The following is a 55,862-nucleotide window of genomic DNA, read 5'->3' on the forward strand; positions in this document are numbered from 1 at the left end:
GAAATAATTCGATTCTCTTATTGGAATAAAACAACAAACAAGCACTTTGGCCTGCATAGCGGGTCAAGGTGTTTTTTCATTTCACAGGTGGGGACATACTACATGGGCAGCCACTCATCGAGTAAGGGAGGGAACCACATGTCCAAGCACAACAATAAAGACAAACGCCCAACAGAAGCATCCGCCGGCTCACGCAGCACTCCTCCGAAAACGGGAGAGAACACCGGGCATAATTTGCGGAAAGAAGATCGATCGTAGCATACGGCTAAATTGAAAGCAGGAAAGAGTCCTCCCATGACGGGGAGGGCTTTTTTGCTTGTTATATACATGTTTTTTCGATTTTTGCACATGGTAAGGAGGAAAAGTTTTCAAGTCGGTGATGCGATCCAAAAAGGAGATGAGTGACACTGGATAAGAAACACTACTACGTGACCTTGCAAGCGGGAACGACCGTGGCAGAAATCCGCGATGAAAAAGGCTCCGCCACGTACGATTTTGAGATCGAAGCGACCGATGTTCAAGTAGGCATGATGCGCGATTTGTTCAATAACTGCGTCCATGGCGATTTCATGATGTGGATGCATGGGCATACGCTATGGTCTGACATGCCGGATCGGGACAACGACGAATACGATGACAACCTGAGGGCCATCTACCAACTCATTTATCAGTATGGCACCGAAAAAACAAAAAGTGATCTCGAGCAAATGGGCCTTGTAAAACTATTGGGGCTGGATAGAGAAGAGTTGCGCCCTTTTTAACGGATCAATCATAGACGTTTTCTAACAGAAGGAGTGAACAGCATGAAGATGTGGAAGCAAGGAATGATGACAACAGCGCTGGTAATGGGTCTCGCCGTGCCAGGTGTTGCGCTGGCCCAAGATGTATCTGCAACAGTTACCCAGGTGATCAAGCCGACTCACAGCCATGATGAGCATGGGGAGAAGTACATGAAGGTGCGACACAGCTCAAACAGAGGCTTTCATCAAAAAATGTACATGCTCTTGCTAGCGGAAAAATATGCACCAGATAGCGTGGTGAAATGGCAGGCAGCGTTTAAAGAACGCGATCGGTTAATGAGCGAGTTCGAGGCGCTGAGTGACGACCCGAAGTGGCAAGCGAAGCGTGAAGAACGAAAGCAACTGATCAACAAGCTGAATGAACAAGTGAAAAAGGGTGAAATCACCAACGAACAGATGGAAAAGCAGTTCAAGGAATGGAAAGATAAAAACATGGGGCCAAAAGAAGAGCGTGACGCCCGAAAAGTTCGGATCGAGCAAATGAAAAAAACACACGAAGCTTTTGACTCGGCGATTGAATCTGGCGATACAGCCAAGATTAAAGAGTCACTCCAGCAAATGCTGGAACAAATGCAAGCAAACAATTCTCGCATGGCGGAAAAGCTGGCCATGAAGAAAAAATAACGTTTCGGACAAAAAAAGGACGTGACCGACTTACTGGTACGCGTCCTTTTCCATATCTGTTACAAGCATAGCAGGGGTCCATTCATTCAGGAAGACCCTCTGTTCGGTTTGGCAGGAGGGACACCAGCCTGTATGGATGCATTGGTGGCGCGTACGATCTATGTAACCGTTGTCCATCTTGGCATCGTCTATCTCCCGGTACGGGCTGTAGCTCCCATAAAAGTCATACAGACGGCCTGCATCTTGCAGAGCTTGACCGCACGTTGAACACGCTTGTTGGAGCGGCGTGAAGCCATTGCAAACTGGGCACAGATGATTCAAAGCGTAATCGCCTCCTCGTTGCTTCTACTGTGCACGCCAACAAAAGCGGTTATGCAATGGAATTAAAAATCCCTGTCGCAGCCATCGGAGGCAACAACAGGGACCAAACATTTTTACGATTTGAAGTTGTCCATGCTTGAAGAATGACCAGGCTGCAATTTGGCATCCGGATTAAAGTAGGAAACCGCGTTGTTTACAGCAGTAGGTGCTTCACCAAATCCGACAGCGATCAGCTTGACCTTACCAGGGTAGGTTGCGATATCGCCTGCTGCGAAAATGCCTGGAATGTTTGATTCCATGCGGGTATCGACCACGATAGAGCCTTTTTCGAGTTCCAGCCCCCAGTTCTTGATCGGACCGAGAGAGGAGATGAAGCCGAAGTTGACAATGACTGCATCAACTTCCAGATCGATTTCTTCTTTTGTCGTGCAATGGGCCAGCGTGAGTTTTTCGATGCGCTCCTCGCCGTGCAAAGCTGCAATTTCGTATGGTGTCGTGACGTTTACTTTGGAGGACATGAGCATTTCTACGCTGTGTTCATGTGCGCGGAACTTGTCTCTGCGATGGATGAGGTATACTTCTTTTGCGATAGGTTCTAGCATGAGGGACCAGTCCAGAGCGGAATCACCGCCGCCAATAACAGCTACACGCTGTCCCTTGAAGGAGTTCAGATCGGTAACAAAATAGTGCAGATTGGATTTTTCATATTTGACGGCATCTGGGTGTTCCAGCCTGCGAGGTTCGAACGCTCCTACCCCGGCAGTGATGATTACGGATTTGGAGTAGTGAGTGCCTTTGTCCGTTGTGATTTCAAACACATCGTCTACTTTTTTTACGACATTTTCCACTTTTTCTTCCAGACAAACGGTTTGCTGAAATTGGGAAATCTGATCTTTCAGATTATTGATCAAATCTTGTGCTAAAACCTTTGGAAATCCGGCTACATCATATATGTACTTCTCCGGATAAAGAGCGGATAACTGCCCACCTAACTGGGGCATGCTCTCAATGATTTTTACACTGGCCTGCCTCATCCCGCCGTAAAAAGCGGTAAATAACCCGGCAGGGCCGCCACCAATGATCGTAATGTCGTAGATTTGCTCGTCCTTTTGCAGAAAGTTCAATCCAAAGCACCTCCGAATTAATCGTAAGCGAACTCCTCAACCATTATAACCCATACAAGTAGAAAAACAGGAGAGAAAATTCGAAAGATGATAGGCAGAAAAACCTTGCAAATCCAATCGGTTGCCGATAAGATGAGGATGACTGTAAAGAAATTGTCACATTTTTCTATGTCTGACTTTGTGCATTTTTTCACAGAGTGGTTCGGATGACATCACAGGGCAATAATTCCGATACTACACGGATCATGAAATGGGGCATCTTAATCTGTATCAGACCACGTGAAAAATAGCACAATCTTCCTAAAGTTACCATGAACAATGACATCATACATGATTGGAAGGGATACTGATGGGTACACCCAAAATCCTGATTCTTGGCGCTGGATACGGTGGTTTGCTCACAACGTTGCAGCTACAGAAAAAGCTCAACTACAATGAGGCAGAAATCACCTTGGTCAACAAGCACAACTATCACTACATTACGACTTGGCTGCATGAGCCGGCTGCAGGTACGGCACCTGCGGATCATGCACGCGTCAGTCTGGATGGCATTTTAAACAAGGATAAAGTCAACTTTGTCAAAGGAACGGTGCAAGCCATTCAGTCAGAGGAGCAGACCGTCACGCTCGAAAATGGCGAGGTGCTTTCGTATGACTATCTCGTCATCGGATTGGGCAGCGAGCCAGAAACGTTCGGAATTGAGGGACTCAAGGAGCATGCGTTTAGTATTCGCAGCATCAATGCAGTCCGCAATATTCGCGAGCACATTGAATACATGTTCTCCAAATTTAAAAATGAGCCGGATCGTACTGACTACCTCACGTTTGTTGTGGGTGGAGCTGGCTTTACAGGCATTGAGTTTTGCGGAGAGCTCGGCGATCGTCTGCCAGAGCTGTGCCGAGAATTTGATGTCGACCCAGAACTGGTGAAAGTCTACTGCATTGAGGCAGCACCAACTGCATTACCTGGCTTTGATCCAGAGCTGATCCAATACGCAATGGATGTATTGGAGAGAAAAGGCATCGAGTTTAAAATTGGAACACCGATCAAGCAGTGCACCCCGGATGGCGTACTGTTGGCTACCGGTGAAGAAATCAAATCAAAGACAGTTATCTGGGCAGCAGGTGTCCGCGGCAACAGTATCGTGGAAAAAGCAGGCTTCGAAGTCATGCGCGGTCGCGTCAAGGTAGACGAATACTTGCGTGCGCCTGGACATGAGAATGTTTTTGTCGTAGGGGATTGTGCATTGATCTTTAACGAAGAAGGACGTCCTTACCCGCCAACTGCGCAAATCGCGGTACAGGAAGGCGAGACGCTGGGTGAGAATCTCGCTGCATTGGTTCGTGGCGATCTGCCTCAAAAATTCACCCCGCATTTGCAAGGGACACTGGCCTCTCTTGGAAAAGGTGAGGGCATCGGGCAAGTTGGTTCGAAAAAGCTGTTCGGCAGCACAGCAGCCATGATGAAAAAAGCGAGCGACCTCCGCTACTTGTACAAAATTGGCGGCGTCGGTCTCGCACTAAAGAAAGTAAAGCTGTAACACGATGCGTCACGCGAGCATTCAAGTCCGGGGGCTCATGGTCCGCGAAGAGATGGATCGGTACAACGCTATGATGGAAGTGGGCCTTTATCTGGAGGAACAGGGGCGACACGATTTGGCATGGCATGTACAGCGTGAAGTAGATATTCTCATCCTGCCTGCCATCGAACGGCTCAAGGAAAAGGGCCGCGAGAGGGATCGGGAAAATCTGCGATACATGATCGATAATGGGCTCCTAGATGACGAGGATGATTGATAGGTACCCCCGGCGAAGAAGAGCCGGGGGTTTCGTTTAGCTAGGACATGGGAGGAGCGAGCTGGATGCGCGAAGGGAAGGTTTGGCTAGGTGCCTGCGGGATCGTCATTCGCGGGCAAGAAGCATTGGTTGTCAAAAAAACGTATAGCGGACTAAAAGGACAATGGTCATTTCCTGCGGGATTCGTGCAGGAGGGTGAGACTGTAGATGAAGCAGCAGTGCGTGAGGTACTGGAAGAAACGGGTGTCGAGGCGGTCGTGCGACAAGTAGCGGGAATCCGTTCAGGCGTCATCCGGGAGTCCATTAGCGACAATATGGTCGTTTTTTGGATGGATTACATAGGTGGGGAACCGCGCCCGCAGGAAGGTGAGATCGCGGAGGCGAGATTTATGCAGATACAGGAGCTGCTTCATGACCCGTTGTCTTCGACTTATTTGAAAATCATATTGCCGGACTATATCAAACGGGAGCAGGGAATGACAGGTCAATCGTTTGATATCGATCCCATTTTTCAATACACGTCCTATAAAATCTTTAAGTAATCCTGCGAAAAAGCTAGATAAACTGCAATGTTTCCGCTTACATTGCGGTTTTTTTATGGTTTTTTCGCGATGAACTGCATTGTGAACCAAGGGGATATTCTGATATAGTTAGATACATCAAAATAATCTGAAAATACATGCAATTAATTCTCACGCATGTATGCCGAAAGGGGAGCTCAACATGAGACAAAAACAAGAACAATGCCCGTACTGCCATGGCCAAGGGTATTTCCAACTGCTCCTGGGGGGCTCGGAGAATTGTCCTAACTGTGACGGAGCTGGTACACAGGAAGCTCAGAAGGAAGCTGTTTCATCTCATCAATAATGATTAAGGAACCTCGCATAGAAAACCGTCGAAGCGAATGCATCGGCGGTTTTTTCTGTCAGGCATGCAACACATACGATAGGCTTCTCTTATTGACCGATCCCTCGACTTTTTGCTACACTTAATACCGAAAATAGCCCGTCTTTCCTATATTTGCCGAAGAAGTGGCAAAAGGTGGAGAAGGTGGCAGGAGGTCTTTTTCGTCGATGAACTTGATGCAATTTATGGTATCCATTGTTCTGTTCTCCGTGCTAGGGTTTGGCATTGGGTTTATTTTAAACATGATTTTGAAAACAACATGGTTTCCTGTTGTGATCGGCGTTGGTGTAGTGGTAGGTGCACTTGTCTATCAACAAATCGTTCCGGGAATTTGGGATTCGCTTATTCTGGGCTGCGGCATGGCAGGAACAGTGGCGAGTGGCTGGACCATTCAAACGCTTCGCAAAAAAGGATATCGGATGTTTTAAAACAAGTACAAGCAGGCCTTAATTTCGGGCCTGTTTTTCTTTTGGCATTTTATTGGGAAAATGTGCAACTGACTGAATATTTCTGTAATCAACCAAAATTTGTGTATACTTTCCTCCTCGTCGGGACATGACTAGAAACGAGAGGAGGTTTTCCAAGAAATGAATGGAAAGCAGTTCGTAAGTATCGTCGCGCTGTTCATCCTGGTCTTGACGGCCTTCGCAAGCGATGGATACAGCTATAATGTTGTGGGAGACCACGGTGTCTCAGCCACTTTTGGAATCAAGGAAACGAAAGAGGGGCAACGTGTCGTCAAAAAACGGACGGTATCTGCCAGTTCTCTTACTCAAGTGATTGATAAAGCGGAAGTATTTCACGATCAATATCCAAAAGTACGTGTAGTAGCGACTGGCTACTATGCTGGATACGAATCGACCGGCAAAAATCCATCTCACCCGTCCTATGGCATTACATATTCAGGTGTAAAAGTACGTAGAGACGACTATTCCACGATTGCAGCTGATTTACGCGTTTTCCCGCTGGGGACCATTTTGTACATTCCCGGTTATGGATATGGCGTTGTAGCTGACAAGGGTGGAGCGATTCGCGGCCATAAGATTGACCTGTATTTCGAGACCAAGCAGGACGTATTCTCGCAATGGGGGAAAAAATCGGTGGACGTGTACATCGTAAAAAAAGGCGAAGGCAAGGTAACGGAAGCTTTTCTGAATGGCTTGAATGAAAAAGGAATAGCAGCCATGGCGGAACCCGTCAGCGGCAAACAACAAACTGAATAGCAACTAATAAAAACGAATGAATGCCGCATCGGTGGCATGAAAGAAAAAAGAAAAAAACGTTCAAGGCAGAAGCTTTGAACGTTTTTTGTGTCATTTTGTATGGATCAAATTAACCAGCTTCTCCAGTCCTTCCAAAATGCGAGGAGAAGGGCGGCAATATAGGCCTTCTTCCAACAAATGGACCTGATTGTTTCGAATAGCGGTCATGTTCATCCACTCTGGGCGGTTTGTGATCATGTCAGGCTTGATTCGCTTCAGTTCAATTCCGCACCAGACGACACAAATATGATCGGGATTGCGTTCCATGACCATTTCCCGCGTAGCCTTGACGTTCGCGACAGGATAATCTGCAAAAATATTGGTGGCACCCGCAATCTCACTTACATCGGTCAACCAGTTTTCCTGACCAGGTGTGTAGATGGGATTCGGCCACCATTCCCAGTACAGCTTCGGTCGTTGAGCGTACTTTGCAGCCTTTTGTCGGATGCTTTCAATGGTTTCGTCAAATTGAACCGCAAGCTGCTCGGCTTGCCTCTGTGTTCCTATCGCCTCACCGACGAGTCGGATATCATGAGCGATTTCTGCGATCCGGGAAGGGTTCAGCACGATATGAGGAATTTCTCTATCGCGCAGAGCCTCTATATTTTTCTCCATACCAGGAACAGAGAGCGATGCCACGACCAGATCCGGTTGGAGGGCAGCGACCAGATCCATATCGATTGTCAAATCGGGTCCAACCCGGGGGAGATGCTGCCACTCCTGCGGCCAGTCAGAGTGATCATCCAAACCGACGACATGCTTATGCAGGCCTAAATAATACAGGATTTCGGTATTGCTGGGACAGATGGAAACAATGCGCATGGGAGCCCTCCTTTAAAAAAACGGATGGAGCAATAACGCAATCATGACGCCTAACCAACCGCCGATCAATACCTCGATCGGTTGATGACCGAGCAGTTCTTTCAGTTTTTTCGCTTTTTCCTGGTTGGGGCGTACTTTTAACGATTTCATTCCTTCTAACAGGTGGTTGAATTCATCGACCAGCTTATTTAAGACAACGGCTTGCATACCGGCATGGCGGCGGACACCTGCGGCATCAAACATCACGATCACACCGAGAATGGCAGAAATAGCGAACATGTTGCTGCCAAAACCCTCACGTAGTCCCACGGCTGTGGATAGTGCTGTCACGGCAGAAGAGTGGGAGCTGGGCATACCGCCTGTACTCAAGAGCAGTGACCATTGCCACGTTTTCGTTGCAAAAAAATGGAGGGGAATTTTGATAAATTGGGCGATCCCTATGGCTAGCAGTGCTGCCCATAAGGGGAAGTTTTCAAAAAAATCCGCCACGGAAAATCCATTCCTTTCTACTGTGCGCTTATCTCTAGGATTATTGTAACAGAAGGGCGTTGTCTTAATCCGTGAAGTTTTTGTTTGGATGTAAAGTCATTGCCAATCTGTGTTACCATGAAGACGGAAGGTTCGAAACGGAGGCATGCATCCATGGGGTATCCCGAGCAGTATTTACAGTTCATTGAAAAATTCAATGATGGCGAATACTACGAATGCCACGATCTGTTGGAAGACATCTGGATGGAAGATAAGTCAGACAAGTTTTTGCAAGGATTGCTGCAATTGTCAGTCGGACTGTATCACCAAGAATACGGCAATATAAAAGGTGCTCGCTGGATGTTAGGCAATGCACGAAAGTATTTGACTCGTTACCAGCCAGTTCATTGGGGACTGGACGTAACAAGAGTTCTTCGTTACATAGATGAATGCGAGAAATTGTTGCCGGAAAAGGATGTCATTTCTTATACAGAGGCAAAAGCCATGACGTTTCCACCCTTGCGCTTATATGTCGACACATCGTTCTAAACAAATGTGCCCATATTGTATCCTACCACAGAGAAAGAGGGAAGAGTATATGAAAGTAGCAGTAGAAAAACGCATACAGCTTGTGAATATCGCGTGTGATGAACTGATTGTTCCGCTATGGAAGGGTGAGGAGATTTCGCAAGTATACCCGGAATTGGACGAAGCTTTTAGCGGCAGTCTGAGTGGCTTGCAGCAGGACAAGGAAATTACGGGTGAGGCAAAGGAAATTACGGTTGTCCACGGAATGAACAACGTAGCTGCAAAAAAACTGTTGATCGTCGGGATGGGTGAACCAGGCAAATTTGATTTCGTCGCAGCCCGGAATGCATGGGGACGTGCAGCTAAAACGGTTGTAGGTAAAGGTAACGGCAAAACAGTGGTGATTGATTTGCCAACAACAGAGCATCTGAGTGCTGACCGTCTGTCGCAGGCAGTGACGGAAGCCTTTGGACTTGCCGAATACAATTACGAGGGCTACCGTCAAAAGGCAAAGCGTGAGTCAGACCCAATTGCGACGGTGCAAATTTTGTCAGCAGATGCCGATGCTTCATTGGTACAGGCAGGTGTTGCACGTGGTTCGGCGCTCGTATCCGGGACGAATCTGGCACGCACGCTCGTCAATGAACCAGCTAACTACTTGACTCCACGCGCATTGAAGAATGCGATGGTCGAGGTAGCAGAGCGCTATGGCATGACTGTGGAAGTAATGGAAAAAGCGAAGCTGGAAGAGCTGGGAATGGGCGGAGTGCTCTCTGTAGCGAAAGGCAGCGAGCTTGAGCCTTATGTCGTCGTAGTCAAATATCAAGGAAGAGACAAGTGGGACGATGTCATTGGCTTGATCGGTAAAGGCGTGACATTTGATACAGGTGGGATCTCCATCAAGCCAGTAGCAGGCATGGAAGACATGAAGTCGGACATGGGTGGAGCGGCTTCGATGATCGGCGCATTGGAGGCACTGGGACAGATTAAACCAAAAGTAAACGTACTGGCTGTCGTCGGTACCGTGGAAAACATGCCATCCGGAACGGCATTCCGTCCAGGGGATGTTATCACGACCATGAGCGGCAAAACGGTAGAGATCATCACGACAGACGCAGAAGGTCGCCTCGTACTGGCTGATTGCATCACTTATGCCAAAGAGCAAGGTGTGTCTTGCTTGGTGGATGCTGCTACCTTGACAGGTGGTATCGTGGTCGCGCTCGGTCATTTCTGCTCTGGCGCCATGACCAACGACAATGCACTGTTGGATGAACTGATGAAAGCAGCAGACGTGGCGGGTGAGCGCTTGTGGCAGCTCCCTACCTTCGATGAGTACCGCAGCCTGAACAAGAGTCGTTTTGCCGATTTGAAAAACTCGGGTGGACGTTATGGCCACGGCATCATCGGCGGTGTTTTCCTGCAAGAATTCGTTGGCGACACACCGTGGGTACATCTGGACATCGCGGGTACGGCGTACACAGCAAGTGCTGGCGACATGCAACCAGCTGGCGGTACCGGAGCGATGACGCGGACCATCGTTGAATTCGTTTCCAGTCGTAGTGAATAAGAGGTAGTTCAATATCCCATTTCCATATAAAAAAGGAGTGTTTTCACATGGCACAAAATCCAAGCAACGAAGCACGTCGTCAACTGCTGGAGGATGCAAAAACGATCGCAGTAGTGGGTCTGTCTAACAAGCCGGACCGCACCAGCTATATGGTATCGCAAGCCATGCAGAACGCCGGCTACACGATCATCCCGGTCAATCCTGTCATCGCGGGTGAAACGGTTTTGGGTGAAAAAGTGCTTGCCAGCCTGTCTGAGATCGATCAGCCAGTCGACATCGTCAATGTGTTCCGCCGCAGCGAAGACATGATGCCTGTTGCAGAGGAAGCATTGAAAATGCAGAACAAGCCAAAAGTGTTCTGGATGCAGCAAGGCATTGCCAACGAAGAAGCGGCTCAATTGATTGCAGATCAAGGCATCGAGGTTGTGCAGGACATGTGCATCAAGGTAGATCACGCCCTTTTGCGGGTTGGAAAATAAGAGACTGACAATCGAGGGAGTGGAAACAACATGTTTATCAACCCAGCGGCAGATACCAAGCGCGATCGCATTCCACCCAATCAAAAACAGACGACAGGCTTTCCAGTCCTGCACTATGGAGAGGTTCCCGAATATACAGATCTGTCTACGGAGTGGAGCTTTCGCCTTTTCGGTCTCGTCGAAGAAGAAGTGACGCTGACCTACGAACAAATGATGGCTATGCCAAAAGGCGGCACGACTAACGATATTCACTGCGTTACAGGCTGGAGCAAGCTGGACAATGAATGGGAAGGCATTCCGGTGGAGGAAGTTCTGAAGCTGGTAAAGGTGAAGCCGGAAGCGAAGTACGTCATGCTGCACGCTGAGCACGGATGGACTGTGAACATTCCGCTTGTCGACTTCATGAAAAACGGCAACCTGTTCGCTACGAAGCATAACGGCGAGGATTTGACCCCTGAGCACGGCTGGCCGCTGCGCTTTGTCATTCCACATCTCTATTTCTGGAAAAGCGCCAAGTGGGTGCGTGGGATTGAGTTTATGGAGAAAGACAAGCAAGGGTTTTGGGAGAAGAACGGGTACAATATGTATGGCGATCCTTGGAAAGAGCAGAGGTTTGCTTGGGATTGATTGGAAGAAAAGAGGTGGTGATTATCCGCCTCTTTTTTTATTTTAAAGGATTTAATTTCACAAGCTACTCGTTGAGGAGCTAGCTGAAAGTAAACCATCTGAAAGTTGAATAGGAGATGGGAGCACAACTCTTCAACGGAATCTGGGAAGGGTTTTTTGTCTTTTAACTGCAAAAAAAAACGAAATTCATTGTCACGAAATCCCTCCAGCTGGATCAAATAAGTGATCTAAAAATAGAAGGGAAGTCAACGAAATGAAAAAACAAACGTTTTTAGCCGTTAGTATGATGACATTGCTGTTGTCAGCAGCAGTTCCATTTGCGAGCATGCCAGAACCAGCTTATGCAGACACTCAGGCGCAATCGGCCCCGGAACCAATGAAGAAACTCGCACAATTGGACAAAAATGTCGTAGAGGCTGCCAAACAAGCCATGCAGAAGGAGGCGGGCAGTCTGCTGATCGAGTTGGATGAGATTACAGGGATGAACGCCGATTGCTGGATGATCTCAGCCAAAGACAACAGAGGCGAGGTTCTGGTTACCAAAAAAGAGGGAACCGTCGTATCTGTACGTGTTAACTTCAAGTTCAGCGAAGTGGCTACAGATTTGCAAAATACTATCATGAGCACGTTGAAAAGCATGGATGGCACACAGGCTTTTACATTTGATAAGGTAGATCGAATCAGCTCGGATATGGAAAACAGTTGGGTGTTTTGGGGGAAGAATGTAACGGCATCCATCGACGCGACAACAGGGAAGCTTAGCGTTGTTTCGATAAAATATACAAGCCAACAAATTAACCCCAAGGTGGTCGATACAGCGCAACAGGCAATGAAGGCACTATCAAACGGAAAAGCATCAGCATTGCTCCCTGAGGTCTCGCTCCTGAAGAATTCGGACTATCGCCTGGATCAGGTGTGGAGCTTCATGGATCGTGACCGTACACATAGTGTCTTCATCGGGGCGAAAACAGGGAAAGTTGTTTCAGCCATCATGTACAATGAATTCAGAGATAGCAACTATGTTTCGGACGAAGATATTCCAAAAGTGTTTGCCAAACCGTTCTATACGAAAGAAAAAGCGATTGCTGCCGCAAATCCAATGGTGAAGAAAATCTTTAATATGGATTTGACAGGATACAATGTTTCAACGAAATACAACGAGTATACCTTTACGAAAAAGGGAAAACCGACCGTTACGGCATCGATCAATAAAAAAGGGGTTTTTTATGATTTTACCGTCACTCCGGAAAACGGCATGATCAACTAGACCGTTGATCCCAACAGGATGTGGAGGTTCGGTCGATGCTTGTCTACACAAGGGCAGTCGGCTTTTTTCTACGGTTTAGGGAAACCAGAAACAAGAGTGAAACAGTTCTTGAAGCGGCACGGGAAGAATCAGCAGTGGCTATGTGCTGCTGCACCAATCAATAAAGATACAGGAACTAAACTTTGTAGAGATGAGGACTATTATCCCCCTCCCTCGGTCGGAAGGAAGGTATTGAGGGCCTTCGGCTGCTTGATCCGAATGTAAAAGAGCATGACTTCTGGACAATGTAAAAAGCTTCGTTTAACGGAGCTGTGCCTGTCGAAAAATTGCTGCAGGTAGAGCGGGTGTAGCGACAATGATTCAACCTGACCAATGGCGAGAGATACTACACGAAACGATCTTGTATGGCATGCTTTTTAAGGCAATCGCCCTTGATGCAGAAAGCCTTACTATACAACGCTAAGCAACGAGCGAACGGGCGTGCATAGTATGTTTCTGAGGGATACAGCAGTAATCAACCCGCCTGGCGCAATGTCTAGGCGGGTTGTTGTTGCTACACTGACCGTTGCAGATAGCCAGTGGATTAACATGGATAGCATCACGAATGTAAAAGCGTAACAAGGAAGATTATGGCATAGGCAATTAATAATCAATAATAAAAGAGACCGTCAGCTCAGAAAACAGAGATAGGCTAATGGTCTCTTTAATACTAAATTAATTTTCCGGTCTCGCTGAAACTCTTAATGCGAGCGCCGATTTCATCACGAACTCGTTGAAACTCAGGCCATTCTTTTCCCGCAGGATCGTCAAATCCCCAATGGACACGTTTTACATGAGAAGGAGTGGTTGGACAAACGGAATCTGCATGGCTGCATAATGTCACGACGAGATCCGCATTGTTTAATATATCAGGGTCAATGACATCAGAGCTTTGACTGGAAATGTCTATGCCAACTTCTTTCATCGCTTGAATGGCATTTGGATTGACACCATGGGCTTCAATACCAGCTGAAAAGACGTTCCACTTGTTGCTCAAGTATTTCTTTCCCCATGCTTCGGCCATTTGGCTTCGGCAAGAATTTCCTGTACATAAAAAGTAGATTGTTTTTTTGTTTTCCATGATGTACACACCTTTTCAGCTTCAATTAGGAAATGCTGGAAAAATACTTGCGCTTGAACCATAAAGCTACATGAACCAATGCAATCATTACAGGTACTTCAACAAGAGGACCGATGACGGCTGCAAAGGCGGCACCTGAATGAATCCCAAACACTCCAACTGCCACAGCGATAGCTAATTCAAAATTATTACTGCCTGCTGTGAAAGCAAGCGTCGTAGTAACGGGATAATTTGCGCCAATCTTTTTCCCCATATAGAAAGAGATAAAGAACATGAGGATGAAATAGATGAGAAGTGGAATGGCGATGCGAACAACATCAAGAGGAACGCTTACGATGTTTTCTCCTTGTGTTGAGAACATGACAATGATGGTAAAGAGTAAGGCAATCAGAGTCATGGGGCTAATTTTTGGGATGAACACTTTCTCATACCAATGTCTGCCTTTCACTTTTACAAAAGTAAAGCGTGTCAGCATCCCCGCAAGAAAAGGAATACCCAGGTAAATAAACACCGATTTTGCCACTTCCGCCATCGTAATGCTAATGACTGCACCCTGAATCCCAAGCCATTCCGGAATTACGGTGACAAAGACATAGGCATATACTGAAAAGAAAAGCATCTGAAACACAGAATTGAAAGCCACAAGCCCCGCAGCATATTCTGTATCTCCTTTTGCGAGGTCATTCCACACAATCACCATAGCGATACATCGTGCCAGTCCAATCATTATCAGCCCAACCATATATTCTGGTTTATCTGGCAAGAAAATGATGGCTAGTAAAAACATCAAAACCGGGCCTATAACCCAGTTTTGAATAAGGGATAGTACAAGAACCTTAAGGTCTTTAAATACATGTCCCATTTCTTCATATCGAACTTTTGCTAAAGGGGGGTACATCATCAAGATTAAACCTATGGCAAGAGGTATGGATGTTGTACCAATTTGTAAGCTATTTAATCCATTTGTGAAAGCAGGAAAGAAGGTTCCGATAATAATCCCTACTGCCATAGCAAGGAAGATCCAAAGGGTCAAGAAGCGATCTAAAAATGATAATTGTTTCATTGGGCCTCCCACTTTGTCTTAGCAGCAAGAATTGGTTGCTTCTGTTTTAGAATCTACGCAACAGGATGTGGATTCGATTTTATGAACGTCAATGTCAGACTTTGTGTAGAAAAATTCCCATTCATTACCGTCTGGATCAGTAACCCAAAATTTATCCTGCACAGCATAGCAACATGTCGTATCCATCTCGTCACGAGCGAAAAAGCCTTCTTTTTCTAGTCTTTCCTTATGAGTTAGGATTTCATTTGCAGTTTCAACCTGGAATCCGAAGTGGTTAACTTGATTTCCACTTGCAGTGTCCCGAACATTCAATGTGAAGTTTAGTCCTGGGGTTTCAAGCAAGAACTTAGCATAATCAGGTTTTACCTTTACAGGGTTGATCCCAAAAACATTCTGATAGAACTCAATAGATTTCTCCAGATTGGTAACGTTAACGCCAACATGTACATACTTCATTTCATAATCCTCCTTTAATTAAGTACTATTAATCAAAAAAAATTGATGTATGGTCTAAAAAAATTTAGCAGCAGCTGCCTTTGCCTTTTTTCCTAAAGATACAACAAAGCTCTTCCGATAAGAGGTGATTCACTTCTTCATCATTCAAATCGTAGTAACTCCAGGTACCTTTTGTCTCTTTGATAATTAGGTTGGCATCCAGTAATATCTTGAGATGATACGATAATTTAGATTGAGGCATGTCAAAAACCTCGGTAAGGTCACATACGCATGTTTTACCTCTCTGGCAAAGCTCATACATAATTTCTAAACGTTTCTGATCGGCTAGAGCTTTGAATTTTTTCTCATATAGCTCCAACTTTTGCTTGATGTCATTCATAATAACGACCTCATTCATCAAATTTTCTTGATGCATTTATTATACGCACGATTACCAAGAAGATGCAATAATTAAATCAATTTTTTTTGATGTAAGTTAGTTTTCGTTAGATGACAGGAACAGTAGTTATCCTGGAAAAGCAGCCATGGCCGCAGCCGATTTTATTGAAGAGATAGTGAACCTGTCCCTGTTTTGAGGAGACGGGTTTTCTTGTTGAATAACTGAATAATGGTTACATAAGTGATCCCTGGAAAGAGCTAATAGTTCGTTGGAATTAATGATTTCTCATTTCTGTATGAAAAAGATACTCTCGTTCCCTCTGCACCACAACAACTATACTATTCGGAATATTGGTTTCGCCCGAGTATACTCGTAGTCCCTTACCCATATGTAAGACACGTTTATTAGGAATTGGAGATTTTGATAAACTGAAGGATTATAGGAACACCTTGGAACGGGACATCACTCAGCATCAATGCGCCGGGCTGGACCACATACGTATTTGAAGGCTGAAGAATTCCGTTGATAAAAAGATTGATAATCGATACGGTACTGGGGTCGAGAATTCCGGAAGTACTAAACTGTAGTGAGGCGTCGGCATTCGTATATACATTTTTTTGTCCATCCGAAAATGTCGTGTATTGAGAAATCACTGTCGTCAGCAGTCCAGGCGTACAGGGGCACGGCCGGCAGGGTGGACAGGTCGGGCAAGGTTGCCCGGGAAAGATATTGGGGCACCCGAGTGGCGGCATTACTGGGTAACAGGTGCTCAGATTATTGGATCGAGTCACTACTATTCTTTTACTGGTTTTTTGCTTCATGGTCTCCAGCCCTTTCTCAAAGTAATGAAGAAGTGCAAGAATCTGATGGCTACAACCCGTTCTTGACATGTTACTCTTTTGATGGAATATTCCCCAGGCGTGTATCCTCTCCTGGGGAATTTCTTATTCACTTTCTAGTTGTCAGTTGATGACGAATTCTACGATCAATGGTGTTCCGGCGTTTTCGACATCACCGTCGGGAATTGTAATCGCAGTTGTTGTGACTGTGGAAGTACTCCCTGACTGAAGTACTCCATTAATGTAGAGATTGTAAAAAGCAAACGAACCAGGAAATGCTGTGGCAGCTGCGCCCGCGTCATTCACAAATGCTGTTGCCGCAATGGCAAATGTTGCTCCAGTCCCTGTTCCAGCCCCCATTGTCGAAGTGAACCTGAGCGACGTCATAAATGGTTTGGTAATCGGCATTCAACCAACTCCTAACTGTAGTAATGTAAGGAAAATCCTTACACCGTTTATTGAATGCGCAGTGTTTCCTTCTCGAAACGTACAAACGCCACTCAGAGAAATAATTTCCACGAAAATAACTTGTCCTCGTTTTGTTGAGACGGGTTTTATTATTTATTAGTCGAATAATGGTTACACAAGAGTATGTACGGTGATCCTTGGAAAAAGCAAAGGTTTGCTTGGGATTGATTGAAAAAGTGGAGAGGCACCTTCCTTATTTTTAGGGAGGTGCCTCATCGTGTTATTTGGTATATTCCATGACTTCAAAGGATTGAAGTTTGCTGAAAGCTACATAATCTTTTCGAGCGGTGAATGGTTACCGTCAGCACGATTGTTGTACGAGTTGATAAAGTCTTCAATCTCAGCAGCAGTTAGCTCAAACTCTTTTTCAAGACCACTGATCATTTTAATAACAAGCAATGCGTCATTACCGGTTGGAGTTGGCTCTGGTTCAGGTTCGGGGTCTGGAACTGGACTAAGAGTGGCATGCTGCGTCCACCCGTTGTTGAAGAATTCATCTTATCAGCGTAAGTATAAGATTTCATGGATAGAGTAAATTATTATACTGCGTCCCCACTTCACCCCTTCTTTACGGAAGGGGGTATTATTTTTTACAGACAATCGTGTGGAAGGAACATTTCAACGTTGGAAGTGGGGGAGTAAAATTTGTATAAATTTTATGCGTATGGACATTATACAAGTAGTAAAAACGCTTGAAATAAGGGGGTATTAAATTGAAAAAGTTCAATGCAATTATTTTGGCTCTAGTGTTAACGGTAACAATGGGCTTAACCGTATATGCTGAAGCTGGTGGTACAGTAGGTGCCGGGAACACAGGAGGAACAAACACCCCAGGTAATACGACAGGAAACACAGGTGTAGGCGTTACAGGAAATGGGGCACCGGCTAACACAGGTATCAATAACAACACGTACAGAACGACAGCAGTGGACACTGATTCAGACTGGGAATGGATAGGTTTGCTTGGATTAGCTGGTCTTTTTGGTTTGAGGGGAAGAAATAGGGAACGAAATCCACAGAAGTAACCAAAATCAACAACCCGTCCCTGTTTGAGGAGTCGGGTTTTCTAGTTGAATAACTGAATAATGGTTACATAAGAGTATGTACGGTGATCCTTGGAAAGAGCAAGGGTTGCTTGGGATTGATTGAAAAAAAAAGGAGAGGCACCTTCCTTATTTTTAGGGAGGTGCCTCATCGTATTATTTGTTATATTCCATAACTTCAAAGGATTGAATTTTACTAAATGCTACATAATCTTTTCGAGCAATCTCAGCAGCAGTTAGCTCAAACTCTTTTTCAAGACCACTGATCATTTTAATAACAAGCAATGCGGTGATCCCTGGAAAGAGCAAAGGTTTGCTGGGATTGATCGTACAAGAAGAGGGGCGGGAAAGCACCTCTTCATTTGTTTTAGTGGATTCACGTTCATGCCTAAACAGCCATATCATGATCAAAGGCATTTGCATAGTATGCACCACGTGCAATTATTAGCCTTTATTGGTGTTTGGAGTAAAGCATTTCGATTAGGGAATGGCTGCCTGTATTTCTGTAAGAAAGGGTGAATCCAATTTGGCCTGCCCATTTTTTCAGCCCTCAGTCGAATATAATACGGGAGGAACATCTCCTTCCAGCATTACATCTGCTGACTTTAATGGAGACGGTTTAATAGACCTGGCTGTAGTGGATATTGGGTCCAATGATGTTTCTATTCTTGTCAACAATGGGTCCGGCGTGTTTTCCGTATCGCAAACGATACCCTTCAATACTTTGTTCCCTGGGTCTTTATTAGGGCAAATTGCAGCAGCAGATTTTAATGGAGATGGCTTCATTGATTTGGCTGTAACGGATCAATCTCCCAATGACCGAGTTTTTATCCTTTTGAATAACGGGGATGGCACCTTTGCTGCACCTGTAGCTTATAGTACAGGTGTGTTTCCTGCTGTTTCGCAATCTTTTGCTATTGCTACAGGTGACTTTGATGGTGTAAACGGTGTGGACTTAGCTATAGCAAATGTAGGCCAAATTACAGGAACTAGTTTCATTACTGTCTTGTTGAATAATGGATCAGGTGTATTTACCATGGCGCCAGGGAGTCCATTTGACACTACCCCTGGTTTGGCCCCTTTTGATATTGTAGCGGCTGACTTTAATGGAGATGGGAGACTTGATCTGGCCACTGCCAATCGAGACACGAATGATGTAACTATATTTAGAGGGAATGGGAACGGTACGTTCCAAACTCCTGGAGTGAGTTTCTCTGTACTTCCAGGGGGATCATCCCCCATTAGCCTTGTAGCTGCTGATTTAAATGGTGATGGGGCTATTGATATTGCTGTCGGAAATATTACTACGAGTACTGTAACCGTCTTTCTAAACGATGGATTCGGTTCTTTTACAGAAGCAGCAGGAAGTCCCTTTACCTTGGGCACTGATGCATTTCCTTTTGATATAACAGCGGCTGACTTTAATTGTGATGGATTCATTGATTTAGCTACCCCGAATGAAGGCTCTGATAATGTTTCTTTACTTATCAGTGACGGGACGGGAGGGTTCTCGACACCCTTTCAGTTCGCTACAGGTGCAGGTCCGCTCAGTATAACAGTAGCTGATTTTAACGGAGACGGAAGAGTTGACATTGCTACTGCAAACGAGGATTCGAGCAATGTTTCTGTTTTGCTCAATGGATGCGTGCAGCCACCAACCTGCCCACCTGACATGGTAGTACCTTGCCCTATTGTAAACTATTCAACACCTGTATCTCTTTGCCCTGGAGTTACCGTTACCTGTTTTCCGCCTTCAGGCTCCCTTTTTCCAGTGGGAGATACGGTTGTCACCTGTACGGCACAAGATATATTTGGGAATACGGAAGTATGTTCATTTACCATCACGGTTATTGACGAGCCTCCAACCATTACTTGTCCTGAGGACATCACAGTCCTTGTTTTACCCGGGCAAACTTCCGCTACTGTTACCTATGAAGTCACTGCCACTGATACTTGTGGTGTAACCTCTATTACCTGTCATGGGATCACACGGTCCTTTACCCCTCCTGCACCAATTGCAGTTGCAACTTTTACCATGGACTTTCCTGTAGGAATAACGATGCTCACCTGTACAGCCAGGGATCAGTCAGGAAATATGGCCTCCTGCAGCTTTGTGGTTACCGTTACTTCTGGAGTCTCCAACAGTATTCAGCCAGAAATCATTCGTGTAAAAAAAGTGTATGATTTGGTAGTCTTTCAATCTAATTTTAGGCTCATACTGGATTTAAATAACAGTCAAGATGATCAAGGTAAACAAAAATGATGGAACTATATAGGGAAATATTTACTGCTTCATTTCTTTAATCGGTATGGAACCGTAGCAATTTTTACATCTTGGCGGGCGAATAAATACGCGCGGATTAATAAACTCGTTTGGTTGTGAAGTAAGTTATGCCACCAGCGCTTGGTAATAAACTGTGGAATCATGACAGTAACATGATCCGTTTCTGCCTTTTTCCACTCAACCGTGTCAATAAACTTAAACAAAGGTCTTATTATACTGCGATAATGTGAACGCAGGACAATCAAGCGTACTCCGGGATTCCAAAGCTCCCATTTTTCCTCCATTTTTTTCATGTCTTCATCATTAAATCCGACGTAGACAGCGACAATGTCGTCTGACAATGATTGCGCATAACTAATGGTGTTTTTCACCACCTGCGAAATTCCAGCCACAGGAATAACGATGACACTCCCTTTTGGTTCGGGTTTGTCTGTTTCCATATCAAGTCGTAACTCATTTGCCAAATCTCTATAATGCTGATTTATCTTCCTAAAGATGAAAATGACGATAGGAAGGAATACAAAAATCGGCCATACCTGCGAGAGTTTTGTAATGAAAAAGATCAGGCAAATGGTAAGGGTTGTTAGCATTCCTAAAGTATTAATAACAAAAGGTGCTAGCCACCCTCGGGGCTTTTTTGAAATCCAGCGTTTCATCATTCCTGCCTGTGACAAGGTAAACGGTATAAAAACACCAAGCGCATACAAAGGGATTAAGTTTTCCGTTTCTCCTTTAAACGCAATCACTAATAGTGCTGAAAGAATAGCCAAGAAAATAATCCCGTTCGAAAACCCAAGACGATCTCCTCGAACCATGAACATATTAGGCATAAATCTGTCCTTGGCAAACATAAAGGCGAGTAAAGGAAAGGCTGCAAAAGCAGTATTAGCGGCCAGGAATAAAATAAGTGCTGTAACAGCCTGAATCGAGTAATACATGATTCCTCGTCCAAAAACAGTAGAAGCGATTTGAGATACCACCGTTTCCTTTGGATTCGGTGAAATCCCATACAAATAAGCCAACAGGCTAATGCCCATGAACATAACACCGAGGATAAGTCCCATCATGAGAAGCGTTAATGCTGCATTTTTCGGTGCTGGGTCCCTGAAGTTGGGAATTGCATTGGATACGGCTTCTACCCCTGTTAATGCCGAACACCCCGAACTAAATGCTCTCAATAGAAGGAATAAAGTTATTCCTGGAACAACTGCCCCATATTGTGGGGGATGAGCTTGAACATTCCCCACCATCCATTGATATCCGCCGCCAATAATTAAGACGAGAATAGCGACAACAAACAAATAAACAGGATACATTAAAATCGTTGCCGATTCGGTTATTCCACGTAAATTTAATACCGTTACGATTGCAATCATGAAAAGAGCAATAAGAACGCGATGTTCATGTAGGACTGGAAATGCCGAAGTAATAGCGTCTGTAGAAGCAGACGTACTAACAGCAACCGTTAAAATGTAGTCCACGAGCAAAGAGCCACCTGCTACCAGTCCAGTAGTGGTTCCTAAATTGTCCTTTGCGACAATGTAGGCTCCACCACCAGTTGAATAAGCAAAGATGGTTTGTCGGTAAGACAAAATGAGGATGGTTAAAAGACCAACAACCGCAATGGAGATGGGGATAGAGTACCACATCGCTACTGCACCCAAAGTAATTAACACGAGAAGAATCTGTTCTGTTCCGTAAGCGACAGAAGATAGAGCATCAGATGAAAGAACCGCCAAAGCCTTTACTTTATTTAACTTTTCTCCGGCAAGTTCACTTGATTTCATAGGTCTACCGAGTAAAAATCGCTTGAATTCTGATATCATGTGTATTCCCCTATCTGACATTTCTCGTTAGTTTTCCCACTGCCACAATAATATTACGCAACTACATGATCAATGACTTGGCGCGTGCCGATATGAAGGTCACTTTTGAGTAAAAAGAAAACGGGTTCTTGTCCTTTAGCTTCATGCTTTTGGACAAAACCCGTTGCCATCATGTAATTAGATTCACCTGAATTTACTTTTGTATGCTGAACATCATCCGTTTACAGAATACGTTGAAACAATCGAAAATCGGATGGACTGCGGCCCGACATTCGGCAAAGTCTAAAATAACTGTACGCGTATTTATAAAAATGGCCATGCTTGCTTTCAACTAATGCTTGTTCCCAGTAGGAAGGTTCTAATGGATTCAACTCGCCTTCCATAACCGTCGAATCGGATTCAACAACCCGATTTTCCTCGAGTGTATTAGCATAAGCCAAGAGGTTGAGTCTTGTGTAAAAGGCCGGATCGAGATTGGCGTGTACATAATGTAGATAAGCTTGTTTCATTTCTACAATAGCATGACCATGCGTAAGGATATGCCCCAACTGCATATCGTCTTTCTCCATTCACAGTAACAAAACCAGGACCTGATGCTGCGAAACTACTAACCATTTTCCCCATGGCATCAAACAATTCGGCAGTTGCTGGAATATGGGAACGAGAGAGCATACTCAGCAAATAGAACGTGTAAATCACGTCATGACCAAGCGCATGGCATGTATGGCTCTTTTGGACGAGCAGTCTCATCATTTGAGCAGGAAATTCTTCGTATTCTGTGTTTGCCCGATACTGCTGTTCGTTTGCATGTTCTTCCACAACTTTATCAAGATTTTTACGAATCAAATCTTCCAACTTGGCAGGTACAATTTTTTCTTCCAAGAGTTCAGTCAAGGCTATAACCGCACACGCCCAATGTCCTCCCCACATATTGCTTTGTGACGATTCGATCATTTTTTGGCATGCCCATTTCCTATAGAAATCGATATCCAAATCAATCACCTCTCAATCTGATAGAGCTTTTTCTTTAAAAGAAGGAACCTGAATACATGATGATAGAATAATACAAATACCATAATGTCAAAACTAAAAATTGACATGACACCAACTAGATGAGAGGTGTTCCTTGATGACAACAAGTAAAACGAATCCTAAGGTTGATGAATTTTTAAGCAAGGCGAAAAAGTGGAAAGCAGAATACGAGAAGTTGAGAAGTATTGTTCTTGACTGTGAGCTGACCGAAGATTTTAAGTGGATGCATCCTTGTTACACGTTTGAGAAAAAAAACATTGTTTTAATACATGGATTTAAAGAATATTGCGCGCTTCTGTTTCAAAAAGGTGCCTTGTTAAAGGACCCACAGGGGATTCTCATCCAACAAACGGAGAATGTACAGGCGGCCCGCCAGATCCGGTTCACCAATGTGGAAGAAATCATGGAAATGGAATCTATTTTGAAGGCCTATATTCAGGAAGCCATTGAAGTTGAAAAATCCGGTGTGGAAGTGAGCTTTAAAAAGCATGAAGAATACATCATTCCTGAAGAATTTCAAAATAAGTTGAATGAAATCCCTGCCTTGAAAACTGCTTTTGAAGCATTGACTCCGGGACGGCAAAGAGCCTACCTTCTTCATTTTTCAGCACCTAAACAAGCCAAAACACGGGAGTCAAGGGTTGAAAAATGTATGCAGCAAATTCTCGATGGAAAGGGATTAAATGATTAATGGAAAGAAAAGAGGCGGAAACTACCGCCTCTTTTTTCGTGCTTCGCCATAGGGGTCGTTACACTTTGTAAAAAAATACGAAGAAAACCGAACCTTTTTCCGATTGAGAGACAATATAGGGTGTAAGCTGCTTACTCAGGAGGGCCCTCTGAATGGAAAATGAAGAGATGTACCAATTACTTATAAAAATGAAAGAGGGTGATCAACAGGCATTTCATACGATGTACGATGCCACCTTTCAGGACGTATACCGGACCGTCTCCTTTCTGGTCGATCATAAGCAGGATCGGGAAGATGTCATGAATGAAATCTATATGCAAATGTGGACCTCACTTGCTAATTACGATACGAAACGTCCTTTCCAGTTTTGGCTGCATGGCCTGGTAATCCGTCAAGTGCAGAGATTTCGGGTCAAGAGCTGGAGGAGATTCCGCATTTTTGAACGCATTCGTGCCTTCTCCCATGAAGAGTCTTATTGGGATGAACATATTGCGTTGATGGATGGTACAAACCAAATGATATCCCAGTCCATACGAAAACTGACCGACAAACAGCGGACAGTGATTATCTTTCGCTTTTATCACGACTATACTCTTGAGGAAATTGCGACTTTGCTCGATATTCCGCTGGGTACAGTCAAGTCCAGATATCATGCTGGCCTCCAGGCGCTTCGAAAAAACATAGGGAATCTCCCCGTGGAAAGGATGGAAAAGATCAATGACTATTGAACGCAAAATCCGTGAACATCTGCACGAAGAGGCAGAAACGATGGAGTGCCCGCCGGCCATTTCCAAACGAATCGAACAATCTTATTCTCACTATTTGCAACGAAAAAGGAGCGAAATAACCATGAAAAAACGATTAATTGGTGGAATTGTTGCTGCTGCAATTTTGATTCCAACCGCAGCATTTGCGGCCCCTGTTGTGATTGACATGCTTACTCGAGCACCAATGACTTCTGAACAAGTCAAGCTGGATGAGGCTGGGAAAGCAACACTTGAGAAGCTGTATCGTGCCATTCCTGAAACAAAATCGTTTGAGATTATTAATGCAAGCTACCTTGGAGACCCCAATGATTCAACCAAAAAGGTCCAACTAAGCATCGTCTTGCAGGAAAAAGGGGGAACTGGCAAAAAGATTACCCTCCATACAAACGGTATTACGGATGAGATTCAAGACCTGACGCAAGAGAATTGGGAGCCTAAGGAGAAACCACTCATTACTTTACCCGATCAGGAAATCAAGGGGAAGGTAGATCAACTCATTGATAAATTGTACGGCAACATCAAAGATTACGAGGTTGCCATGGAGCAAATGGACAATCCCAATCAAAAAACATTTATCTTGAATTACACCAAGAAGGGATCAGAGGGAGAGGGTTACCAAGTATTTGTTCAGGGTAATAGAATTAGTCTTGCTCCGGTAGATTTTGAACCATCAAACAACGGAGTAGAAGGTTATTTCTCATTAAATGGTAAGCCGGATTATACTGCTGATTACTTCTTAAACGATGAAAAACTGTTTGCTTTACTAAAAATGAGCCCGACAGAGTTAAAAGAAGAACTAGCCAAAGGGAAAACTGTTGTCGAGATTGCAGCATCTAAAAATATCTCGAAACAACAAGTGATTGATGTGATTGCAAAAACACAGGCTGAAGGACAACTTCAAGATGGAAAAAATAAAGTAACGATCAGCGATGATTTACTGAAACAAATGATGAAAGCAGTTGAACCAAAAGTCATACATGTAATTGAACACAAAACGGAAACAGAATGGAAGTAATAGAGAAGAGGCGGGGAACCGTCTCTTTTTTCTTACTCGTTGTGGGTATGATGAAGGTCACGTATGAGTAATTACCAGTGCAAGCTCGTTTATCATGAAAAATAAAGTTGTGCTTCCGCCTACGGGAAGATTCATGATGGCTACGTATACTGTAACGTACTAATTTGACTTCACACGCAAGCCAATCGAAAGGAGAGGTCGACCGTGACAATTGGACAGATGACTCGGGTCAGCTTGCCGTACCCCTCTACATGGGAAATTCAAGCGAGCTTCGGTGGAAGACCCACCACGTTGGGCACTTTAATAATTTCCGCTGTCTCGAATGGAAGGGTCAGTGGAACCGTTAACTTCCGAGGTACTCCGATTCCCATACAAGGAAGCTGGGATGAGAGGAGCAGGCAAGTCACGATTGAATCACCTTATGCCAATTTTGTTGGCACCTTTGCTTACAAAGACGAGCCAACACTTGGGTTGCGACATTATGTATTACGAGGAACGGTTCGAATGAAGCCCCCATCTGTACGGGCAGGAGAAGTGGGAACATGGACGGCCGTTACGCATTTGCCGCTGTAAGGAAATAGGAGGGTCTTATCTACTGATGGATAGGGCTTTTTTTAATTCCATAAGAAGGAGGCACCTTCCAGTTAGAAGAAGGTGCCTCCTTTTGTGATGTGCGGTTACAGGTGATGCCTATTGAGTGATTCCGAGCATTTGCTTCATATCTTCTTGAGCATCACCAATCAACTGAATATGGAACAAGTCTTGTAATACTTGCAGAACACCGGGCTGAATGAACTCAGGCAATTTTGGACCAATCCGTATATCTTGTATCCCCAGACTAAACAGACCGAGCAGGATGGCAACCGCTTTTTGTTCAAACCAGGAAAGAACGATACTTACCGGCAGCTCGTTCACTTCACATTCGAAGGCATCGGCTAATGCAGCCGCAATCGTAATGGTAGAAACCGAGTTATTGCACTGTCCCAAATCAATATATCTTGGGATGTTGGTACCTGGCACGATGCCGAAATCTACATCGTTAAAACGGAATTTTCCGCAGGAGGTAGTAAGAATGACTGTTTCTGGCGGTAAGGACGTAGCCAATTCACGGTAATACTCGCCTCCCTTGCCAGGAGCGTCACAACCAGCGATGACGAAGAAGCGTTTGATCTGTCCTTCCTTGACTGCCTGAATAATTTCAGGGGCGATGCCGAGGACCGTTTTGTGATGGTAGCCGGTCGTCAATGTCAGTTCCGATTCGATGGAAACCTCAGGAAGAGACAATGCTTTTTCAATGAGCGGCGCAAAATCGTTATCTACAATTTTCGTCACGTTCTCCAAACCGGTTATATCATACGAAAAGAAACGATCGGCGTAGCTGCCACGAATAGGCATTACACAGTTTGTTGTAGCGAGTATGGCGCCGGGAAATTTCTCAAACAATTGACGCTGATCGTACCATGCTTTCCCGATATTTCCTTTCAAATGAGGATATTTCTTCAGCGCGGGATAGCCATGTGCAGGCAGCATTTCGGAATGCGTATACACATTGATTCCTTTGCCTTCTGTCTGTTTTAACAGCTCTTCGAGAGCAAACAGATTGTGTCCCGTAATAACGATGCATTTTCCTTCGATTTTATTTTGCGAGACTGTGATTGGCTGCGGGACTCCGAAATGATCCGTATGAGCCCGATCCAAAAGTTCCATGACTTTTATCGCGGCCTTTCCTACTTTCATGGCCATTTGCAAATGTTCGTCTAAGTTAAAATTCACATTCGTCAATGTAAAATAGAGAGCTTCCTGTGTAATCCCATCCACTTCAGAATCGATATAGCCCAGTTGTCGAGCATGTGTGGCATAAGCCGCAATTCCTTTTAAAGCAAAAATAATTGTATCCTGAATACTCGCAAGATCTTCATTCTTTCCGCAAACGCCTATGACCTTACAACCACCTGATGGAGTCTGTTCACATTGATAACAAAACATGTATAATCCACTCCTTCGATTCAAGATTTCGCCTTGATTATAAGCGGATTGCTCGGAAGGAGCTGTGATTAAAATCACAACGAAACCAAACTTTGCCTCTTATCATAGTGGATGTAGAAGATTCCCAAGTGAGGGGTGTTGTTATGGTACGAAAATGGCAGTTGCCGTTACAGACATTGAGTCTTACGGTCGGTTTCATGGTATGGGTCATTCTGTCATCGCTCATGCCTTTTATCAAAGAAACCGTACCCATGAGTGCAAGCGAAGTGGCGTGGGTGACAGCGATTCCAGTCTTGCTTGGATCGTTGTTGAGAATCCCAGTAGGATATTGGAGTAACCGATTTGGGGCAAGAATTTTATTTAGCATAAGCTTTCTCTTGCTGCTGGCTCCTGTTTTTTATATTAGCCAGGCGACCACTTATACAGATTTGCTAATCGGCGGGTTATTTTTAGGGATAGGCGGAGCGGTGTTTTCCGTTGGTGTCACGTCTCTTCCTAAATACTATCCGAAAGAGAAGCATGGTTCTATAAACGGAATCTACGGTATGGGGAATATTGGTACAGCGATAACCACTTTTGCAGCGCCTGTTCTGGCTAAATCGTTAGGATGGGCCAATACCGTACAGATGTTTATGCTACTACTTGCAGGATTCGCTGTGCTTACCTTCTTAATGGGGGATAAAAATGAACCTAAGGTAGTGACTCCTCTTGGTCAGCAGATCAAGAGTGTCTACAAAAACGAAAAGCTATGGTTAATCAGTTTGTTCTACTTTATTACGTTTGGTTGCTTCGTCGCTTTCACCGTGTATCTCCCGAATTTTTTAGTGAGCCATTTCCAACTGGATAAAGTAGATGCAGGTATGAGAACAGCAGGATTCATTCTTTTGGCGACACTTGCAAGACCATTGGGAGGCTGGCTAGGTGATAGGTGGAACCCCTTCAAGGCATTGATGATTGTGTTTGCCGGGCTCGCCTTGTCTGGAATTGTCTTATCTTTCTCGCCATCAATTTTAATGTATACGGTAGGATGTTTGTTGGTAGCGATATGCGCAGGTATCGGTAACGGTGCCGTGTTCAAATTAGTGCCGATGTATTTCTCGCGACAAGCGGGGATTGTGAATGGGATCGTATCTGCCATGGGGGGATTAGGAGGATTTTTTCCACCGTTGATCTTAACGCTGCTGTTTAATCTGACGGGGCATTACGCGATCGGTTTCATGGCGTTATCTCAGTTTGCACTGGCAAGCTTGGTCTTGGTGATGTGGATGTTTTATCAAGAGAAGCTGCAGCTCGCCGCCACCATTATGGAAAAGACGGGAGAGGCGATACTGATTACCGATACACGAGGAGTCATTAAAAGTGCGAACCATGCTTTTACGAAAGTGACTGGGTATGAGATGAATGAGGTGATTGGCAAGTCCCCCAATATTTTAAAATCAGGGAGGCAGAGTGCCGACTTCTATCAAAAGATGTGGGATTCGATCAAGAAGAATGGCTATTGGCAAGGAGAGATCTGGAATCGCCGGAAGAATGGGGAGCAATATCTCCAATGGCTAACGATCAGCGCGATTAAAGACGATGCAGGAGACGTCGAGTACTATGCTGGCATGTTCAGCGAGCTCGCGGAGCAAAGACATGGATAAAGAAGCTTGAACCACTTATGAAAAAAAGTCTTGGACGGACAAGTCCAGGACTTTTTTCGTGCAGGAAAGGATGTAGAATTTGCTCACATTTGGCAAATATCGGGAGGGCAGTCATCACAATAAATCGCATCTTTTAAATAGGCAAGGTCCTTAATCAAGATATGCCCCTGGGGAAGCAGATCGATGGTGTCCTGTTTTTTCAGATCGGAAAGCATCCGGTTGACACTCTCTCGTGTCAGACCAATGAATTGCGCCAAATCACGATTGGTAAGGGAAAGGTCGATGAGGATTCCTTCGGGGTGTGGCTTGCCGTACGTGTTACTCATGCGGATTAGCGTTGAATACAAGGCTCCAATTTTGCCATTGAGTAGCAAATCGCGAAATTTGGATTGCATCCGCCTGTTCATCAATCCCATCCAACGCAGGAAGTCTACGCAAAATTGACCGTTTTTGATGAGCATTTTTTCCAACGCTTGTCGCGGGATGATCCATATCTCACCCTCCATCAACATGGTGCCTGTGGAGGTGTACTTCAATTCCTGTTCGAAGAGCCCGGAGACGCCGACTAGCTCTCCTGCACCAAATACTTGCAATGTTAATTCTTTTCCATCGTTTGTGTTTTTTGTGAGCTTAATTTGGCCCGACGAAATTAAGAATAGCTGATCGGCTCTTTCACCATCCAAAAACAGAACGGATCCGGGAACGAAATTTTTCCTAACAGAAAATGTTTCAAGGCTATTCACAAAATCGGAAGAAATCTGTTCCACAAACGTTGTGCCATTTCCGGTCATGTGGGTCCTCCCTACAACAAGGATACAAAGGTAACTCATTATATCATCCGAAATCGATGGTTTGGGAAGAGAAAATCGTCCTGATTATGGCAGTGGTGTGAGGTAAATCACAACCTGGGTTACGAGCCGTTGCTACAATGGACTCGAGCGAAAGGAAAAAATGAGCAGCAGCAGGGAGGGTGTTGTATGAACTATATATTTGCTTCCAAGGTGGCGAAGCGTGCTTTTATCATCATTGCTTGCTTGTTCGTCCTAAGTTACGTGGGAACACGTTTTTTCACGCATATTGATTTGGCGCTTTACGGCTATATGGTGGGGACTCTTGTCTTTATTGGAGGTTTCCTATACCGATTTTCTGCGTGGGCAGATCGCCCGCCAACGAATGTTATTTTGAAAAAGGGGCTACGACTTCTCTTTCGTAAAAGCACGGCGAATACAACGGTGGATCATCTGGCCATCTATCGCTTTATTTGGAATCGGGGATGGTACCGCTGGACACAGCACATTTTGCTGGGATGGGGATGCATCTTGGCCGCGTTTGTCACCTTTCCGTTAGTTTTTGGCTGGATGTATTTCACGATGACGGACAATGGTTTCTATCAGGTCGTGTTCATGGGTGTGGATGTTCTGACCGTACAAGCGGATGGCTGGGTTGCCTTTCTCTTTTACAACGCGTTGAACATTACTGCTTTTATGGTCATCGGCGGAGCAGTCATGGCATTGTATCGCAGATTCAAGAACATGCAGGCACGGGCTGAACAATCCTTTGTCTACGACTTTCTGCCTTTATACCTGCTACTGTTTATCAGCGTGACAGGCTTGATGTTAACCGCAAGCAACATGTTCTTAGGGGGCTTTGGGCACCCGGTTATATCAGTCACTCATCAATTTGCAGTGATTGTGACATTGATTTATCTGCCATTCGGAAAACTGGCTCACATACCGTTCCGTCCCATGAGTGTGTTTGCACGTAATTATCGCGAACACTACGGCGAGCAGGAAATGAAAAAGTGCAAAGTGTGCAGCAATGAGTTTGTTTCTGCGGAACAGTCGGCAGATGTAATCAACGTGCTGGGTAAAAACGAAATGGCTTTTCAAATGGAAGAAGGATTCCACTTGGCTGAACTTTGCTTGCCGTGCCGCAGAAAATACCGGATGTTCCGTTTCACAGGAGTTCCTACGCACGAGATCAATGCCAGGGAGGCAAATCAACATGCCAAAGGATAAATTTTTTAAAGTAATTGAAAACAAGATACATCCGAACGAGAAATTGGTCAGCACGCACTGCTGCTACTGCGGTATGCAATGCGGGATGAACCTGCGTGTAGATACAACGACGAACAAGATTATTGGAGTGGAGCCACGGTACGATTTCCCTGTCAATCTGGGTAAGATGTGCCCAAAAGGCGTGACGGCTTATCAGCAGGTGAACCATCCGGATCGGATACAGCGGCCTTTGATTCGAACAGATGCATCATTAAAAGGCACGGCGGAAGGATTTCGGGAGGCGTCATGGGAGGAAGCACTTGACTTGATCATTTCCAAGTTCAAGGAATTGCAACACAACTATGGCAAAGATACCTTGTCTGTTTACTCTGGCGTTTCCATGACGAACGAAAAATGCTATCTCACGGGTAAGTTTGCGCGGGTCGCCTTGCAAACCCGCTATATCGACTACAATGGCCGCTTCTGCATGTCCTCGGCTGCGGCAGGATTGAATCGAAGCTTGGGGATTGATCGCGGTTCTACCATTCCCTGGACGGATATTCATCAAACAGACTGCTTGTTTTTGGCCGGTTCAAACGCGGCTGAGTGTCATCCAACCAGCATGTTTCGTATTTGGGAAGTGCAAAATCGAGGCGGTTATCTGATCGTAGCCGATCCAAGGGAAACACCTTTGGCACGTCGAGCTGATATCCACCTGGATCTGCGGCCCGGTACAGATTTGGCACTGGCAAACGGAATCGTTCATCTCCTGATCAAGGACGGACATATTGATGAAGACTTTATTCGAAATCATACGAATGGTTTTGAAGAAACAAAAGAAGTGGTTGCTACCTTCACACCGGAGTATGTCAGCGAAATAACAGGGGTTTCGGTGGAGAAGATTGTGCGGGCTGCCGACATTTTCGGGAGGGCACCCGATGCGATTGTCATGTTTTGCCGTGGTGTGGAACAGCAGGCGAAAGGGACGGACAACGTATCGGCCTATACCAACATGTCGCTCGTCACAGGCAAGATTGGCCGTCCAAAATCAGGTGTTGCAACCCTTACTGGTCAAGGAAACGGTCAAGGGGGGCGGGAACACGGGCAAAAAGCCGATCAATTGCCTGGCTACCGCAAGCTCGATAATCCTGAACATGTGCGTGAAATAGCATGTGCCTGGGGCATTCCCGCGGAAGAGATGCCGCAGAAAGGTGTCTCTGCCTATGAGATGTTCCAGCTGATGAAGGATAAAACAATCCGTAGCTTATACTTACTCTGCTCCAATCCGGTTGTAAGTGCGCCAAATCTAAACCATGTTCGGGAGTCCCTGAAAAGTCTGGATTTTATGGTTTGCTGCGACTTTTACTTGTCCGAATCAGCTGAATACGCCGATGTCGTTCTTCCCGTTACGACTTGGGCAGAGGACGATGGAACGACTACCAACCTCGAAGGTCGTATCATTCGTCACCGTCAGGCACAGGAATGGTTCGAAGAATCCAAGCCTGACTGGTGGATTCAGGTAGAAATCGCCAAAAGAATGGGGCGCGGACAATTCTTTGCTCACTTGAAGTCTCCCCAGGATATTTTCAATGAAATACGTCAGGTCTCCAAAGGTGGAATAGCTGACTACTATGGGGTCACCTACGAGAAAATTGATCAAAACAATGGTGTTTTCTGGCCGTGCCGTGAGGAGGGTGACGAGGGGCAGCCCCATTTATTCCTGGATAAAAAATTTTATCACCCGGATGGCAAAGCCAAAATATGTGCGTTGCCTTACCGCCCGCCAGCGGAGGAGCCAGATGAAGAATATCCTTTGCGGCTAACTACGGGACGAGTTGTGTTCCACTATTTATCCGGGAACCAGACAAGACGAATCCCGTTTTTGACAGACATGTATCCTGATCCTCTGCTAGAGGTTCATCCAAAAACAGCGACTCGTTACGGCATTGAACACGATGAGATGGTCACTCTGAAAACAAGAAGAGGCGAGGCGCAGTACCGCGTGAAAGTTATCGAGGCCATTCGAGAGGATACGGTGTTTGTCCCGTACCACTGGGGAAAAGCGGAGTCTATCAATCTGCTGACCAATCCGGCATTGGACCCTTACAGCAAAATGCCTGAATTTAAAGCGTGCGCCGCGAAAATCATCAAGCACAAGCATGGAGGAGTTCGCCATGGGTAAACAAGTCTTATACATCGAAATGGATAATTGCATCGGTTGTCGAAGCTGCTTGGCGGCGTGTACACAGTGTGGAGGTCACGACAACCGAAACCGAAACTACGTACTGGATGTGGACCCGTTTATCAGCAGACAAACGATTCCTCTTATGTGCTTCCATTGTGTCAATCCTGCTTGTGCCCGCAGCTGTCCTGCTCAGGCGATTCAAATCGCAGATAATGGAGCCGTATTGTCAGCTTTGGTAGAGAAATGCATCGGTTGTCAAAATTGTACGATTGCCTGCCCCTATGGGATTCCCAAATTTGATGAAGAACAGAATCTCATGTACAAGTGCGATCTATGCTACGACCGTACGAAAGAGGGAATCCCGCCGATGTGCGCTTCGGTTTGCCCGACAAACACCTTGCAGTGGATTGAGGAAGCAGAGCTGGAAGAAAAACGGGCACAGATTCCTTTGGCCAATGGCAAATGGACTGCCAGCCACGACCCGGATGTGCTGGAAGGCGAAACCAATGTGAAAATTAGCCTGCCTGGCATTCTGCAGGGCAAACAGAAGCTATTCTAGAGGGGAGAAATACCTTATGGAGAACGAGAAAACCCGCCCAATTCCGTTGAAGGATGACAATTATACACATAACATTAATCGTTCCAATGAGCGTAGTCTGGATCGACGGAGTTTTATGAAAACAATGGTAGGAGCAGCCGGTCTATTCGCGGCATCTACTCTGCCATGGGGGGCATTAGCTGCCAAGGAGCTGATGAGTTCATCCAGCAAGTCGTATCCCACACAAAAAATCGCGAATCTCAGCGATATAAAACCCGGAGATGCGATTGAGTTTGCTTATCCAGGAGAGCATGACAGCGCGTTGTTCGTATATGTGAAGGAAAAGGAATACAAGGCGTATCAAAATGCATGTACCCACCTGCGTTGTCCGGTATTTTGGGACCGAGATGAGAAAGAGCTGCTATGTCCTTGCCATCATGGGAAATTTGATATCGCCACAGGTAATCCGCTCGCTGGTCCCCCAAGAAGACCACTTCCGGAAATTGTGCTTCAAGAGAAAGATGGAGCTGTATACGCTGTAGGGGTGAAGAGATATGAAGAGCAGCTATAGAGGTGTCATCCTATTAGCATTGATCTTGTTCGCCAGCATTATTTGCACTCAGTACACAGTCAATATGTATTTTGCACAGCGATATATGGAGGTGCTATTGCTCAGCGGTGCAACGGTAGTGTTGTTCCCACTGGCATGGATGGTATTTAGAAAAGACCAGCGGGATCGAAGAGAACAAGGGAAATAATCTGGGGAAGGGAGTGTGATCAGTGACCATGAATCCTAGTAAGAGAACGATTGCCGAGCTTCACCAAGAGCTGCCTGCTTTGGTGGATAAAAAGATGGGGATACTCATTCAAGATTTGGCGGATAATGCCGAACCACACAGTCCGGCTCTCTTGGAAAGGCAGCTGGCAAAATGGGAGATCACGGAGGATGAGGAGCATCTGCGACTCTATTTTAATCCTTGCCAGTTTATTGCGATTCCCATCCAGAATGGACCGGTTGTTTTTTCGCAAGAGGATGACTATATTCAAATGGTTGCGAGGGACAATCGGGGACAGCTAGCGTATCGCATTTCTTTTGGTTACTAACTCCCACTAGTAGATGGAGGGATTGTAATGGGACCACCGCCTATAGGATGTATGGGGATGATGCAGGAGTTTGAAGGGAGAAGGAAGCTGTGTCCAGCTCTGGAAAAATTGAAAGACGAGCACCTATCATTAGCTGAGCAGTTGAATGAGCTCGTACATCTAGCAAATAATCTGAAATCTACTGCCGAACCTACTAAAAGAAAGAAAGGCTTAACAGAGCTTCATGAGCTGGCGTCCTCGTTTCGGGCGGAACTGGAGAAACACTCCAGACGCGAGGAGGAAGACCTGTATCCCCTGATGGCTAACTATATCGAACGGGAGATAGGACCGATTGCTGTCATGGAGGAAGAGCATGATCTTATTCATGAAAGCCTGATGTCGTTCATGCGAATCGTAGAAAAGGAAAAGTCTGAACCTGTTGAAGTAGAAGCTGTCCACACTCATTTGCTGAAGTCAGTAGAGATACTCATGGAACATTTCTTTAAAGAAGAGAGTGTGCTGTTCCCGATGGCAGAATACGTATTGAGTGACGCAGAGAAAGAGCAGTTGCGAGTACTGTTTCAAGATTAAAAATTATGTAGCCCTCCTACTGGTAAAAGTGGGAGGGTGATTTTATTTTCCAATTATATTCTCTTGAGGGAAAATGTGCATGCCTCTACTGTCATTTGTCGGTTTCAATCGGATGAAACCAAGCATTAACTAGTAGGGAATAAATAGAGGAGGGGGTGTTCTAGTGCCGATTATTAAACCGTATTTAACCTCATTGAGATTTACGTCCACCATGGGTGCTGGAACTGGTACTGGTGCAACGTTTGCCATTGCGGCAACTGCATTTACCACTGACGCTGGCACTGCTGCGACAGCATTCCCTGGTACGTTTGCATTTTACAATCTCTACGTCAACGGAGTGCTTCAGGCAGGTAATACTTCCACAATCACAACAACGGCGATTACGATTCCAGATGGAGATGCCGAAAACGATGGTACACCCATAGTTGTAGAGTTTGTCGTTAACTAAGATGAATAGGATGGTGGCCCCAGGTGGTTGGAATGTGCCTGGGGTTCACTCATGTGTGAAAATCGGAGTGAATGTTCGAAGCACTTCGAGAAAGGACGAGTGATTTTATGAGGCGCTATGTCACACAGTCATACCAAGTGAGGAGACAGAGTCTGCAAATCGTCCAGCCATTAGGTTGTCTCGGAATTTTTCCAGTAAAACCCTCCCCAACGTCTCCTCCCTGTCCCCCATGTCCATGTACTCCTGGTTTAATACGAACAGAAACCTATCAGTATACGGCAATTTCAGATGGAGTCAAAAACATGTATACCAACAGTGATGCTGTCATGCCATTCAGTACTTCCGGCATTCTGGATCCAAATGAAGTTTCGGTTGTGAATCTATTCATCAATGGAATGCTTCAGCCTCCCAATTTATATGTTGTCCAGCAGGGAGTTTTGATTCTGAGTGACATACCTGTACAAGGTGTTCCTCTTATTCTTCAGTTCATCAAGATGATTGTCTCATAAATGGTTGCTTCCAAAATGGGAAAAGGTCATGTCATACATACATGTCATTTTCCTTCCATGTTGTGCCTTACCAGGGATATGATCGGCTCGTCATACTTAAAAGTCCCTCGTCTTCGATTTGGCAGGCAAGATTGCTTGCTCTCCTTTTTCATAGAAAGCAAGTAGAGTATGGACAAAACTCAATCTCGGCACGATCATATAGACGGTCAAGGCAGACCCAATGCTGATCAGGGCCCCCACAATGACATCTGCCGGATAATGAACGCCTACCAAAATGCGAGAAAGCCCGACACAAGCAGCAAGCAGCATCCAGAGTGGACCCGTCGTCTTTCTAAAAAGCCAGTAGGTCATGCAAAAGGAAAAAAACAGGATCGTATGGTCACTGGGAAACGAATTGTCGACCGCTTTTTGTACCAATTGATTGACGTTCGCAAGCTCTGCGAATGGCTGATGATTCGCATGAAGGCTTCCGGCTACTTTCCCGAATAGCTCGGCGATGACAAACGTAAACATCGCACAAACGACCATGATGCGATTCTCATGTTTTCTCGTAAACCAATACACCAAAGCACTCAACGCCAAAATAAACACCGTATATTCTGCTACGTAAAAAGCCACGGGATTGAGAGCCGGATACTCTTTCCCCAAGTCATTAATCAAGCGAAAATAGTGAATGTTGATTTCCATGCCATTCATTTTTGGTGATCCCCCTTTACATGTAACAGGAGAATCGTAATCGATAGGAGAGAAATGGGAAATTGATTTACCTTACGAAATATTACAGGGTTGTAAGGTTGGTTTCGTAGCAACAAAAAAGAGACGGCAGATCCGTCTCTTTTTCATTGGACAAAAGGTCCATTTTATTTGTTGTTGCCATCTAATTCTGCTTTGGGGTAGATGTCTTTTTTGACAGCCTTTAATTTTCCGACACGATCCATGGTCACGTTGATGTAATGATCCGGGGAAGTGTAAATGACAAGAATCTGTGCCTTGTTATCCTTGACAGTAGAGGAGTGGATCTGTGAAAACTTGTATTTTTCCGCTTGCTTTCCAAACAAAAGTTTGAGATGTTCCTTGCCTTTTTTGATCGCTTTCTCATCACCTAAAACTTCTTTCGAAGAGGGGAGTCCGTTTTGGATGTCGACGCTGATCAGCTCTCCTGTACTTGCGTTTACATGGACAACTCCGAACTCTGGGGTAGTACCTTCTGGTGTACTCGACAGGATCACTTCCAGACGTTCGATAGGACCAGAAGTTGTGACGACGTTTTCTTTTAAGATGGAGGTGATGTGATAGTTCTTCAGGTCAGGGATGACTTCTTTGACGTGATTCAGAGTCGCTTTTGCTTTTTGATTCAGATCTTTTATGGAAAGCTCTTCTAACTTGGTCGCAGTTACAGTTGCTTTTGCTTTGTGGGAAGAGGCTGCTGCGGCTTCGTTTGACAGAATAAGTGTGTTTGGCAAAAGGAGTGCCGCTATCAGGGTGAATGCGAGTGCCTTACGCTTGGTCATTTTGATCATCCCCATTATTTGTCAGTTGGGTGTACATGGATTAATACGGAAAGAGATCTACATAAGTAACTATAATAATTGTTAAAAATTATAATAGAGCGAACAAAGGGCGAAAGTGTCGAAAAATAGTTTTGAAATTTTATTTCAAATCTGACAATTCATATTGATATTTTATTTCAAGTGTCTATAATACAAAATATGTAATGATTTACCAAAGTCACACTTGAATGTAAGCGCTTAACAAATTTGTGGACTAAAGGGGTGGTATCGTGTTGAATGGCGGGTTGCTGCGCATCCGCGAATCGTTGCACAATATCAAGCGTTCTGAACAAAACGCGGCGCATTACATTTTAGCCAATCCGGATGAGGTGATTCGTCTTTCCATCAAGGAACTCGCGGAAAGAAGCGAATCCAGCCAAGCTGCCATCATACGCATGTGCAAAAGTATCGGTGTAGATGGTTTTCAGGAGTTGAAAATCAGAATAGCGGGTGATCTGCAATCGTCTACCGCTCAGGATGAATTCAAAGAGATTCTTCCCGATGCTGATATGTACACCTTGATTGAATCGGTTTCGCTCAACAACATCCTCTCCTTGCGGGAAACGATCAAAATTTTGGATACAGAAGCAGTGGAGCAGGCGATTGGTGAGCTGTACCGTGCCACCCGGATTGATTTTTACGGAGTGGGTGCTTCACAATTGGTTGCACAGGATGCCCAACATAAATTTTTGCGCATCAATAAAATGTGCACGGCCCATTCGGATTCCCACTTGCAGCTTACTTCGGCAGTCACCTTGACGGCTGGTGATGTGGCAGTCGGCATCTCGAATTCGGGGGAAACCTCGCAGATCATAACCACGATGAAACAAGCCCGCAAATCGGGTGCTGTGACCATTGGCATTACCAAATACGGCACAAACTCCTTGGCGGAATGCGTGGATATTCACTTAACCACGTTTTCAACAGAAGCGGATGAACGCAGTGCCGCCACTTCCTCACGAATCGCACAACTCAATGTGATCGACATCTTGTTTAGAGGTGTTGCTGCCAAAAATTACGATGTCTCTGCTGCGTACTTGCGCCAGACGCGTAAAGCTGTTCGGGAGCAATACAAATAAGCAAATCCTCCTTAGAATACACAAACTCCTGCCTTTATCCTTTTATCCTTATCAGTCAGTAAAGAGTCCCTTATTTTCAAAGTGCCCACATATGTCTAGTAGTACGTTAGGTGTTTGGAAATATCGTTAGCTATGCAAGTTTTTTACTTCATGCAATTGGGGAGGTTTTCCATGAAAAAGAGAAGGTTTCTCTCAGTACTCGGTTTGATTGGCTTAGCCGCGACATTGCTTATTTCCGGATGTAGCAGCCAGTCCTCCACACAGCAGGGGGACAAAGTCGAATTGTATATGGGCTACAGCTCTGATCCACCTACGAAGAAAAAGATGGAAGAAATTATTGCAAAATTCGAACAATCACATCCGCACATCAAAATCAAAACAATGACGGCTCCTTATGATGACTTCTATCAAAAGCTGACGACTCAAATCGCGGCCGGGAATGCGCCTGATCTTTGGCAGAGCGACGGGACAAAAGTATTTGGTTACGCCCAACGCGGCGCGATTCTCGACATCACCGACTACGTCACGAAAGAAATCAACAAAGAGGAGCTCAACGGTCTGGAGTTCAACAAAGATTCAGATGGGAAGTATTGGGGCGTGCCGCAGGGCATCCAAGTCGGAGCCCTTTTCTACAACAAGGATTTGTTCGACAAAGCAGGCGTACCATACCCTACGGCTGACTGGACCTGGGATGATGTGAAGGCGGCTTCCGTCAAGCTGACCCTCGATGCCAACGGGAAAAATGCAGACGATCCTGCTTTTGACAAAAAATCAGTGAAGCAATACGGCTTCGCGTTTTTCGGTAGCTCACGCGGCGCATTTAACATCTTGAAAGCGTATGGTGGCGGGGTATTGGACCCGACGTTGAAAAAATCGATTATCAACAGCCCGGAGAACAAAAAAGCGGTCGAGTGGATGGTCGACGGCATGCAGCGCAAGCTATTCCCGAATCCGGCTGATCTAAAGGCGTTCCAAAGCAACTTCAAAGCGTTTTTAAGCGGGGCTGTGGCGATGCAAATCGATATTTACGCAGCAACGACCTCGATGAATGGTGCAGGGTTGAATTACGATGTCGCGCCTATGCCAAAAGGACCGGACGGCAAACGCTTCGCACCCGTAATCGCCAACTCATGGGTCATCAACAAAAAGGCAGAGGAGCAGAAGGTCAAGGCCGCTAAAGAATGGATTACCTACTGGACGACATCTGATGAAGCACAAAAAGAGTGGACAGAAGTAGGGGAAGCCATTCCGGTGAAAAAATCAGTGGCGAATTCCGAGATGTTCCTAAACCCAGCCACGAAGCCAGAAAACAAAAAAGTCTTCCTCGACACCTTGGGGTTCGCGGGCACGATTGATACCAACGCTGTCTTTACCGAGTGGGTGAAGGTGTTCACGGATAATCTGGCAGAACTGTTCATGGATAAATACGGAACGGATGAATTCATCACGAAAACAGACGAAGGCATTCAAAAAGTTCTGGATGACTTCTTCAAGAAGCAGTAGTCATCAATTAGTGAGGATGTGTGCCAACCATGCTAGAACTGCAAACCAAGCAACAGGCGAAGCCTGCTGTGAAAAAGAGAAAATGGTTGGATAGCGAGGGGAGATGGGGACTGCTCCTGGTCTCCCCTTATCTCATCCACTTTCTCGTGTTCGTCGTAGGAACTTCGGTCGCGTCATTGTACTTCAGCTTTTCGGACTACGATATTTTAAATCCGCCTAAATGGACTGGCTTGGACAACTATGCAAAGCTGTTTGAAGACCCGCTGTTTTATCGCGCGTTATGGAATACGGTCTATTTTACGATCCTGTACGTTCCGGCCAAAACGTTTTTGGCGTTGCTGTTAGCAGTGGCCCTGAATCAAAAGCTGAAGGGTTTGAAATTTTTCAGGATGGTTCACTTTTTGCCGGTTATCTCCTCGTGGACGGTGATCGTGTATGTAGCAGATGCGGTGTTTAACCAGCGGATCGGTTTTGCCAATGCTTTTCTGTCTAAACTTGGGCTAGCCCCGCAAAATTGGCTGATTGATGAATTCTGGGTCATCCCGGTCTTGGTTCTCATCGCCATCTGGAAGTCAGTCGGCTACATGATGATTATTTTTCTAGCTGGGCTGCAAGGAATTTCTTCTGACATGTACGAGGCAGCCTCGATTGATGGAGCAAACGCTTGGCAAAAGTTTTGGCGGGTAACAGTCCCGATGATTTCGGGCACGACGTTTCTGGTCGTCATCTTGAACACGATTTACTCTTTCCAAAACTTCGAGCAGATTTTTGTCATGACCGGGGCCTCTACGGAGGCAGGCTCGACAGGTGGTGCGAACAACGCCAGCCTCGTCCTGATGCTCTTCATGTTCCGCCAAGCATTCAGCTTTTTCAAAATGGGCTATGCCTCTGCTATCGCGTGGGTGTTGTTCCTCATCCTGCTTGCCATTACGCTCATCCAATTCAAGCTGCAAAAGAAATGGGTTCATTATGATTAAGGGGCAAGGAGGTAGCCATGCAAAAGCGTTTTCCTCTAAATAAAATCGTTGGATACCTGTTTGTCATAGCGAGTGCGTTGATTATGCTGGTTCCGTTTTTGACAACTGTGTTTAACTCGCTGAAAACTTACAAGCAGTACATGCAATTTCCGCCAGAATGGCTGCCAAATCCAGCACAGTGGAGCAACTATACAACCGTGTGGGAACAGGCGAATTTTAACAGCTATACGATCAACAGTCTCATTGTCGCGATTCTTTCGGTTATCGGGGCCTTATTGTCCAGCTCGATGATTGCCTTTGCCTTTGCCAGGCTTCGCTTTCCTTTCCGCGACACGCTGTTCATGATCGTGCTGGGAACGATGATGATCCCGGGAATCGTCACGATTATCCCGCAGTTTATTATCTTTAAAAATTTGGGTCTGCTCGATACGTTGGCTCCGCTTTGGCTATTGGAGTGGCTCGGACAGCCGTTTGCCATTTTTTTAATGAGGCAAGCATTTTTAAATATCCCGAAAGATTACGAGGAAGCGGCAAAGCTGGATGGCTGCAATCCGTTCCAGATTTACTGGCGGGTGTTTTTGCCGATGTGCAAGCCTTCCTTGGCAACACTGGCGGTCTTTACGTTTATGGGGAAGTGGAATGAGATTTTGGCGCCAGTCATTTATCTCATTTCGGACGAGAACTTTACGCTGCCGATCGGGATTTTGTCTTTGAGCGGTCAGTACAAGACAGAGGATCAACTGCTGGTGGCTGGGGCCTTGATCAGCTTGATCCCGATTTTGATCGTGTTCTTGTTTGCGGAGAAATATTTTGTGGAAGGCTCCAAAACTTCTGGATTGAAATAGGGCGTAAAGGAGGCTAGCATCCGATGCAATACGTACCTTGGGACGATCTATATGCGGACGCTCTGTGCGAGCTGTGGAATCAGGAGTTGGGTGATCGCTTTCCCATGCGGCCTGGGCTCATGCGGCAAAACAGCTTTGAGGATCAGAATGTTGTCAAAGCTGGGTCGTGGATTGCGGTAGATGCTGTGACGCAGCGTCCTGTCGGGTTTGTCGTGGCCAAATGCTGGCAGGAAAAGCTCGACATTCAATTGGGAAAAGGCATTGGCTGGATACAGGTCTTACTCGTATCTACCGCACATCGCGGGCAAGGGGTCGGGCGTGAATTGCTGGCAAGGGCAGAGAATGCGTTGCGAGAGCAAGGGGTGGAAAAGGTCTTGCTGGGGCGCGATCCGTATCATTATTTCCCGGGTATACCCGATGAATCTGCAGACGTAAAAGCGTGGTTTGAGAGACAAGGGTATCACTCGGAGGATCGCTTGGAGAACGATCTGTTAGGTCAGTATCTCGAACCAGCAGAGCTGGAATTGCCAGAGGTACCAGATGGCCGCTTTCGGCTGTTGACGAGGGAGGACCAAGATGCCTTTTTGGCCTTCTTGCATCGATGCTTTCCCGGACGCTGGGAGTATGAAGCCATTCACTATTTTAAGCGGGGAGGAACCGGACGAGAATTCGTCGTGGTGGAGCTGCACGGTGAGATCGCTGGTTTTTGCCGGATCAATGATGCCGATTCTCCGTTTGTTGCCCAAAACGTATACTGGGCACCATTGTTTGCGGATGGGCTGGGCGGCATCGGTCCATTGGGCGTGGATGCGGAGTATAGGGGACGAGGCTTGGGACTGGCCATTGTGGAGGCGGGCATTGCGGCTTTGCGGAATCGCGGTATTCCAAACATTGTCATCGATTGGACGACGCTGGTCGATTTCTATGCGAGGCTCGGATATCGCAGCTGGAAGCAGTATGCGAAGTACGGCAAAGCATTCTCATAACAAGAGTAAGTCGGTAGGGAGGAGGATTCCATGCAAGCCGAACTTATGACAGTGGAACAGAAGGTCGGGCAACTGCTGATGATCGGTTACCCTACGCTGGATATTCCCGAAGATATGGAAGCGTGGATCAAACAAAAACAGATTGGCAACGTGATTCTTTTTAGCCGCAATATCGGGACACCGGAGGAGACTTATCAGCGCGTACAGAAACTCCAGAGCTGGGCGTATGAGTCTTTGCATCCCTATCCGCTGTTAATTGGGACCGATCAGGAAAATGGCGTGGTCTCCCGTCTGCAAAAAGGGGCGACGCGCTTTCCAGGAGCGATGGCTTTGGGGGCCACAGGCAATCTCGATCAAGCCAAGCGCATCTACCAGGCAACAGGTGAGGAGCTCTTGGCAGCAGGGATTTCAGTCAATTTCGCCCCGACGGTCGATGTAAACAACAATGCGGACAATCCGGTCATTGGGGTGCGGTCTTTTGGAGAAGCGCCAGAGCAGGTGGCGCGGTTTGGTGAGGCCGCCATTCAAGGCTTGCTTGCGAGTGGTGTTATTCCCTCTATCAAGCACTTCCCCGGACATGGCGATACGAGCATCGATTCTCATGAAGCCGTTCCTGTGCTCGGACATGATCGGACGCGACTGGATCAGGTCGAGTTGGTTCCATTCCAGCGCAGTATCGCGGCAGGAGTCCCCATGGTGATGGTTGGACATATCAGTTTGCCCAGTATGGATGAGTCGGGTTCTCCTGCTACGTATTCCAAGGAGATCGTGACGGGAATTTTGCGTGAGTCGCTCGGCTTTGATGGGGTCGCAATTACGGATTGTATGGAAATGGCTGCCATTGCGGGTACCATCGGGGTTCCGGAAGCGGCGGTGCGTTGTGTGCAGGCTGGGATCGATCTTGTTCTGGTTTCCCACACGCATGAAGTTCAGCAAAAAACGTATGAACGACTCGTCGCGGCCATTCATTCGGGGGAGCTGTCAGATGAGCGGATCAACGAAGCAGTAAATCGCGTACTTCAATTAAAGAAACGATTTCTTTCCTGGGAGCATTGCTTGCGAGCAAAAGGCCCTTCCTTTGATCGTGTCCAGCATGCAGACATGGCGAGAAATACGCTCGCTCAAGCCATAACCTTGGTGAAAAATGAACATCAGCTGCTTCCTTTACAGAGAAGCACGCAACCGCTCGGTGTGATTTTTCCGGGGATTTCCAACCTTACGTTGGCAGAGGATGGGCAAGCAGCTTCTGGCGATCTGGTCGCACCATTGAGAAAATATCGTGAAGTTGAATACCATATGATGTCGACGCTAAACCCGACAGAGGATGAAGGGAAGATGGTGGCGAATGTGATGTCGGCCATGGAGCAGATCGTCGTTTTTACGTACAATGCCCATATCTTTAAAGGCCAATCGCTGCTGGTGAATCGGCTAGTTCAACAGGGGAAAAATGTCGTGGCTGTCGCTCTGCGAAACCCGTATGATCTCTTGGTAATGCCAGAGGTCGATGCGTATCTCGCCGTTTATGACCATACGTACCATGCCATAGAGCTTGTGGCAGACATTTTGTTCGGGGAACGAAAGGCCGCTGGACATCTTCCGGTCAGCCTGTTTCCATCGGAGAAAAAGCAGCATGGTGTGGGGTAGAAAGAGAAGATGAGTGTAGAAGGGTGGGAGGTATCTGGATGAAGTTTCACCTGCGTGATTTAACGACAGAAACAAGAAATCGGAATACGGAAGAGCTGGATAAATTCTCTACAATAGAGATTGTCCGGATTATGAATGAAGAGGATAAAACAGTTGCGTTTGCCGTTGAAAAGGAGCTGGCTTTGATCGCAGCGGCAGTTGACTTGATCGCAGAATGTCTGGAAAACGGCGGAAGACTCTTTTATTTTGGAGCGGGAACGAGTGGGAGATTGGGCTTGCTCGATGCTGCTGAATGCCCCCCAACTTTTGGGACGGACCCCTCATTGGTGCAGGGAATCATAGCAGGCGGGGAAAAAGCTATCGTCAGGGCAGTCGAGGGAGCCGAAGACGTGGAGCAGAACGGCAGAGAAGATGTGATTGCCTATGGCGTAAAGGCAGGGGATGCCGTGGTGGGAATTGCGGCGAGTGGTCGGACACCCTATGTCATCGGAGCATTGGCGGAAGCAAGAAGACAACAGGCAAAAATCATTTCGTTGTCCTGCAACCAGATAGCGCAGATCAGCCAAGGTGTGGATGTAGCGATTAATGTGGTGGTAGGGCCAGAGGTGGTGACCGGATCGACTCGCTTAAAAGCAGCGACGGCGCAGAAGATGGTTCTCAATATGATTACGACGGGCTGCATGGTACGGTTGGGGAAAGTGTACAAAAATTTGATGGTCAATGTGCAGGTAACTAATGAGAAACTAAAGGAACGGGCAAAACAAATCGTGGCAGAAGCGACCAATGTCTCTACCGATGAGGCAGACGTACTGTTGCACAAGGCAGACGGTGACGCAAAACTGGCGATCGTGCTGCAAAAGACCGGGTTGCCAGCAGAGGACGCAAGCCGTTTGCTCACCCAGTATAAGGGCAATATTCGACGGATTTTAGAAGGGAATCACAATCAGGAATGATCAGCCTAATCCTTTTGGATGAGGCTTTTTTTGTTATTCGAGGTCTTTAAGATAGCGGAGTGTTTTATCAAATTGTTCTACTTTTGAATTCGCCTTACTTAGCCACTGCAAACCATTCTTTCGAGGACGATATCCGCCCTCGCTAAATTGGTACTGTTTTATCCATGAAAGTATGTCTTGTGCGTTGTCCAATCCCCAATAATATAAAGGTTCGATCGCTTTTTTTAACAATTCTTCTTCCAGCTGAGGCCGAAAGTGAAGAACTGTCGACACAACCATAAAATAACCTTCGGCTGCAGTGGGACAAGTATAGCTTGGAATCCATGAGTGGATTTTTTGGATGATTTCTTGGTCTGAAGCTGTGCATGTATGAGATTCAATGGAATAAATCAAAGTCATGATTTCATCGAAGTTCGTTGACAAATACTCCGCCTCCCAATAATACTTTTTCCATCATTATAAGACATACGTCACAACTGGTAATGAAAATCACTTGTATGATCCATAAAATGTTCATTTGAATATTGGCGAAAAAGAGGATATGATTACATTAATTCTTAGATTATAATTCTTATAATTTAAATGGACAGAGGTGATCCGTATGAAAAAGGGTGATTTTCACCATCTTGATCATGTGAAAGAACAGCAAACATCGAAGAAAACACTGTGGATTACGCTCCTATTGACGTTGTTTTTTACGATCGTGGAGGTTGTGGGAGGCTTGATGTCCAATTCACTCGCGCTCCTGTCCGACTCCGCCCATATGATTTCTGACGTCTTTGCATTAGGGTTGAGCATGACCGCTATTTATATGGCGACACGTAAGCCGACTAAGAAGTACACGTTCGGATTTCTTCGTTTTGAAATTATTGCTTCGTTCTTGAATGGCTTGGCACTTGCTGTAATTTCGATCGGGATTGTGATTGAAGGGATCAAACGGATGATCAATCCGCAAGACGTTGATTTGCAGTTGATGCTGACCATTGCATCCATCGGTTTGGTTGTAAACATCGTGCTGACCATCGTACTTTCCCGCAGTATGAAGGAAGAAGACAACCTCAATGTAAAAAGCGCGTTGTGGCATTTTATTGGGGATTTGCTCAGCTCTGTCGGTGTAATTACGTCGGCGATTCTCATTTACATGACAGGCTACTATTTGTTCGACCCATTGATCAGCTTGGTGATTGGGGGAATTATTTTTACAGGTGGTGCCAAAATCATTCGTGAGTCGCTGCTCGTGTTGATGGAATCTGTTCCAGAGCAGTTTGATCTCGAGCAGATCCGTCAGGACCTCAGTGAAGTAGAGGGCGTGGAGGATGTTCATGAGCTGCACCTGTGGGCGGTATCCACGGAACATTACTCCCTGACTGCGCATGTGTTCGTTCGTGAAGGCATTCAGCCGTATTGTGTCATTCTGGCGATTAATCACATTTTGCAAACGAAGTACGGAATTGACCATTCGACGATTCAAATCGAGCACCCGACGATTTTGGATCACGGCGAATATGGCAAGCAGTTTTTGCTTCAGCAAGCATAAATGACCATGAGGAAAAGGCTAGTCTCCAAGGAAGCTCAGGAGATTGCCTTTTTTGTTTACTTCCCCTCAAAGAAACTGAACTCATAGGATGAACGTCTTACTAGAAAGGAAGGAGGTTTTTTTATGAGAATCACAACCAAGTTGCCACAGTATCATGAAAATGTACATGTCGAGTTGATGAAAAATGAATGGGTTCCACTGAAAGAACCACAGAGTTTGGGCAGGGCAACTCTTTTATCAATTCCTTTCATGCTAATCAATGCACTCATCGCCTTTGGGATCATCCATATTTTTTCGCCAATAACCTTTCAGGAATTTGGACTGACATCCGACTCTTTTTCCATATCCATCGATTTACGTGTGATTTGGTTTCTACTCGTATTGGTTATTGTTCATGAAAGCTTGCATTTGATTTTTATCCCCAATTTCATGAGATCAGAAAAAACATGGATGGGGCTTACCTTGTTTGGAGGGTTTGTAGCAACGGAAGAAAAGATTCCAAAAGCAAGATACATAATGATTACCATCGCCCCATTCGTTATCATTTCGGTTATGTTGCCATTTCTTCTAGGTTTATTGGGGCTGTTCACTACCATGTTAAAATTTTTGGTTTTGATAAACGCAATCGCTTCATCAGTCGATATGTTGAATCTATTCCTGGTGATGAAGCAAGTTCCGAAACAGGCTATTTTGATCAGTAACGGACAAAAGACGTATTGGAAAGCGCCCGGAAACGATTAAAGCCAGAGGAGAAGCAACGAGCAAATAAGCATAAATACCGCATTTATCGCCATGACGGGTTTATGTTTTGCCCGAAAAAGATGGGCATGGATAGCCCCAAGCATGAGGATGGCGAACAGGATACAAGCGGGCGTTAGTACTCCAGGAATCCAAAAGGAGCTAATCACGCCGATGACTCCAACCAGCTCAAGTGAGGCAATCACGTCCATGAACCAAAGTGGGTACCCATATTCCTTCCAGTGTTGGAGCATAGATTTTGCGCGTAAAAACTTCATTAACACAGAGATGGCAAACATCAAAGCCAAAATCAGTGAAAAAATCATAATAAATGTGTTCAACGATTTACACTCCTTTGTTCATTCGAAATTCATCGCTTAACGAGGAGTATAATGGGAGTGATCCATACAATATGTAGTCCAGCCTACAGTGAGCAGGAGGAAGTGCACGGTGATCGAAAAGGAGAAGTTTTTATCCCGCATCAATTTGTTTCAGTCGTTAAGTGAAGCGGAGCTAGCCCAATTGGAGCCGGCGACCCCTATGGAAATGGTTGAAAAAGGAACGATGATTTCCTCCCCTCACCTGGAGCAGAAAAGGTTGTTTTTGATCAAGGCCGGGAAGGTTCGCTTATACAAGCTTTCGGCTGACGGCAAAGAGCTAACGATTGATTTGCTCGGCACAGGCCATGTGTTTGGAGAGATCGGCTCGTTTACGATTAGTTCAACCAATCTGTACGCCGAAGCGTGGGAAGATTCGGTGATTTGTTCGATTGATAAAGCACAATTTGAAGAGCTGATGCTAGAGAAGCCGAGGCTTGCCTTGCATTTTATCGAGATTGTCTCGAATCGTTTGCAAGAGGTAGAAGAAATGATGGAGCTCATGGCGTATGGAAGTGTGCGACAGCGTCTTGTATATTTGCTCGGCAGGCTGTGTGAAAAATACGGGGGTGAGCGCGAGGCTGACGCACCAGAATGGGTCGAGCTGGCAGTGAACCTTACGCATCAGGAGCTGGCGACGATGATGGGGTGTATTCGTGAAACCGTCACAGAGACGCTCCATGAACTAACAGTCGAAGGTATCGTGAAGAAGGCGGGTCTGCGTAAGCCGTTATGGGTGCATCGGGAGCGATTGAGGGATAACGGATGCAAGCAAGGAAAGTGGGCTGAGAACGACAATAATGGTCGGCCAGATTAACCAGCCGCCCAATCCTTTTGTCTTCTTTACAGTTGCTTCTGCTTGGACATTCATAAGGGGTAAGGTCAATTGAGAAACTTACAATTTTTGCGAAGGAAGTTGGCAAGAGTTAATCCCAAAGATACGATAGAAGAAGCATTGTTTGGTCAAGGCTGTATACAGGAGCGGAATGCCCATCAACGAAAGGTATTGGTAGCCTCCTTCCAGAAAGAAGAACAAGGACAGAAAGGCTAACCCAGTAACGATACGAAGCATTTGATCAAAACGACCGACGTTTTTCATTCTTATCCCTCCGGTTATGGTGTTTGAGATTGATGAGACTTATTGTACCGGAGTACTTTTTGGCTGCATGTAACAAAGTCACATAACGCAAAGATTTTTCCGTCCCATAACAAACGCCAAGCAGAAGGGAAGAAAAGCATGAACCAAATCCGTTACCATCGCAGAAAATATACGCAGGGTCATACACCAATTGAAAGGCTGGAGCGACTGTCCAAAGAGTTAGGAGGACCGAGCATTTCTATCAAGCGAGACGACATGCTTGGCTTGGCAGCAGGGGGAAACAAGACGCGAAAGCTGGAGTATTTGGTGGCGGAGGCAATCGAGCAAGGGGCAGACACGTTGATTACATGTGGAGCTGTCCAATCCAATCACTGCCGGTTGACTCTGGCGGCGGCAGTTCGCGAAGGTTTGCACTGCCAGCTCGTGCTGTCGGCGCCTGAGACGGGCGAGTACCAACCGCAAGCGAGTGGCAATCATCTGTTGTTCCACTTGCTCGGAGCAGAAAAAATCGAGGTCATTCCCGCAGCGGCAGATTTGCTTGCAGCTATGGAAGAGCTCGCTGAAAGTCTGCGAAAACAAGGCAGAAAACCATATCTGATCCCTGTAGGAGGCTCCAATGAAGTCGGGTCATTGGGGTACATGGCGTGTGCGGAGGAAATCGAGCAGCAGGCTTGGGAAACGACGACTCCGTTCGATTATGTCGTGACGGCAACGGGAAGTGGCGGTACGCAAGCCGGTCTGCTTGCCGGTTTTATGGCGCGCCAGTCCAACACAAAAGTAATCGGGATCAATGTCAGCCGTGATCGGGCTGCACAAGAAGCAAAGGTGACGGGGTTGTTGCGCAGTACAGCTGCACTGATCGGTTTGCAAGGGGACATGCGGGCAGAAGCTGTGCTTTGCGACGACAGATTTGTCGGGCCAGGCTATGCGATTCCGACGGATGGCATGATTGAAGCCGTTCAGCTGATCGCTCGGACAGAAGGGATTTTGCTAGATCCTGTCTATTCCGGAAAGGCGATGGCAGGGTTGATCGGACTGATTCGCGAAGGGCATTTTAACAAGGGTGATCACGTATTGTTCCTGCATACGGGAGGTTCCCCTGCACTATATACGGTTCCACAGTTGTTTTTGCCGTGAAAAATACAGGCAGTGGCAGCGATGACGTACATTTGCGTCTAGAGCTGCCACTGCCTGTTCGATTATTTGTTCAGGATACCTAAATATTCGCTCCATGGCCCTACATCAGCTGTGTATCTTTTGGCTATGACCCGTACAATTTGCGCTGTATGCGTTAAATCATGAACGACCCACGTAGAGAGCAATTCCCGTACTTTTACGACCCCAAAAGCGGGATGGAGTCCGGTTAATTCCAGATGCTTTTCCGGTTCCACGAGGGTTCGCAGCTTGGCAATGTTTTGGGCACGAAGCGTTTTGAATGCCAGCAGCTTTTGCTCGAACGATCTTTCCGACGTCTCCTGTAAGTGAGCGAAGCGATCAAATGGAGGAAATGGCTTACTCTCCCCCTCTTGAAGAATGATCTCCAGACGTGGGAGCCAATTCGTTTTCTCCGCCAGGGTGAGGTGTTCAATCACCTCAGTAGCACGCCAGGTGCCGTCGCCTTCGCTGTGCAGCAACCACCCATCCGATAAGCCCGTTAACAAGGATTCCAATGCTTGTGGCGTACGCTCTAGAACCTCAATCGTTTCTTCCAGATTAAAATTCATGGTACGACTCCTTTCGGTATGGAATCCGGAGTTATTCGCCTTTCACCAACGCCTTCCCTTCCAATTTGTTTGGAGAAGGGTGGATTTGTTTGCGTGAATACGTATAGAATGGTCGTAAGCAAGGCTCGTCTAAATAGAAACGCAGAGGTTGATAGATGGATGTTTAAAATCGGCGTGGTTGGTCCCAAGCAATCGGTAGAAAGGATTCTTGCGGTTGCAAAGGAATTCGAGGAAGGAATGAATTTTGTTCCGTATCCGTATACAGAGACAAAAGAGACAGAAAAAATCGTCTTGGAAAATGACCAGTACGTGGATCATTGGCTTTTTTCCGGACCGATTCCGTACTTGATTGCCCGGCAAGCATTGGATGATGGCAAGCGGATGGAACATATTTACCCAACGGAGTCCAGCATCTATAAAGGCTTTTTGGAAATGGTCTACACTCATCGGAAATTAATCGATCGCGTCAGCATCGATATGCTTTTATCCACCAAATTCATGGAAGATTCCCTACACAGCATCAACATCTCTGTGAGCGATATGTATATGAAGACGTTCGAAGCTACGATTGATCCGCAGGAGCTGCTAGATTTTCATCTTGCGCTATGGAAGGAGAAAAAGACAGACGCTGCCATGACCTGCTATCCGACCGTTTATCAAGCGCTAGTAGAAGCAGGTATCCCAGCCTATTGGATCTCGCCAAGCCATATGGAAATCCAGCAAACGGTACGCGTGTTTGTCGAGAAAGTGCGGACGTCGTATTTCAAGGATACACAGATCGGGATCGAGATGATTGAGGTCGAGCAATTTGACAGAATCAAGGAAAGCGCAAAGACCCCGTATCATTTGCAATATTTGGAGCTGCGTATAAAGCAAGCGTTGATTAAGCTGTGCGAGCAAGTGGACGGATCACTTCTGGAGCAAGGGAATGGCCGATATGTCATCTTCAGCACGCGCGGGACGATTCACAGGGAGATTCCTACCTTGCAAAACACAGTAGAGTTTTTGGCGAAGGAAGCAGATACGACGGTCGCTGTCGGAATCGGTTTTGGAGAGACGGCTTTTGCAGCAGAGATGAATGCCCATCGTGCGCTGCGCCAATCGAAGGAAAAAGCAACGCGAGATATTGTCATGATTCAGGATGACGGAACGATCGTGGAGTGGGTCGGTCAGGAAGAGGAGCTCATTTACTCGTATCGTGCCGACGATGATGAGGTTTTGGAAAAGCTGAAAAAGGGGAACATCAGCGTCAAAAGCTATAAAAAGCTCGATGCCTTGCTGCAAAAAATGGGTTGGACCGATTTCACGACAAAGGACCTGGCCAAATATTTGCAAATGAGCGAGCGAAATGCACAGCGAATCGTCGCGGATTTGTGTGCCGTTGAGCTGGCGGAAAGCTCAGGGGAGGAATCGCAATCAACGCGAGGAAGACCCATCAAACGATACAGACTTTTGTAAGCACCCTGTTACGGGTGCTTTTTTCATTGCAGAGAAATCGAAATGTTAAAAAAAACCGTTGCCAATAGTCTCAACATTTCGTAATGTATATATAACGACATGTCGTAATATATGCGGTAATTAAGAGAGCTGGACCATATTTGCGCGGATCGTCAGTCATCGAACGAGATGAATGCGCTTTCGCCAAAATGAAAGACTAGCTTAGTAATGCATCGAGAAGGAGGTATCCACACATATGGTATCAGCACGCACGAGAAACTGGATTTTAGCGCTACTGTTTTTGGGCTGGGCATTAGGGAACCTGGATCGATACGTCATGAACTATGCCATTTTGTCGATCACAGAAGACTTGCAGCTTAGTGCTTCATCCACGGGATTATTGCTCAGTAGTTTTTTTGCTGGTTATGCACTCATGCAAATGCCTGGAGGCTGGCTGGCAGACCGATTTGGTTCCAGAAAAGTACTCATCGTTTCTGTTGTCATGTGGTCTATTTTTACGGGGCTGACCGGAGCCGCTTGGTCTATGGCTTCGATGATTCTCATCCGTTTTCTGTTCGGGATCGGCGAAGGTGGCTTCCAACCAGCCAGCTCGAAGATTATCGCTACCATCTTTCCTGTCAAGGAACGCTCGCGAGCCATGTCCGTGATGCTCTCCTCTAGTGCCATTGTTGGACTTTTCTCCCCGATTTTATCCGTTTGGATGATTCAAACCATGGGCTGGCGAACCATGTTCGTCATCATTGGAGCTATTGGCGCCATCATTGCTTTCCTGTTCTGGCGTTATATTAAACTTCCACAAGCAGAATCTGCAACGAATACAATTGGCTCCGCTCAACCAAAAACCTCAGTGGCTATGCTGTTTAAAACACCGCTGCTTTGGAGTCTGTTAATCGCTTACTTTAGCATTTATGCAGTAAACTGGGGCCTCGTAACCTGGATGCCAACTTACTTGAGCAAGGTACGCGGACTGGATATGATTTCACTCGGCTGGCTGCAAACGATCCCAGGCTTCGCTACGTTGGTCGGTATTTATGTGAGCGGCTATGTACTGGACAAGCTGCCAAAAGGTCGCGAAAAAATTATTGGTAGTCTCTCCTGTGTGGTAGTCGCCGTCCTCTTGTACTTCATGTTTACTGCATCGAGTGTGACGATGTTTATTACGTACCAAGCGATTGTGTCGCTGTTCCTTTCCTTTGTGATCATCCTGTTGCCGTCTGTTGTCCTGAAAAATCTTCCGGCTGCTGTAGCGGGAACAGGGATGGGCATCGTGAATACAGGTGGACAGCTAGCTGGCTTTATCACGCCAATGGCGATTGGTTTCATCGTAGAAGCGTTTAACGGTTCATTTGATGCAGCGTTCTGGATGCTGATCGGCTTCGCGGTCATCTGCATTGGTGCACTACTATCATTGAACTATGAAAAAGGCGAGCTGTTGAAGCAAAACGCCGACAGTGCATCCGCCTGAACAACTAGAGAAAGGAGCGTATGAAATGAACAGAACCGAGATCATTTCTGCGTTAATTGAACAAAAAAGAGACGCGTTTATTCGCGTTAGCGATAAAATTTGGGAAACGCCAGAGATTTACTTCGAGGAGCATCGTTCTGCCGAGTATTTGTGTCAAGCGTTGGCAGCAGAGGGCTTTGAAGTGGAGAAAGGAATCGCTGGACTGGGTACAGGTTTTGTTGCCAGCTTCGGAAGTGGCAAGCCCGTTGTAGCCATCCTGGGCGAGTATGATGCGCTGGCAGGCTTGAGCCAGAAAAAAGGCGCGATCAACCATGAGCCGATTGTCATGGACGGTCATGGGCATGGATGTGGACATAATCTCTTAGGTGCCGGAGCGTTGGCAGCAGCGGTTGGCATCAAGGATTACATGGAGCAAACTGGCTTACAAGGTACAGTTCGTTACTATGGGTGCCCAGCAGAAGAAGCGGGCTCTGGAAAAGCGTATTTGGCAAGGGCCGGCGTATTTGCTGACGTAGATTTTGCACTCTCCTGGCACCCTGCGACAGCGCCAAGCATCATGAACATCAGCTCGCTTGCGAATTACTCTGTTCGTTTTCAGTTTTACGGAAAAAGCGCGCATGCAGCCGCCGCTCCGCATTTGGGACGCAGTGCCTTGGATGCCGTGGAACTGATGAACGTAGGCGTGAACTACATGAGAGAGCATATGATTCCAGAAGCACGGGTACATTACGCGATTACGAATACAGGCGGAATTTCACCAAACGTCGTCCAGCCGTTTGCGGAGGTCGTGTACTTGATTCGTGCTCCGAAAAAGCAGCAAGTGAAGGAACTATATGAAAGAGTCTACAACATCGCACGGGGAGCCGCCTTGATGACGGGAACCACCATGGAAGCGGTGTTTGAGGGGACAGCTTCTGATCTTGTGCCGAATACGGTATTAGCGAAGCTCATGCACAAAAATCTGGTTGAAGTCGGCGTGCCTACGTACGATGAAGCAGATCAGCAATATGCCAAACAAATTCAGGCAACGTTAACAGCTGAGGATATGAGAGCTTCGTTGTTCGGTTTGGATCGTGAAACAGCGAAGCAACTGAAGGACAAAGCGATTGCGGATGTGATCGGACCACTTTCTACGAACGAGTTTACGCTTGCTGGGTCTACGGATGTGGGAGATGTTAGCTGGCAAGTACCGACGATGCAATGCATGACGACATGCTGGGCACTGGGGACGCCTTTCCATACGTGGCAGGTCGTCTCGCAAGGGGCCATGCCAATCGCACACAAAGGGATGCTGCAAGCAGGTAAAGTCATGGCAGCTACAGCGATCGAGGTGATGGAAAACCCAGCGCTGATCGAACAGGCAAAAGCCGAAT

Annotated in this window: 66 protein-coding genes (2 of these 66 only partly in view); 46 read left to right on the top strand and 20 right to left on the bottom strand. The window is 46.1% G+C overall.

What is annotated here, in order from left to right:
* From ACM6JA_RS22435 to ACM6JA_RS22450, 4 genes are all read left to right on the top strand, one after another.
* Positions 1-7, top strand: the end of a protein-coding gene (locus tag ACM6JA_RS22435; RefSeq protein ID WP_173616481.1) for a cupredoxin domain-containing protein. The gene continues 377 nt to the left of window position 1, outside the view; 7 of the gene's 384 nt are visible here — the last part of the coding sequence; its start codon lies off the left edge, out of view; it ends in the stop codon at positions 5-7.
* 394 nt (positions 8-401) lie between these two features.
* Positions 402-761: a hypothetical protein gene (locus tag ACM6JA_RS22440; protein WP_007716752.1), complete on the top strand. Its 360-nt coding sequence runs from the start codon at positions 402-404 to the stop codon at positions 759-761.
* Positions 762-803: 42 nt separating this feature from the next.
* Positions 804-1,424, top strand: coding sequence for a hypothetical protein (locus ACM6JA_RS22445; protein ID WP_414854102.1), 621 nt, complete (start codon positions 804-806; stop codon positions 1,422-1,424).
* A 21-nt stretch (positions 1,425-1,445) separates the two neighbouring features.
* Positions 1,446-1,691, top strand: coding sequence for a hypothetical protein (locus tag ACM6JA_RS22450; protein ID WP_414854103.1), 246 nt, complete (start codon positions 1,446-1,448; stop codon positions 1,689-1,691).
* Positions 1,692-1,858: 167 nt separating this feature from the next.
* On the opposite strand, the gene ACM6JA_RS22455 is transcribed toward ACM6JA_RS22450, so the two are convergent.
* Positions 1,859-2,869 carry an NAD(P)/FAD-dependent oxidoreductase gene (locus ACM6JA_RS22455; RefSeq protein ID WP_007716744.1) on the bottom strand — a complete coding sequence of 337 codons (1,011 nt, stop codon included), beginning with the start codon at positions 2,867-2,869 and terminating at the stop codon, positions 1,859-1,861.
* Positions 2,870-3,218: 349 nt separating this feature from the next.
* Between ACM6JA_RS22455 and ACM6JA_RS22460 the strand changes: the two genes are divergently transcribed.
* The 6 genes from ACM6JA_RS22460 to ACM6JA_RS22485 all read left to right on the top strand — a co-directional run bounded on the left by ACM6JA_RS22460 (position 3,219) and on the right by ACM6JA_RS22485 (position 6,794).
* A complete protein-coding gene (locus tag ACM6JA_RS22460) occupies positions 3,219-4,409 on the top strand; it encodes an NAD(P)/FAD-dependent oxidoreductase (RefSeq protein WP_007716743.1) in 1,191 nt (396 codons plus the stop codon).
* Positions 4,410-4,413: 4 nt separating this feature from the next.
* Positions 4,414-4,665, top strand: a complete 252-nt coding sequence (locus tag ACM6JA_RS22465) for a hypothetical protein (protein WP_007716742.1) — start codon at positions 4,414-4,416, stop codon at positions 4,663-4,665.
* Between the two features lie 65 nt (positions 4,666-4,730).
* Positions 4,731-5,207: an NUDIX domain-containing protein gene (locus ACM6JA_RS22470; protein ID WP_414854104.1), complete on the top strand. Its 477-nt coding sequence runs from the start codon at positions 4,731-4,733 to the stop codon at positions 5,205-5,207.
* A 160-nt stretch (positions 5,208-5,367) separates the two neighbouring features.
* Entirely contained in the window at positions 5,368-5,532 is a 165-nt protein-coding gene (locus tag ACM6JA_RS22475) for a YuiA family protein (protein WP_157966770.1), read from the top strand.
* 206 nt (positions 5,533-5,738) lie between these two features.
* On the top strand, positions 5,739-5,999 hold the full coding sequence (locus tag ACM6JA_RS22480; RefSeq protein WP_017251331.1) for a YuiB family protein: 261 nt from the start codon (positions 5,739-5,741) through the stop codon (positions 5,997-5,999).
* Positions 6,000-6,158: 159 nt separating this feature from the next.
* Positions 6,159-6,794, top strand: coding sequence for a 3D domain-containing protein (locus tag ACM6JA_RS22485; protein WP_007716736.1), 636 nt, complete (start codon positions 6,159-6,161; stop codon positions 6,792-6,794).
* Positions 6,795-6,884: 90 nt separating this feature from the next.
* Here ACM6JA_RS22485 and ACM6JA_RS22490 read toward each other — a convergent pair whose 3' ends face one another.
* On the bottom strand, positions 6,885-7,655 hold the full coding sequence (locus tag ACM6JA_RS22490; protein WP_414854106.1) for a cobalamin-binding protein: 771 nt from the start codon (positions 7,653-7,655) through the stop codon (positions 6,885-6,887).
* Between the two features lie 12 nt (positions 7,656-7,667).
* Positions 7,668-8,144 (bottom strand): divergent PAP2 family protein, encoded by a 477-nt coding sequence (locus tag ACM6JA_RS22495; protein ID WP_007716732.1) that lies wholly within the window; start codon positions 8,142-8,144, stop codon positions 7,668-7,670.
* Between the two features lie 153 nt (positions 8,145-8,297).
* Here ACM6JA_RS22495 and ACM6JA_RS22500 point away from each other — a divergent pair, with 153 nt between their 5' ends.
* The 6 genes from ACM6JA_RS22500 to ACM6JA_RS22525 all read left to right on the top strand — a co-directional run bounded on the left by ACM6JA_RS22500 (position 8,298) and on the right by ACM6JA_RS22525 (position 13,209).
* Complete coding sequence (locus ACM6JA_RS22500) at positions 8,298-8,672, top strand: DUF309 domain-containing protein (protein WP_007716730.1); 375 nt, start codon at positions 8,298-8,300, stop codon at positions 8,670-8,672.
* A gap of 49 nt (positions 8,673-8,721) precedes the next feature.
* On the top strand, positions 8,722-10,218 hold the full coding sequence (locus ACM6JA_RS22505; protein WP_414854107.1) for a leucyl aminopeptidase: 1,497 nt from the start codon (positions 8,722-8,724) through the stop codon (positions 10,216-10,218).
* Between the two features lie 47 nt (positions 10,219-10,265).
* Positions 10,266-10,697: a CoA-binding protein gene (locus ACM6JA_RS22510; RefSeq protein ID WP_414854108.1), complete on the top strand. Its 432-nt coding sequence runs from the start codon at positions 10,266-10,268 to the stop codon at positions 10,695-10,697.
* Between the two features lie 30 nt (positions 10,698-10,727).
* A complete protein-coding gene (locus tag ACM6JA_RS22515) occupies positions 10,728-11,324 on the top strand; it encodes a sulfite oxidase-like oxidoreductase (RefSeq protein WP_414854109.1) in 597 nt (198 codons plus the stop codon).
* Between the two features lie 253 nt (positions 11,325-11,577).
* Positions 11,578-12,591 carry a hypothetical protein gene (locus ACM6JA_RS22520; RefSeq protein WP_414854110.1) on the top strand — a complete coding sequence of 338 codons (1,014 nt, stop codon included), beginning with the start codon at positions 11,578-11,580 and terminating at the stop codon, positions 12,589-12,591.
* Between the two features lie 480 nt (positions 12,592-13,071).
* The gene (locus tag ACM6JA_RS22525) at positions 13,072-13,209 is read left to right on the top strand and encodes a hypothetical protein (RefSeq protein ID WP_414854111.1); all 138 of its coding nucleotides are present in this window, start codon (positions 13,072-13,074) and stop codon (positions 13,207-13,209) included.
* A 91-nt stretch (positions 13,210-13,300) separates the two neighbouring features.
* Here ACM6JA_RS22525 and arsC read toward each other — a convergent pair whose 3' ends face one another.
* From arsC to ACM6JA_RS22555, 6 genes are all read right to left on the bottom strand, one after another.
* Positions 13,301-13,711: an arsenate reductase (thioredoxin) gene (gene arsC, locus ACM6JA_RS22530; RefSeq protein WP_414854112.1), complete on the bottom strand. Its 411-nt coding sequence runs from the start codon at positions 13,709-13,711 to the stop codon at positions 13,301-13,303.
* Positions 13,712-13,736: 25 nt separating this feature from the next.
* Positions 13,737-14,774 carry an ACR3 family arsenite efflux transporter gene (gene arsB / locus ACM6JA_RS22535; RefSeq protein WP_414854113.1) on the bottom strand — a complete coding sequence of 346 codons (1,038 nt, stop codon included), beginning with the start codon at positions 14,772-14,774 and terminating at the stop codon, positions 13,737-13,739.
* A gap of 18 nt (positions 14,775-14,792) precedes the next feature.
* On the bottom strand, positions 14,793-15,230 hold the full coding sequence (locus ACM6JA_RS22540) for an ArsI/CadI family heavy metal resistance metalloenzyme (RefSeq protein WP_414854114.1): 438 nt from the start codon (positions 15,228-15,230) through the stop codon (positions 14,793-14,795).
* A 64-nt stretch (positions 15,231-15,294) separates the two neighbouring features.
* Positions 15,295-15,609, bottom strand: a complete 315-nt coding sequence (gene arsR, locus ACM6JA_RS22545) for an arsenical resistance operon transcriptional regulator ArsR (protein WP_414854115.1) — start codon at positions 15,607-15,609, stop codon at positions 15,295-15,297.
* Between the two features lie 404 nt (positions 15,610-16,013).
* A complete protein-coding gene (locus ACM6JA_RS22550; protein ID WP_414854116.1) occupies positions 16,014-16,499 on the bottom strand; it encodes a DUF4183 domain-containing protein in 486 nt (161 codons plus the stop codon).
* 72 nt (positions 16,500-16,571) lie between these two features.
* Positions 16,572-16,856 carry a DUF4183 domain-containing protein gene (locus ACM6JA_RS22555; RefSeq protein ID WP_414854117.1) on the bottom strand — a complete coding sequence of 95 codons (285 nt, stop codon included), beginning with the start codon at positions 16,854-16,856 and terminating at the stop codon, positions 16,572-16,574.
* A gap of 773 nt (positions 16,857-17,629) precedes the next feature.
* Here ACM6JA_RS22555 and ACM6JA_RS22560 point away from each other — a divergent pair.
* Positions 17,630-17,941, top strand: a complete 312-nt coding sequence (locus ACM6JA_RS22560; RefSeq protein WP_414854118.1) for a WGxxGxxG family protein — start codon at positions 17,630-17,632, stop codon at positions 17,939-17,941.
* 174 nt (positions 17,942-18,115) lie between these two features.
* Here the strand turns inward: ACM6JA_RS22560 and ACM6JA_RS22565 are convergent, their stop codons facing one another.
* On the bottom strand, positions 18,116-18,382 hold the full coding sequence (locus ACM6JA_RS22565) for a hypothetical protein (RefSeq protein WP_414854119.1): 267 nt from the start codon (positions 18,380-18,382) through the stop codon (positions 18,116-18,118).
* Between the two features lie 64 nt (positions 18,383-18,446).
* Between ACM6JA_RS22565 and ACM6JA_RS22570 the strand changes: the two genes are divergently transcribed.
* Entirely contained in the window at positions 18,447-20,222 is a 1,776-nt protein-coding gene (locus tag ACM6JA_RS22570; protein ID WP_414854120.1) for an FG-GAP-like repeat-containing protein, read from the top strand.
* 29 nt (positions 20,223-20,251) lie between these two features.
* Here the strand turns inward: ACM6JA_RS22570 and ACM6JA_RS22575 are convergent, their stop codons facing one another.
* Both ACM6JA_RS22575 and ACM6JA_RS22580 read right to left on the bottom strand, forming a co-directional pair.
* Entirely contained in the window at positions 20,252-22,069 is a 1,818-nt protein-coding gene (locus ACM6JA_RS22575; RefSeq protein WP_414854121.1) for an APC family permease, read from the bottom strand.
* A gap of 426 nt (positions 22,070-22,495) precedes the next feature.
* Positions 22,496-23,071: a hypothetical protein gene (locus tag ACM6JA_RS22580; RefSeq protein WP_414854122.1), complete on the bottom strand. Its 576-nt coding sequence runs from the start codon at positions 23,069-23,071 to the stop codon at positions 22,496-22,498.
* Positions 23,072-23,198: 127 nt separating this feature from the next.
* On the opposite strand from ACM6JA_RS22580, the gene ACM6JA_RS22585 reads away from it, so the two are divergent.
* The 4 genes from ACM6JA_RS22585 (at position 23,199) to ACM6JA_RS22600 (ending at position 26,147) form a co-directional block, all read left to right on the top strand.
* Positions 23,199-23,792, top strand: a complete 594-nt coding sequence (locus tag ACM6JA_RS22585; protein ID WP_414854123.1) for a YdeI/OmpD-associated family protein — start codon at positions 23,199-23,201, stop codon at positions 23,790-23,792.
* Between the two features lie 152 nt (positions 23,793-23,944).
* Positions 23,945-24,520: a sigma-70 family RNA polymerase sigma factor gene (locus ACM6JA_RS22590; protein WP_414854124.1), complete on the top strand. Its 576-nt coding sequence runs from the start codon at positions 23,945-23,947 to the stop codon at positions 24,518-24,520.
* Positions 24,510-25,574 carry a hypothetical protein gene (locus ACM6JA_RS22595; protein ID WP_414854125.1) on the top strand — a complete coding sequence of 355 codons (1,065 nt, stop codon included), beginning with the start codon at positions 24,510-24,512 and terminating at the stop codon, positions 25,572-25,574. The genes ACM6JA_RS22590 and ACM6JA_RS22595 overlap by 11 nt, the downstream gene beginning before the upstream one ends.
* 204 nt (positions 25,575-25,778) lie before the next feature.
* Entirely contained in the window at positions 25,779-26,147 is a 369-nt protein-coding gene (locus ACM6JA_RS22600; protein WP_414854126.1) for a hypothetical protein, read from the top strand.
* A 117-nt stretch (positions 26,148-26,264) separates the two neighbouring features.
* On the opposite strand, the gene hcp is transcribed toward ACM6JA_RS22600, so the two are convergent.
* Positions 26,265-27,560 carry a hydroxylamine reductase gene (gene hcp / locus ACM6JA_RS22605; protein ID WP_414854127.1) on the bottom strand — a complete coding sequence of 432 codons (1,296 nt, stop codon included), beginning with the start codon at positions 27,558-27,560 and terminating at the stop codon, positions 26,265-26,267.
* A 143-nt stretch (positions 27,561-27,703) separates the two neighbouring features.
* Between hcp and ACM6JA_RS22610 the strand changes: the two genes are divergently transcribed.
* Positions 27,704-29,203 (top strand): MFS transporter, encoded by a 1,500-nt coding sequence (locus ACM6JA_RS22610; protein ID WP_414854128.1) that lies wholly within the window; start codon positions 27,704-27,706, stop codon positions 29,201-29,203.
* Between the two features lie 83 nt (positions 29,204-29,286).
* Here the strand turns inward: ACM6JA_RS22610 and ACM6JA_RS22615 are convergent, their stop codons facing one another.
* Positions 29,287-29,994: a Crp/Fnr family transcriptional regulator gene (locus tag ACM6JA_RS22615; RefSeq protein WP_414854129.1), complete on the bottom strand. Its 708-nt coding sequence runs from the start codon at positions 29,992-29,994 to the stop codon at positions 29,287-29,289.
* 186 nt (positions 29,995-30,180) lie between these two features.
* On the opposite strand from ACM6JA_RS22615, the gene ACM6JA_RS22620 reads away from it, so the two are divergent.
* From ACM6JA_RS22620 to ACM6JA_RS22660, 9 genes are all read left to right on the top strand, one after another.
* The gene (locus tag ACM6JA_RS22620) at positions 30,181-31,221 is read left to right on the top strand and encodes a hypothetical protein (RefSeq protein WP_414854130.1); all 1,041 of its coding nucleotides are present in this window, start codon (positions 30,181-30,183) and stop codon (positions 31,219-31,221) included.
* Positions 31,208-33,382, top strand: coding sequence for a molybdopterin oxidoreductase family protein (locus tag ACM6JA_RS22625; RefSeq protein ID WP_414854131.1), 2,175 nt, complete (start codon positions 31,208-31,210; stop codon positions 33,380-33,382). Before ACM6JA_RS22620 ends, ACM6JA_RS22625 begins: the two co-directional genes overlap by 14 nt.
* Positions 33,375-33,944: a 4Fe-4S dicluster domain-containing protein gene (locus ACM6JA_RS22630; RefSeq protein WP_088909171.1), complete on the top strand. Its 570-nt coding sequence runs from the start codon at positions 33,375-33,377 to the stop codon at positions 33,942-33,944. Before ACM6JA_RS22625 ends, ACM6JA_RS22630 begins: the two co-directional genes overlap by 8 nt.
* 16 nt (positions 33,945-33,960) lie before the next feature.
* Entirely contained in the window at positions 33,961-34,494 is a 534-nt protein-coding gene (locus ACM6JA_RS22635) for a Rieske (2Fe-2S) protein (protein ID WP_007716653.1), read from the top strand.
* Positions 34,478-34,681: a hypothetical protein gene (locus ACM6JA_RS22640; protein ID WP_414854132.1), complete on the top strand. Its 204-nt coding sequence runs from the start codon at positions 34,478-34,480 to the stop codon at positions 34,679-34,681. The genes ACM6JA_RS22635 and ACM6JA_RS22640 overlap by 17 nt, the downstream gene beginning before the upstream one ends.
* A 28-nt stretch (positions 34,682-34,709) precedes the next feature.
* Positions 34,710-35,027: a hypothetical protein gene (locus ACM6JA_RS22645; RefSeq protein WP_414854174.1), complete on the top strand. Its 318-nt coding sequence runs from the start codon at positions 34,710-34,712 to the stop codon at positions 35,025-35,027.
* Between the two features lie 57 nt (positions 35,028-35,084).
* Positions 35,085-35,597: a hemerythrin domain-containing protein gene (locus tag ACM6JA_RS22650; protein ID WP_414854133.1), complete on the top strand. Its 513-nt coding sequence runs from the start codon at positions 35,085-35,087 to the stop codon at positions 35,595-35,597.
* A 163-nt stretch (positions 35,598-35,760) separates the two neighbouring features.
* Complete coding sequence (locus tag ACM6JA_RS22655) at positions 35,761-36,045, top strand: DUF4183 domain-containing protein (RefSeq protein WP_414854134.1); 285 nt, start codon at positions 35,761-35,763, stop codon at positions 36,043-36,045.
* A gap of 107 nt (positions 36,046-36,152) precedes the next feature.
* Positions 36,153-36,554 carry a DUF4183 domain-containing protein gene (locus tag ACM6JA_RS22660; protein ID WP_414854175.1) on the top strand — a complete coding sequence of 134 codons (402 nt, stop codon included), beginning with the start codon at positions 36,153-36,155 and terminating at the stop codon, positions 36,552-36,554.
* Between the two features lie 96 nt (positions 36,555-36,650).
* Here ACM6JA_RS22660 and ACM6JA_RS22665 read toward each other — a convergent pair whose 3' ends face one another.
* Together ACM6JA_RS22665 and ACM6JA_RS22670 are read right to left on the bottom strand one after the other, a co-directional pair.
* Positions 36,651-37,250, bottom strand: a complete 600-nt coding sequence (locus ACM6JA_RS22665; protein WP_414854135.1) for an undecaprenyl-diphosphatase — start codon at positions 37,248-37,250, stop codon at positions 36,651-36,653.
* Between the two features lie 164 nt (positions 37,251-37,414).
* Positions 37,415-38,065, bottom strand: a complete 651-nt coding sequence (locus ACM6JA_RS22670; protein WP_414854136.1) for a hypothetical protein — start codon at positions 38,063-38,065, stop codon at positions 37,415-37,417.
* A gap of 272 nt (positions 38,066-38,337) precedes the next feature.
* Here ACM6JA_RS22670 and ACM6JA_RS22675 point away from each other — a divergent pair, with 272 nt between their 5' ends.
* The 7 genes from ACM6JA_RS22675 (at position 38,338) to murQ (ending at position 46,091) form a co-directional block, all read left to right on the top strand.
* Positions 38,338-39,183 (top strand): MurR/RpiR family transcriptional regulator, encoded by an 846-nt coding sequence (locus ACM6JA_RS22675; RefSeq protein WP_414854176.1) that lies wholly within the window; start codon positions 38,338-38,340, stop codon positions 39,181-39,183.
* Positions 39,184-39,354: 171 nt separating this feature from the next.
* On the top strand, positions 39,355-40,686 hold the full coding sequence (locus ACM6JA_RS22680) for an ABC transporter substrate-binding protein (RefSeq protein WP_414854137.1): 1,332 nt from the start codon (positions 39,355-39,357) through the stop codon (positions 40,684-40,686).
* A gap of 29 nt (positions 40,687-40,715) precedes the next feature.
* Positions 40,716-41,663: a carbohydrate ABC transporter permease gene (locus tag ACM6JA_RS22685; protein ID WP_414854138.1), complete on the top strand. Its 948-nt coding sequence runs from the start codon at positions 40,716-40,718 to the stop codon at positions 41,661-41,663.
* Between the two features lie 17 nt (positions 41,664-41,680).
* Positions 41,681-42,508: a carbohydrate ABC transporter permease gene (locus tag ACM6JA_RS22690; protein ID WP_414854139.1), complete on the top strand. Its 828-nt coding sequence runs from the start codon at positions 41,681-41,683 to the stop codon at positions 42,506-42,508.
* Positions 42,509-42,531: 23 nt separating this feature from the next.
* Entirely contained in the window at positions 42,532-43,494 is a 963-nt protein-coding gene (locus ACM6JA_RS22695; RefSeq protein WP_414854140.1) for a GNAT family N-acetyltransferase, read from the top strand.
* Between the two features lie 30 nt (positions 43,495-43,524).
* Positions 43,525-45,138: a glycoside hydrolase family 3 N-terminal domain-containing protein gene (locus ACM6JA_RS22700; RefSeq protein WP_414854141.1), complete on the top strand. Its 1,614-nt coding sequence runs from the start codon at positions 43,525-43,527 to the stop codon at positions 45,136-45,138.
* Positions 45,139-45,176: 38 nt separating this feature from the next.
* Positions 45,177-46,091, top strand: a complete 915-nt coding sequence (gene murQ, locus ACM6JA_RS22705; protein WP_414854142.1) for an N-acetylmuramic acid 6-phosphate etherase — start codon at positions 45,177-45,179, stop codon at positions 46,089-46,091.
* A 33-nt stretch (positions 46,092-46,124) separates the two neighbouring features.
* On the opposite strand, the gene ACM6JA_RS22710 is transcribed toward murQ, so the two are convergent.
* Positions 46,125-46,514 carry a hypothetical protein gene (locus ACM6JA_RS22710; RefSeq protein WP_409175427.1) on the bottom strand — a complete coding sequence of 130 codons (390 nt, stop codon included), beginning with the start codon at positions 46,512-46,514 and terminating at the stop codon, positions 46,125-46,127.
* A gap of 178 nt (positions 46,515-46,692) precedes the next feature.
* On the opposite strand from ACM6JA_RS22710, the gene ACM6JA_RS22715 reads away from it, so the two are divergent.
* Together ACM6JA_RS22715 and ACM6JA_RS22720 are read left to right on the top strand one after the other, a co-directional pair.
* Positions 46,693-47,628, top strand: coding sequence for a cation diffusion facilitator family transporter (locus ACM6JA_RS22715; protein ID WP_409175426.1), 936 nt, complete (start codon positions 46,693-46,695; stop codon positions 47,626-47,628).
* Positions 47,629-47,751: 123 nt separating this feature from the next.
* Positions 47,752-48,369 carry a DUF3267 domain-containing protein gene (locus ACM6JA_RS22720; RefSeq protein ID WP_414854144.1) on the top strand — a complete coding sequence of 206 codons (618 nt, stop codon included), beginning with the start codon at positions 47,752-47,754 and terminating at the stop codon, positions 48,367-48,369.
* On the opposite strand, the gene ACM6JA_RS22725 is transcribed toward ACM6JA_RS22720, so the two are convergent.
* Positions 48,366-48,707, bottom strand: a complete 342-nt coding sequence (locus ACM6JA_RS22725; protein WP_414854145.1) for a DoxX family protein — start codon at positions 48,705-48,707, stop codon at positions 48,366-48,368. The two genes, ACM6JA_RS22720 and ACM6JA_RS22725, sit on opposite strands and share 4 nt — an antisense overlap.
* 109 nt (positions 48,708-48,816) lie before the next feature.
* Between ACM6JA_RS22725 and ACM6JA_RS22730 the strand changes: the two genes are divergently transcribed.
* The gene (locus tag ACM6JA_RS22730; RefSeq protein ID WP_414854146.1) at positions 48,817-49,560 is read left to right on the top strand and encodes a Crp/Fnr family transcriptional regulator; all 744 of its coding nucleotides are present in this window, start codon (positions 48,817-48,819) and stop codon (positions 49,558-49,560) included.
* Between the two features lie 78 nt (positions 49,561-49,638).
* On the opposite strand, the gene ACM6JA_RS22735 is transcribed toward ACM6JA_RS22730, so the two are convergent.
* The gene (locus ACM6JA_RS22735) at positions 49,639-49,842 is read right to left on the bottom strand and encodes a DUF2892 domain-containing protein (protein WP_414854147.1); all 204 of its coding nucleotides are present in this window, start codon (positions 49,840-49,842) and stop codon (positions 49,639-49,641) included.
* A gap of 138 nt (positions 49,843-49,980) precedes the next feature.
* Here ACM6JA_RS22735 and ACM6JA_RS22740 point away from each other — a divergent pair, with 138 nt between their 5' ends.
* A complete protein-coding gene (locus tag ACM6JA_RS22740) occupies positions 49,981-50,979 on the top strand; it encodes a D-cysteine desulfhydrase (RefSeq protein WP_414854148.1) in 999 nt (332 codons plus the stop codon).
* A 62-nt stretch (positions 50,980-51,041) separates the two neighbouring features.
* On the opposite strand, the gene ACM6JA_RS22745 is transcribed toward ACM6JA_RS22740, so the two are convergent.
* Positions 51,042-51,566: a DinB family protein gene (locus tag ACM6JA_RS22745; RefSeq protein WP_414854149.1), complete on the bottom strand. Its 525-nt coding sequence runs from the start codon at positions 51,564-51,566 to the stop codon at positions 51,042-51,044.
* Positions 51,567-51,725: 159 nt separating this feature from the next.
* On the opposite strand from ACM6JA_RS22745, the gene ACM6JA_RS22750 reads away from it, so the two are divergent.
* The 3 genes from ACM6JA_RS22750 to ACM6JA_RS22760 all read left to right on the top strand — a co-directional run.
* Positions 51,726-53,024 carry a hypothetical protein gene (locus tag ACM6JA_RS22750; RefSeq protein WP_414854150.1) on the top strand — a complete coding sequence of 433 codons (1,299 nt, stop codon included), beginning with the start codon at positions 51,726-51,728 and terminating at the stop codon, positions 53,022-53,024.
* Between the two features lie 235 nt (positions 53,025-53,259).
* Positions 53,260-54,489: an MFS transporter gene (locus ACM6JA_RS22755; RefSeq protein WP_414854151.1), complete on the top strand. Its 1,230-nt coding sequence runs from the start codon at positions 53,260-53,262 to the stop codon at positions 54,487-54,489.
* A gap of 25 nt (positions 54,490-54,514) precedes the next feature.
* Positions 54,515-55,862 carry the 5' portion of a M20 family metallopeptidase gene (locus ACM6JA_RS22760; RefSeq protein WP_414854152.1) on the top strand. The gene runs 74 nt beyond the window's last position, so the window shows 1,348 of its 1,422 coding nt (coding positions 1-1,348); it begins with the start codon at positions 54,515-54,517; the stop codon falls past the right edge of the window.

The sequence above is a fragment of the Brevibacillus sp. IT-7CA2 genome (assembly GCF_949767855.1).
Classification (GTDB): Bacteria; Bacillota; Bacilli; order Brevibacillales; family Brevibacillaceae; genus Brevibacillus.

Bases quoted from the DNA above. Each gene is read 5' to 3' on its own strand.
- ACM6JA_RS22445 (WP_414854102.1), top strand. From the start codon at position 804: ATGAAGATGTGGAAGCAAGGAATGATGACAACAGCGCTGGTAATGGGT.
- ACM6JA_RS22460 (WP_007716743.1), top strand. From the start codon at position 3,219: ATGGGTACACCCAAAATCCTGATTCTTGGCGCTGGATACGGTGGTTTG.
- ACM6JA_RS22465 (WP_007716742.1), top strand. From the start codon at position 4,414: ATGCGTCACGCGAGCATTCAAGTCCGGGGGCTCATGGTCCGCGAAGAG.
- ACM6JA_RS22470 (WP_414854104.1), top strand. From the start codon at position 4,731: ATGCGCGAAGGGAAGGTTTGGCTAGGTGCCTGCGGGATCGTCATTCGC.
- ACM6JA_RS22475 (WP_157966770.1), top strand. From the start codon at position 5,368: ATGCCGAAAGGGGAGCTCAACATGAGACAAAAACAAGAACAATGCCCG.
- ACM6JA_RS22480 (WP_017251331.1), top strand. From the start codon at position 5,739: ATGAACTTGATGCAATTTATGGTATCCATTGTTCTGTTCTCCGTGCTA.
- ACM6JA_RS22485 (WP_007716736.1), top strand. From the start codon at position 6,159: ATGAATGGAAAGCAGTTCGTAAGTATCGTCGCGCTGTTCATCCTGGTC.
- ACM6JA_RS22490 (WP_414854106.1), bottom strand. From the start codon at position 7,655: ATGCGCATTGTTTCCATCTGTCCCAGCAATACCGAAATCCTGTATTAT.
- ACM6JA_RS22500 (WP_007716730.1), top strand. From the start codon at position 8,298: ATGGGGTATCCCGAGCAGTATTTACAGTTCATTGAAAAATTCAATGAT.
- ACM6JA_RS22505 (WP_414854107.1), top strand. From the start codon at position 8,722: ATGAAAGTAGCAGTAGAAAAACGCATACAGCTTGTGAATATCGCGTGT.
- ACM6JA_RS22510 (WP_414854108.1), top strand. From the start codon at position 10,266: ATGGCACAAAATCCAAGCAACGAAGCACGTCGTCAACTGCTGGAGGAT.
- ACM6JA_RS22515 (WP_414854109.1), top strand. From the start codon at position 10,728: ATGTTTATCAACCCAGCGGCAGATACCAAGCGCGATCGCATTCCACCC.
- ACM6JA_RS22520 (WP_414854110.1), top strand. From the start codon at position 11,578: ATGAAAAAACAAACGTTTTTAGCCGTTAGTATGATGACATTGCTGTTG.
- arsC (WP_414854112.1), bottom strand. From the start codon at position 13,711: ATGGAAAACAAAAAAACAATCTACTTTTTATGTACAGGAAATTCTTGC.
- arsB (WP_414854113.1), bottom strand. From the start codon at position 14,774: ATGAAACAATTATCATTTTTAGATCGCTTCTTGACCCTTTGGATCTTC.
- ACM6JA_RS22540 (WP_414854114.1), bottom strand. From the start codon at position 15,230: ATGAAGTATGTACATGTTGGCGTTAACGTTACCAATCTGGAGAAATCT.
- arsR (WP_414854115.1), bottom strand. From the start codon at position 15,609: ATGAATGACATCAAGCAAAAGTTGGAGCTATATGAGAAAAAATTCAAA.
- ACM6JA_RS22550 (WP_414854116.1), bottom strand. From the start codon at position 16,499: ATGTCAAGAACGGGTTGTAGCCATCAGATTCTTGCACTTCTTCATTAC.
- ACM6JA_RS22555 (WP_414854117.1), bottom strand. From the start codon at position 16,856: ATGCCGATTACCAAACCATTTATGACGTCGCTCAGGTTCACTTCGACA.
- ACM6JA_RS22565 (WP_414854119.1), bottom strand. From the start codon at position 18,382: ATGCAAATGCCTTTGATCATGATATGGCTGTTTAGGCATGAACGTGAA.
- ACM6JA_RS22570 (WP_414854120.1), top strand. From the start codon at position 18,447: ATGGCTGCCTGTATTTCTGTAAGAAAGGGTGAATCCAATTTGGCCTGC.
- ACM6JA_RS22575 (WP_414854121.1), bottom strand. From the start codon at position 22,069: ATGATATCAGAATTCAAGCGATTTTTACTCGGTAGACCTATGAAATCA.
- ACM6JA_RS22585 (WP_414854123.1), top strand. From the start codon at position 23,199: ATGACAACAAGTAAAACGAATCCTAAGGTTGATGAATTTTTAAGCAAG.
- ACM6JA_RS22590 (WP_414854124.1), top strand. From the start codon at position 23,945: ATGGAAAATGAAGAGATGTACCAATTACTTATAAAAATGAAAGAGGGT.
- ACM6JA_RS22595 (WP_414854125.1), top strand. From the start codon at position 24,510: ATGACTATTGAACGCAAAATCCGTGAACATCTGCACGAAGAGGCAGAA.
- hcp (WP_414854127.1), bottom strand. From the start codon at position 27,560: ATGTTTTGTTATCAATGTGAACAGACTCCATCAGGTGGTTGTAAGGTC.
- ACM6JA_RS22610 (WP_414854128.1), top strand. From the start codon at position 27,704: ATGGTACGAAAATGGCAGTTGCCGTTACAGACATTGAGTCTTACGGTC.
- ACM6JA_RS22615 (WP_414854129.1), bottom strand. From the start codon at position 29,994: ATGACCGGAAATGGCACAACGTTTGTGGAACAGATTTCTTCCGATTTT.
- ACM6JA_RS22620 (WP_414854130.1), top strand. From the start codon at position 30,181: ATGAACTATATATTTGCTTCCAAGGTGGCGAAGCGTGCTTTTATCATC.
- ACM6JA_RS22625 (WP_414854131.1), top strand. From the start codon at position 31,208: ATGCCAAAGGATAAATTTTTTAAAGTAATTGAAAACAAGATACATCCG.
- ACM6JA_RS22630 (WP_088909171.1), top strand. From the start codon at position 33,375: ATGGGTAAACAAGTCTTATACATCGAAATGGATAATTGCATCGGTTGT.
- ACM6JA_RS22635 (WP_007716653.1), top strand. From the start codon at position 33,961: ATGGAGAACGAGAAAACCCGCCCAATTCCGTTGAAGGATGACAATTAT.
- ACM6JA_RS22640 (WP_414854132.1), top strand. From the start codon at position 34,478: ATGAAGAGCAGCTATAGAGGTGTCATCCTATTAGCATTGATCTTGTTC.
- ACM6JA_RS22645 (WP_414854174.1), top strand. From the start codon at position 34,710: ATGAATCCTAGTAAGAGAACGATTGCCGAGCTTCACCAAGAGCTGCCT.
- ACM6JA_RS22650 (WP_414854133.1), top strand. From the start codon at position 35,085: ATGATGCAGGAGTTTGAAGGGAGAAGGAAGCTGTGTCCAGCTCTGGAA.
- ACM6JA_RS22660 (WP_414854175.1), top strand. From the start codon at position 36,153: ATGAGGCGCTATGTCACACAGTCATACCAAGTGAGGAGACAGAGTCTG.
- ACM6JA_RS22665 (WP_414854135.1), bottom strand. From the start codon at position 37,250: ATGAATGGCATGGAAATCAACATTCACTATTTTCGCTTGATTAATGAC.
- ACM6JA_RS22670 (WP_414854136.1), bottom strand. From the start codon at position 38,065: ATGACCAAGCGTAAGGCACTCGCATTCACCCTGATAGCGGCACTCCTT.
- ACM6JA_RS22680 (WP_414854137.1), top strand. From the start codon at position 39,355: ATGAAAAAGAGAAGGTTTCTCTCAGTACTCGGTTTGATTGGCTTAGCC.
- ACM6JA_RS22685 (WP_414854138.1), top strand. From the start codon at position 40,716: ATGCTAGAACTGCAAACCAAGCAACAGGCGAAGCCTGCTGTGAAAAAG.
- ACM6JA_RS22690 (WP_414854139.1), top strand. From the start codon at position 41,681: ATGCAAAAGCGTTTTCCTCTAAATAAAATCGTTGGATACCTGTTTGTC.
- ACM6JA_RS22695 (WP_414854140.1), top strand. From the start codon at position 42,532: ATGCAATACGTACCTTGGGACGATCTATATGCGGACGCTCTGTGCGAG.
- ACM6JA_RS22700 (WP_414854141.1), top strand. From the start codon at position 43,525: ATGCAAGCCGAACTTATGACAGTGGAACAGAAGGTCGGGCAACTGCTG.
- murQ (WP_414854142.1), top strand. From the start codon at position 45,177: ATGAAGTTTCACCTGCGTGATTTAACGACAGAAACAAGAAATCGGAAT.
- ACM6JA_RS22715 (WP_409175426.1), top strand. From the start codon at position 46,693: ATGAAAAAGGGTGATTTTCACCATCTTGATCATGTGAAAGAACAGCAA.
- ACM6JA_RS22720 (WP_414854144.1), top strand. From the start codon at position 47,752: ATGAGAATCACAACCAAGTTGCCACAGTATCATGAAAATGTACATGTC.
- ACM6JA_RS22735 (WP_414854147.1), bottom strand. From the start codon at position 49,842: ATGAAAAACGTCGGTCGTTTTGATCAAATGCTTCGTATCGTTACTGGG.
- ACM6JA_RS22740 (WP_414854148.1), top strand. From the start codon at position 49,981: ATGAACCAAATCCGTTACCATCGCAGAAAATATACGCAGGGTCATACA.
- ACM6JA_RS22745 (WP_414854149.1), bottom strand. From the start codon at position 51,566: ATGAATTTTAATCTGGAAGAAACGATTGAGGTTCTAGAGCGTACGCCA.
- ACM6JA_RS22750 (WP_414854150.1), top strand. From the start codon at position 51,726: ATGTTTAAAATCGGCGTGGTTGGTCCCAAGCAATCGGTAGAAAGGATT.
- ACM6JA_RS22755 (WP_414854151.1), top strand. From the start codon at position 53,260: ATGGTATCAGCACGCACGAGAAACTGGATTTTAGCGCTACTGTTTTTG.